The sequence below is a fragment of the Sphingomonas sp. BK069 genome, assembly GCF_014193405.1.
Classification (GTDB): domain Bacteria; phylum Pseudomonadota; class Alphaproteobacteria; order Sphingomonadales; family Sphingomonadaceae; genus Sphingomonas.
Genome location: NZ_JACHZH010000001.1, coordinates 836592 through 893434, shown reverse-complemented (window position 1 = coordinate 893434; position 56843 = coordinate 836592). Strand labels below are relative to the sequence as shown.

At 69.5% G+C, this 56843-nt stretch carries 51 protein-coding genes and 3 tRNA genes (2 of these 54 cut by a window edge); 39 read left to right on the top strand and 15 right to left on the bottom strand.

Features of this window, described 5'->3' with window-relative positions; genetic code table 11:
• From gatB to FHY02_RS04505, 5 genes are all read left to right on the top strand, one after another.
• A protein-coding gene (gene gatB, locus FHY02_RS04520) for an Asp-tRNA(Asn)/Glu-tRNA(Gln) amidotransferase subunit GatB (RefSeq protein ID WP_183920672.1) crosses the window boundary here: on the top strand, positions 1-252 show its 3' portion. Its footprint begins 1212 nt before the window's first position; 252 of the gene's 1464 nt are visible here — the last part of the coding sequence; the start codon falls outside the window, past its left edge; it ends in the stop codon at positions 250-252.
• A 125-nt stretch (positions 253-377) separates the two neighbouring features.
• On the top strand, positions 378-1094 hold the full coding sequence (locus tag FHY02_RS04515) for a hypothetical protein (RefSeq protein ID WP_311731771.1): 717 nt from the start codon (positions 378-380) through the stop codon (positions 1092-1094).
• Positions 1094-1993, top strand: coding sequence for a M48 family metallopeptidase (locus tag FHY02_RS04510; RefSeq protein ID WP_260172606.1), 900 nt, complete (start codon positions 1094-1096; stop codon positions 1991-1993). Before FHY02_RS04515 ends, FHY02_RS04510 begins: the two co-directional genes overlap by 1 nt.
• The gene (locus FHY02_RS22845; RefSeq protein WP_260158766.1) at positions 1994-2263 is read left to right on the top strand and encodes a tetratricopeptide repeat protein; all 270 of its coding nucleotides are present in this window, start codon (positions 1994-1996) and stop codon (positions 2261-2263) included. It abuts the gene before it with no gap.
• Between the two features lie 11 nt (positions 2264-2274).
• Positions 2275-2865 (top strand): hypothetical protein, encoded by a 591-nt coding sequence (locus FHY02_RS04505; RefSeq protein WP_183920671.1) that lies wholly within the window; start codon positions 2275-2277, stop codon positions 2863-2865.
• A 37-nt stretch (positions 2866-2902) separates the two neighbouring features.
• On the opposite strand, the gene FHY02_RS04500 is transcribed toward FHY02_RS04505, so the two are convergent.
• Positions 2903-3103, bottom strand: coding sequence for a hypothetical protein (locus tag FHY02_RS04500; RefSeq protein WP_183920670.1), 201 nt, complete (start codon positions 3101-3103; stop codon positions 2903-2905).
• A gap of 11 nt (positions 3104-3114) precedes the next feature.
• Positions 3115-3276 carry a hypothetical protein gene (locus FHY02_RS04495; protein WP_165927005.1) on the bottom strand — a complete coding sequence of 54 codons (162 nt, stop codon included), beginning with the start codon at positions 3274-3276 and terminating at the stop codon, positions 3115-3117.
• Positions 3277-3388: 112 nt separating this feature from the next.
• Here FHY02_RS04495 and FHY02_RS04490 point away from each other — a divergent pair.
• From FHY02_RS04490 to FHY02_RS04465, 6 genes are all read left to right on the top strand, one after another.
• Positions 3389-3473, top strand: a tRNA-Leu gene (locus FHY02_RS04490).
• 58 nt (positions 3474-3531) lie between these two features.
• A complete protein-coding gene (gene tig / locus FHY02_RS04485) occupies positions 3532-5235 on the top strand; it encodes a trigger factor (RefSeq protein WP_183920669.1) in 1704 nt (567 codons plus the stop codon).
• Positions 5236-5366: 131 nt separating this feature from the next.
• Entirely contained in the window at positions 5367-6341 is a 975-nt protein-coding gene (locus FHY02_RS04480) for a glycosyltransferase family 2 protein (protein ID WP_260172605.1), read from the top strand.
• A gap of 56 nt (positions 6342-6397) precedes the next feature.
• A complete protein-coding gene (locus FHY02_RS04475; RefSeq protein ID WP_183920668.1) occupies positions 6398-7087 on the top strand; it encodes an ATP-dependent Clp protease proteolytic subunit in 690 nt (229 codons plus the stop codon).
• 256 nt (positions 7088-7343) lie between these two features.
• A complete protein-coding gene (gene clpX, locus FHY02_RS04470; protein ID WP_183920667.1) occupies positions 7344-8609 on the top strand; it encodes an ATP-dependent Clp protease ATP-binding subunit ClpX in 1266 nt (421 codons plus the stop codon).
• Between the two features lie 305 nt (positions 8610-8914).
• Positions 8915-10015, top strand: coding sequence for a calcium:proton antiporter (locus tag FHY02_RS04465; protein ID WP_260172604.1), 1101 nt, complete (start codon positions 8915-8917; stop codon positions 10013-10015).
• Positions 10016-10024: 9 nt separating this feature from the next.
• Here FHY02_RS04465 and FHY02_RS04460 read toward each other — a convergent pair whose 3' ends face one another.
• Both FHY02_RS04460 and FHY02_RS04455 read right to left on the bottom strand, forming a co-directional pair.
• Positions 10025-10285 (bottom strand): hypothetical protein, encoded by a 261-nt coding sequence (locus tag FHY02_RS04460; RefSeq protein ID WP_183920666.1) that lies wholly within the window; start codon positions 10283-10285, stop codon positions 10025-10027.
• Positions 10255-11958 carry a M1 family metallopeptidase gene (locus FHY02_RS04455; RefSeq protein ID WP_311731770.1) on the bottom strand — a complete coding sequence of 568 codons (1704 nt, stop codon included), beginning with the start codon at positions 11956-11958 and terminating at the stop codon, positions 10255-10257. The genes FHY02_RS04460 and FHY02_RS04455 overlap by 31 nt, the downstream gene beginning before the upstream one ends.
• A gap of 76 nt (positions 11959-12034) precedes the next feature.
• On the opposite strand from FHY02_RS04455, the gene lon reads away from it, so the two are divergent.
• The 5 genes from lon to FHY02_RS04430 all read left to right on the top strand — a co-directional run bounded on the left by lon (position 12035) and on the right by FHY02_RS04430 (position 20007).
• Positions 12035-14431 carry an endopeptidase La gene (gene lon / locus FHY02_RS04450; RefSeq protein ID WP_183920664.1) on the top strand — a complete coding sequence of 799 codons (2397 nt, stop codon included), beginning with the start codon at positions 12035-12037 and terminating at the stop codon, positions 14429-14431.
• A 160-nt stretch (positions 14432-14591) separates the two neighbouring features.
• Complete coding sequence (locus tag FHY02_RS04445; protein WP_183920663.1) at positions 14592-14864, top strand: HU family DNA-binding protein; 273 nt, start codon at positions 14592-14594, stop codon at positions 14862-14864.
• A 52-nt stretch (positions 14865-14916) separates the two neighbouring features.
• A tRNA-Val gene (locus tag FHY02_RS04440) sits at positions 14917-14991 on the top strand.
• Between the two features lie 438 nt (positions 14992-15429).
• Complete coding sequence (locus FHY02_RS04435) at positions 15430-17052, top strand: hypothetical protein (RefSeq protein ID WP_183920662.1); 1623 nt, start codon at positions 15430-15432, stop codon at positions 17050-17052.
• 96 nt (positions 17053-17148) lie between these two features.
• On the top strand, positions 17149-20007 hold the full coding sequence (locus tag FHY02_RS04430) for a TonB-dependent receptor domain-containing protein (RefSeq protein WP_183920661.1): 2859 nt from the start codon (positions 17149-17151) through the stop codon (positions 20005-20007).
• 40 nt (positions 20008-20047) lie between these two features.
• On the opposite strand, the gene FHY02_RS04425 is transcribed toward FHY02_RS04430, so the two are convergent.
• Positions 20048-20674 carry a 2OG-Fe(II) oxygenase gene (locus FHY02_RS04425; protein WP_183920660.1) on the bottom strand — a complete coding sequence of 209 codons (627 nt, stop codon included), beginning with the start codon at positions 20672-20674 and terminating at the stop codon, positions 20048-20050.
• Between the two features lie 114 nt (positions 20675-20788).
• Here FHY02_RS04425 and FHY02_RS04420 point away from each other — a divergent pair, with 114 nt between their 5' ends.
• The 14 genes from FHY02_RS04420 (at position 20789) to FHY02_RS04355 (ending at position 33529) form a co-directional block, all read left to right on the top strand.
• Positions 20789-21640, top strand: coding sequence for a type II secretion system protein N (locus FHY02_RS04420; RefSeq protein WP_183920659.1), 852 nt, complete (start codon positions 20789-20791; stop codon positions 21638-21640).
• Positions 21640-23847 (top strand): type II secretion system secretin GspD, encoded by a 2208-nt coding sequence (gene gspD / locus FHY02_RS04415; protein WP_183920658.1) that lies wholly within the window; start codon positions 21640-21642, stop codon positions 23845-23847. Before FHY02_RS04420 ends, gspD begins: the two co-directional genes overlap by 1 nt.
• A gap of 68 nt (positions 23848-23915) precedes the next feature.
• The gene (locus FHY02_RS04410) at positions 23916-25430 is read left to right on the top strand and encodes a GspE/PulE family protein (RefSeq protein ID WP_409322339.1); all 1515 of its coding nucleotides are present in this window, start codon (positions 23916-23918) and stop codon (positions 25428-25430) included.
• Between the two features lie 188 nt (positions 25431-25618).
• Positions 25619-26842: a type II secretion system inner membrane protein GspF gene (gene gspF / locus FHY02_RS04405; protein WP_183920657.1), complete on the top strand. Its 1224-nt coding sequence runs from the start codon at positions 25619-25621 to the stop codon at positions 26840-26842.
• Positions 26843-26850: 8 nt separating this feature from the next.
• Entirely contained in the window at positions 26851-27291 is a 441-nt protein-coding gene (gspG, locus tag FHY02_RS04400; RefSeq protein WP_183920656.1) for a type II secretion system major pseudopilin GspG, read from the top strand.
• 172 nt (positions 27292-27463) lie between these two features.
• Complete coding sequence (locus tag FHY02_RS04395; RefSeq protein ID WP_183920655.1) at positions 27464-27958, top strand: GspH/FimT family pseudopilin; 495 nt, start codon at positions 27464-27466, stop codon at positions 27956-27958.
• Positions 27945-28334 (top strand): type II secretion system minor pseudopilin GspI, encoded by a 390-nt coding sequence (gene gspI, locus FHY02_RS04390; protein WP_132907808.1) that lies wholly within the window; start codon positions 27945-27947, stop codon positions 28332-28334. Before FHY02_RS04395 ends, gspI begins: the two co-directional genes overlap by 14 nt.
• A complete protein-coding gene (gene gspJ, locus FHY02_RS04385) occupies positions 28331-29035 on the top strand; it encodes a type II secretion system minor pseudopilin GspJ (RefSeq protein ID WP_183920654.1) in 705 nt (234 codons plus the stop codon). The genes gspI and gspJ overlap by 4 nt, the downstream gene beginning before the upstream one ends.
• A complete protein-coding gene (gene gspK / locus FHY02_RS04380; RefSeq protein WP_183920653.1) occupies positions 29022-29984 on the top strand; it encodes a type II secretion system minor pseudopilin GspK in 963 nt (320 codons plus the stop codon). The genes gspJ and gspK overlap by 14 nt, the downstream gene beginning before the upstream one ends.
• A complete protein-coding gene (gene gspL, locus FHY02_RS04375; protein WP_183920652.1) occupies positions 29981-31066 on the top strand; it encodes a type II secretion system protein GspL in 1086 nt (361 codons plus the stop codon). Before gspK ends, gspL begins: the two co-directional genes overlap by 4 nt.
• Positions 31063-31539: a type II secretion system protein GspM gene (gene gspM, locus FHY02_RS04370; protein ID WP_183920651.1), complete on the top strand. Its 477-nt coding sequence runs from the start codon at positions 31063-31065 to the stop codon at positions 31537-31539. The genes gspL and gspM overlap by 4 nt, the downstream gene beginning before the upstream one ends.
• A complete protein-coding gene (gene gspN, locus FHY02_RS04365) occupies positions 31539-32258 on the top strand; it encodes a type II secretion system protein N (RefSeq protein ID WP_183920650.1) in 720 nt (239 codons plus the stop codon). The genes gspM and gspN overlap by 1 nt, the downstream gene beginning before the upstream one ends.
• A gap of 48 nt (positions 32259-32306) precedes the next feature.
• Positions 32307-32383 (top strand) — tRNA-His (locus FHY02_RS04360).
• 93 nt (positions 32384-32476) lie between these two features.
• The gene (locus FHY02_RS04355) at positions 32477-33529 is read left to right on the top strand and encodes a Glu/Leu/Phe/Val dehydrogenase family protein (RefSeq protein WP_183920649.1); all 1053 of its coding nucleotides are present in this window, start codon (positions 32477-32479) and stop codon (positions 33527-33529) included.
• Between the two features lie 197 nt (positions 33530-33726).
• Here FHY02_RS04355 and eda read toward each other — a convergent pair whose 3' ends face one another.
• The 8 genes from eda to FHY02_RS04315 all read right to left on the bottom strand — a co-directional run bounded on the left by eda (position 33727) and on the right by FHY02_RS04315 (position 41439).
• Complete coding sequence (gene eda / locus FHY02_RS04350) at positions 33727-34332, bottom strand: bifunctional 4-hydroxy-2-oxoglutarate aldolase/2-dehydro-3-deoxy-phosphogluconate aldolase (RefSeq protein WP_183920648.1); 606 nt, start codon at positions 34330-34332, stop codon at positions 33727-33729.
• A gap of 4 nt (positions 34333-34336) precedes the next feature.
• The gene (gene glk / locus FHY02_RS04345; protein ID WP_183920647.1) at positions 34337-35302 is read right to left on the bottom strand and encodes a glucokinase; all 966 of its coding nucleotides are present in this window, start codon (positions 35300-35302) and stop codon (positions 34337-34339) included.
• A gap of 102 nt (positions 35303-35404) precedes the next feature.
• Positions 35405-37219, bottom strand: a complete 1815-nt coding sequence (gene edd / locus FHY02_RS04340) for a phosphogluconate dehydratase (protein WP_183920646.1) — start codon at positions 37217-37219, stop codon at positions 35405-35407.
• 106 nt (positions 37220-37325) lie between these two features.
• Positions 37326-38030, bottom strand: coding sequence for a 6-phosphogluconolactonase (gene pgl / locus FHY02_RS04335; RefSeq protein WP_183920645.1), 705 nt, complete (start codon positions 38028-38030; stop codon positions 37326-37328).
• Positions 38031-38385: 355 nt separating this feature from the next.
• Positions 38386-39849: a glucose-6-phosphate dehydrogenase gene (zwf, locus tag FHY02_RS04330; RefSeq protein ID WP_183920644.1), complete on the bottom strand. Its 1464-nt coding sequence runs from the start codon at positions 39847-39849 to the stop codon at positions 38386-38388.
• A gap of 21 nt (positions 39850-39870) precedes the next feature.
• Positions 39871-40800, bottom strand: coding sequence for an N-acetyl-gamma-glutamyl-phosphate reductase (gene argC, locus FHY02_RS04325; RefSeq protein WP_183920643.1), 930 nt, complete (start codon positions 40798-40800; stop codon positions 39871-39873).
• Positions 40797-41159: an SH3 domain-containing protein gene (locus tag FHY02_RS04320; protein ID WP_311721336.1), complete on the bottom strand. Its 363-nt coding sequence runs from the start codon at positions 41157-41159 to the stop codon at positions 40797-40799. Before FHY02_RS04320 ends, argC begins: the two co-directional genes overlap by 4 nt.
• Positions 41104-41439: a MarR family transcriptional regulator gene (locus tag FHY02_RS04315; RefSeq protein WP_132908177.1), complete on the bottom strand. Its 336-nt coding sequence runs from the start codon at positions 41437-41439 to the stop codon at positions 41104-41106. The genes FHY02_RS04320 and FHY02_RS04315 overlap by 56 nt, the downstream gene beginning before the upstream one ends.
• 264 nt (positions 41440-41703) lie before the next feature.
• On the opposite strand from FHY02_RS04315, the gene secG reads away from it, so the two are divergent.
• The 3 genes from secG (at position 41704) to FHY02_RS04300 (ending at position 45747) form a co-directional block, all read left to right on the top strand.
• Entirely contained in the window at positions 41704-42099 is a 396-nt protein-coding gene (gene secG / locus FHY02_RS04310; RefSeq protein WP_183920642.1) for a preprotein translocase subunit SecG, read from the top strand.
• An 84-nt stretch (positions 42100-42183) separates the two neighbouring features.
• Complete coding sequence (locus FHY02_RS04305; RefSeq protein ID WP_183920641.1) at positions 42184-43818, top strand: CTP synthase; 1635 nt, start codon at positions 42184-42186, stop codon at positions 43816-43818.
• Positions 43819-43911: 93 nt separating this feature from the next.
• Positions 43912-45747 carry a methyl-accepting chemotaxis protein gene (locus tag FHY02_RS04300; RefSeq protein WP_221190043.1) on the top strand — a complete coding sequence of 612 codons (1836 nt, stop codon included), beginning with the start codon at positions 43912-43914 and terminating at the stop codon, positions 45745-45747.
• A gap of 100 nt (positions 45748-45847) precedes the next feature.
• On the opposite strand, the gene FHY02_RS04295 is transcribed toward FHY02_RS04300, so the two are convergent.
• Entirely contained in the window at positions 45848-46315 is a 468-nt protein-coding gene (locus tag FHY02_RS04295) for an Hsp20 family protein (protein WP_183920640.1), read from the bottom strand.
• A gap of 206 nt (positions 46316-46521) precedes the next feature.
• Here FHY02_RS04295 and FHY02_RS04290 point away from each other — a divergent pair, with 206 nt between their 5' ends.
• The 5 genes from FHY02_RS04290 to FHY02_RS04270 all read left to right on the top strand — a co-directional run bounded on the left by FHY02_RS04290 (position 46522) and on the right by FHY02_RS04270 (position 52484).
• On the top strand, positions 46522-48981 hold the full coding sequence (locus tag FHY02_RS04290; RefSeq protein ID WP_183920639.1) for a TonB-dependent receptor: 2460 nt from the start codon (positions 46522-46524) through the stop codon (positions 48979-48981).
• Positions 48982-49503: 522 nt separating this feature from the next.
• A complete protein-coding gene (locus FHY02_RS04285) occupies positions 49504-50754 on the top strand; it encodes a lipoprotein-releasing ABC transporter permease subunit (RefSeq protein ID WP_183920638.1) in 1251 nt (416 codons plus the stop codon).
• Positions 50747-51421, top strand: coding sequence for an ABC transporter ATP-binding protein (locus FHY02_RS04280; protein ID WP_183920637.1), 675 nt, complete (start codon positions 50747-50749; stop codon positions 51419-51421). The genes FHY02_RS04285 and FHY02_RS04280 overlap by 8 nt, the downstream gene beginning before the upstream one ends.
• Positions 51418-52008: a GNAT family N-acetyltransferase gene (locus FHY02_RS04275; RefSeq protein WP_183920636.1), complete on the top strand. Its 591-nt coding sequence runs from the start codon at positions 51418-51420 to the stop codon at positions 52006-52008. Before FHY02_RS04280 ends, FHY02_RS04275 begins: the two co-directional genes overlap by 4 nt.
• Positions 52005-52484 (top strand): glutathione peroxidase, encoded by a 480-nt coding sequence (locus FHY02_RS04270; protein ID WP_183920635.1) that lies wholly within the window; start codon positions 52005-52007, stop codon positions 52482-52484. Before FHY02_RS04275 ends, FHY02_RS04270 begins: the two co-directional genes overlap by 4 nt.
• Before the next feature lie 204 nt (positions 52485-52688).
• On the opposite strand, the gene FHY02_RS04265 is transcribed toward FHY02_RS04270, so the two are convergent.
• The gene (locus FHY02_RS04265) at positions 52689-53267 is read right to left on the bottom strand and encodes an HdeD family acid-resistance protein (protein WP_183920634.1); all 579 of its coding nucleotides are present in this window, start codon (positions 53265-53267) and stop codon (positions 52689-52691) included.
• A gap of 101 nt (positions 53268-53368) precedes the next feature.
• Here FHY02_RS04265 and dnaE point away from each other — a divergent pair, with 101 nt between their 5' ends.
• Positions 53369-56843, top strand: partial view of a DNA polymerase III subunit alpha gene (dnaE, locus tag FHY02_RS04260; RefSeq protein WP_183920633.1) — the 5' portion only. Its footprint extends 20 nt past the window's final position; only the first 3475 of its 3495 coding nucleotides appear in the window; it begins with the start codon at positions 53369-53371; its stop codon lies off the right edge, out of view.

The window sequence follows — 56843 nt, the reverse complement described above, 5'->3', positions numbered from 1 at the left end:
GAGGCGATGCTCGAGACCGGCGACGCGCCGGGCAAGATCGTCGAGGAGCGAGGGCTCAAGCAGACCAGCGATACCGGCGCGATCGAGGCGGTGATCGGCGAGGTGCTGGCCAAGAACCCGGGCCAGCTGGAACAGTATCGCGGTGGTAAGGTGGCCTTGTTCGGCTTCTTCGTCGGGCAGACGATGAAGGCGATGGGCGGAAAAGCAAACCCTCAGGTCGTCAATGACCTGCTGAAGAAGGCGCTGAACTGAGCCAGTCGCCCGCTTGCCGGTCGGCAGGCGGGCGGTACTTCCTTCCACGGCGGCGGGGTCGTCGACGAGGGGGAAGGACTGTCAGTCTGTCGCGTCGTCCTAGCGGCCTGCTGCGTCGCGCTCGCTTGTGTCGCCGCCGGACCGGTCTTGGCGCAGGAGCGATCGGCGGTGCGACCGGGCTTCACCCTGCCGCGCGGCACCGCGCATATCCTGCTGCTGCGCCCGCATATCCGGTCGGCGCGCAGTCGACCGCGGGTCTCTTCCAGGCCAACGCCGACTGGACCGCACAGGCACGCGAGCAGATCGACGCCGCGCTGGCCGCGGCGCAGCGCACGCTCGGCAACGAGGTGGTGCGCGTCCCCGAGGCGATCGGCGCCGACACGCGGTTGATCGCCGACTATCAGGCGCTGTTCGCCGTCGTCGCCCAGTCGGTCATCGACTGTCAGTTCTTCAAGGGCAAACGGCTGCCGACCAAGAAGCGCGCCGGCCAGTTCGACTGGACGCTCGGCCCGGACGTGGCGCGGATCGCGCGCGGGCAGGGGTGCGACTATGCGCTCTTCGTCGATACCAAGGACGCTTATGGCTCGACCGGGCGCAAGATCTTTCAGGTGCTCGCCGCCGTGACGGTCGGTGTCGGGGTCAGGTCGGGCGAGCACACGGGCTATGCCGGGCTCGTCGACCTGCGCACCGGCGATCTGGTGTGGCTCAACGCCGATCGGCAGATGGGCGGCGACGTGCGCACGCCCGAGGGCGCCGCCAAGCGGGTCGCCGAGTTGTTCGAGGGTTTTCCGGGTAGCGCCGAGGTGCCCGCCGCTCTCACGGTCTCGCCGAAGGCGCGTTGATGGCGTGTGCGGTCGTCCGTGTGGCGCTCACGCTTGCCACACTCTGCCTCCCGCTCGAGTCCGTCGACGCGCGAACTGCCGACCCGATACTGCCGCCCTTCGCCGCCGCGTATCAGCCCCGCACCGCTGCGGAGCGCGGGCTCTGGATGCAGGCCGACGAGGACGAGCGCCAGCCGCGCGACTCGCACCTGCTGATCGACGATGCCGCCCTCAACGCCTATGTCCGCCATGTGCTGTGCCGCACCGTCGGCGAGGAACGCTGCCACGCCGTCCGGCTGTACGTGCTCCGCGTCCCGGCGATGAACGCCACCACCAGTGCCAGCGGCGCGATCTCGGTGTGGAGCGGGCTGCTGCTGCGCGTGCGCGACGAGGCCGAGCTCGGCGCGGTGCTGGGGCATGAGTTCGCGCATTTCGAGCAGCGCCATATGTTGGCGCTCCAGCATCGCCGGCTCGGCGCGAGCGATCTCGCTGCCTGGACGGCGCTGTTCGCGGGCGGGGCGGCGCCGTTGGTCAGGCTGATCGCGACTGCCAACACCTATTCGTTCAGTCGCGCGCAGGAGAGCGAGGCCGATCCGCTCGGCCTACGCTTCGTCGCCGCCGCGGGCTATGATCCGCGCCGCGTTGCCGAGGTGTGGGCCCGCCAGATGGACGAAGCCGATGCCAGGGCGGCGGGTCGCAAGCAGCGCTCGCGCCGCTACGACGGAGCCCACCTGCTCGACACGCATCCGACCGACCTGGAGCGTATGACCGCGCTGCACGCCGCCGCGGCGGCGCTGCCCGCGGGGGGCGTGACCAAGGCGGCGGCCTATGCCGCGGCGCTGCGACCGTGGCGCGCGGCGTTCCTGGCCGATCAGATCAAGCTCAACGACTTCGGCGGCACCGACTATCTGCTCGGCTAGGTGGCGCAGGACGGCTGGAGCGAGGACCTGCTGTTCGCGCGCGCCGAGCTTTACCGCCAGCGCGGCTACCCGCGCGACCTGGTCGCAGCCGCCGACTTCTACCGTCAGGCGCTCGCGCTCGACCAGCGCCACGCCGAGAGCCACCGCGGGCTCGGCATGGCGCTGCTCCGCGGTGGCGAGGCGGAGGCGGGGCGCGCCGAGCTGCGACGCTATCTCGAGCTTGCGCCCACCGCTGGCGACGCCGCGATGGTGCGCGCGCTCGTCTCATGAAGGATCGCCCGATGAACCGCTTGCTCGGCGCGTGCGCGCTGCTGCTCGTCGCGACCACCACGCCCGCCCGCGCGCGCAATCGCCTGGTCGAGGCGGGCCGCCCGGTCGCCGTGGCGCATGACACGTTGACGGTGACGCCCGATCGCGAGTGGAACGAGCTCGGCTGGCGAGCGGGCCCACGCTGTGAACGCTGGACCCTCGATGGGGAGGCGCTCAACGCGGTCACGTTCTGCGGTGCGGTCGAGAGCGGCAGGCCGCTGTTCCGCGAGGTGTGGAAGCACGATCAGCCGCTCCCGCATTTTTCCACGCCGATGCTGCTCACCGACGTGCCCGATCTCGTCGAGAAGAGCTACCGCATCGCGCTGGGTGCGTCGCTGATGACGATCGACTCGGCCGAGCCGGCGCGGCTCGACGGCGAGCGCGCGATCCGCTTTCGATACACCTTCACGCGACAGGAGGAGGTAGAGCGGCACGGCGAGGCAATTGCCGCGATCCGCGGCAAGAAGCTGTACTGGATGAGCTACGAGGCGCCCGCGATCCATTATTACGCGCGCGATCTGGAGAGCTGGCGCCGACTCGCCGCGACCGCGCGATTCCGCTGAGCCGGCCGAGGCGAGCGCCGGCCGGCTCAGTCGAGCCTCACTGCTGATTATACTCCTGGTTCTTCACCTCGCCGCCGGTTCCGCTGTTGCCGTCGAACTCGCCGGTGTCGGTGAAGCGCGCCGGCTCCTTGCCGCCCTCGCCGCGCGCGACCGCGTCGCTGCGCGCCTCGACCGCCTGCTGAATGTCGGGACGCTCGTCATCGCGGTTCGGGATGGGGTCGATCTCTCGCTCGGTCATGTCGGTCTCGCTCAGATGCTGGGATTGGCGGGCGCAGGGTCGCCGGCGGGCGCCCCGGGGGCGGGGACGTCGATGTCGGGGCCGGGCGGGTTGATCTCGGGCGGCGGCGCGTCGGGCGTGCCGGGTGAGGTCGGCTGCGGCACGTCGGGCGGGCTGACGGGGTTGGTGGCCATCGCTTTTCTCCTTTCCGGGTCAACGTATCGACGCCCGCGGAGTTGCCCGTTCACGGCGCTTGCTCCGGCCGCGCCCGCGGTATAGAGCCCGCCGACCGGCGGTGTCCGACTTGCGGGCGTGGCGGAACTGGTAGACGCGCCAGATTTAGGTTCTGGTATCGCAAGATGTGGGGGTTCGAGTCCCTTCGCCCGCACCAGTCCCCGCGCTTCACGCGGGGTGGCCATCACTCATCCTATTCCAGACGAAAGCGGCCTATGCAGACTGTCGAGACGTTGAACGAGGGCCTGAAGCGCGCCTACACCGTGACCATCCCCGCCAGCGCGATCGCGGGGCGGGTCGACGCCGAGCTGAAGCGCGTCGCGCCGCAGATCCGCATGCCTGGCTTCCGCCCCGGCAAGGTGCCCGCCAACCTCGTGCGCAAGATGCACGGCCCGGCGCTGCACCAGGACGCGCTCAACACCTCGATCCAGGAGGGCATCCAGGCGCTGATCAGCGAGAAGCAGCTGCGCCCCGCGATGCAGCCGTCGGTCGAGCTGACCGAGGGCTATGAAGCGGGCAAGGATGCCGAGCTGAAGGTCGAGCTGGAGGTGCTGCCCCAGGTGCCGGCCCCCGCGATCGAGGGGCTGAAGCTGGAGCGTCTCACCGTGCCGGTCGACGACGCGGCGATCGACGTCCAGCTCAAGCGCTTCGCCGACATGCAGAAGCGCTGGGAGGATGCCGGCGACAAGGCGGCCGAGACCGGCGACCAGGTGACGATGGACTTCGTCGGCAAGACGCTCGACGGCGTCGCCTTCGAGGGCGGCACCGGCAGCGACATGGCGGTGGAGCTCGGCGCGGGTCAGCTGATCCCCGGCTTCGAGGACCAGGTCGTCGGGGTCAAGGCGGGCGACGAACGCCAGATCACCGTGACCTTCCCGGAAGATTACGGCGCCAAGGAGCTGGCCGGCCAGCAGGCGACCTTCGACCTGACGATCAAGGCGGTGAAGACCGCCGCCGAGAGCGCGATCGACGAGGAGCTCGCCAAGGCGCTCGGGCTCGAGAGCCTGGACCAGCTGCGCGGGCTGCTGCGCGGCCAGATCGAGCAGGAGCACAACCAGCTCACGCGCACCTATATGAAGCGCAAGCTGCTCGACCAGCTCGCCGAAGGGCATGATTTCGAGGTGCCGCCGTCGATGGTGGAGGCCGAGTTCAACCAGATCTGGCAGCAGCTCCAGCACGAGGCGACGCACGAGCCCGATCCCCAGGCGGCGCTGGCCGAGATGGAGGCCGAGCGCGACGATTACCGCAAGATCGCCGAGCGTCGCGTCCGCCTCGGTCTGCTGCTGAGCGAGATCGGCCAGGCCAACGGCGTCGAGGTGTCGCAGCAGGAGATGAACCGGCTGATCGCCCAGGCCGCGCAGCAGTATCGCGGCGAGGACCAGCAGCGCTTCGTCCAGTACATTCAGCAGGACCCTATGGCCGCCGCGCAGCTGCGCGCGCCGCTGTACGAGGACAAGGTCGTCGACTTCCTGTTCGACAAGGCCGAGGTGACCGAGCGCGAGACGACGCGCGAGGAGCTCGAGGCGGCGATCGAGAGCGAGGACGGCTTCGCGACCGGCACGCACCACCACGACCACGACAACCACAAGCCCAAGCAGACTCGCGGCAAGAAGAAGTCGGCCGCGAGCGACGGCGAGGGTGGCGCGACCGAGGGCGAGACGCCCGCGGCCGAGAAGCCGGCGAAGAAGTCCGCCGCGAAGAAGGCGGTCAAGGTCGACGAGGCGGTCGAGTCCGGGGTCAGCGCTGACGAGGCCGCGGCCGAGGCCCCCGCGAAGAAGCCGCGCGCCAAGAAGGCGGCGCCGGTGAGCGAGGAGACCCAGGTGCTTGAGTCCGATCCAGCCGCGGCCGAGACGGCGGCGGGCACCGAGGCCGCCGACGCGCCGGCACCCAAGCGCACGCGCGCCAAAAAGCCCGAGTAAGCGGGCGACGACGTCACCGCGACAGCGAAGGAGCCGGGTTGCCATAATGCAGCCCGGCTCTTTCACGTTTCGGTCGGGATCATCGTCTAGGATGACGACAAGGTGAGCGGATCAGGGCGGCAGGACGGCGGATGCAGGGCGGCATGACGGTGGAAGAGACGCGGTCGGCGCCGCGCGTGGCGGTGCTGCTGCCATGCTACAATGAGGAGGCCGCGATCGCCGAGACCATCGCCGGCTTCCGCCGCGCGCTGCCGGCCGCGACCATCTATGTCTACGACAACAACAGCCGCGACGGCACCGTCGCGGTGGCGCGCGCCGCCGGTGCGGTGGTGCGTACCGAGCGGATCCAGGGCAAGGGTGCGGTGGTGCGGCGCATGTTCGCCGACGTCGACGCCGACGTCTATGTCATGGCCGACGGCGACGCGACCTATGACTCCGCGTCGGCGCCCGCGATGGTCGCGCGCGTGCTCGACGAGCAGCTCGACATGATCGTCGGCACGCGCGTGGGCGAGGCGGCGGCCGCCTATCGCCGCGGCCACCGGCTCGGCAACAGCCTGCTCACGGGCATGCTCACGCGGTTGTTCGGCCGGAGCTTCAGCGACATCCTCAGCGGCTATCGCGTCTTCTCGCGGCGCTTCGTGAAGAGCTTCCCGGTGTTGTCGGTCGGCTTCGAGATCGAAACCGAGATCAGCGTCCACGCGCTCGAGCTCAAGATGCCGCTCGGCGAGGTCGAGACGCCCTATTACGCGCGCCCGGAGGGCTCGGTGTCGAAGCTCAGCACCTACAGCGACGGCTGGCGCATCCTGCGCACGATCGCGACCCTGTACCGGATCGAGCGACCGCTCTGGTTCTTCGGCGGGGCGGGGGCGCTGCTCGCGCTGCTCGCGATGGTGCTCGCCGCGCCGCTGGCGCTGACCTACGCGCACACGGGTCTCGTGCCCCGGCTGCCGACTGCGGTGCTGGTGACCGGGCTGATGATCCTGGCGGCGCTGTGCGGCTTCGCCGGGCTGATCCTCGACACGGTCGTGCGCGGCCGCCGCGAGGTGCGGCGGCTCGCTTATCTCGCGCAGCCGGCGCCGCGGCGGGGCGCCGGCGACGGGGCTTGAACAAGCTGCGGGGAGCGCCGATGTTGGCCGCCTTCAGGGCATAAGAGAGTTATTCCATGCACAATCCGTTCGAGACCGGCGACTTCGCAGGCGCCTTGGCGCGCGCCGGCGTCGGCATGCAGCAGACCCAGGCCGGACTCGTCCCCATCGTGATCGAGCAGTCGAACCGCGGCGAGCGCTCGTTCGACATCTTCTCGCGGCTGCTGCGCGAGCGGATCGTGTTCGTCACCGGCGGGGTCGAGGACGGCATGGCCTCGCTGATCTGCGCGCAGCTGCTCTTCCTCGAGTCGGAGAACCCGAAGAAGGACATCTTCATGTACATCAACTCGCCGGGCGGCGTCGTCACGGCGGGCATGGCGATCCATGACACGATGCAATATATCCGCCCGCGTGTCGGCACGCTCTGCATCGGTCAGGCCGCCTCGATGGGCTCGTTCCTGCTGGCCAGCGGTGAGCCGGGCATGCGCGTCGCCACCACCAACAGCCGTATCATGATCCACCAGCCCTCGGGGGGCGCCCAGGGCATGGCGGCGGACATCGAGATCCAGGCGCGCGAGATCCTGCGCATGCGCCACTTCCTCAACTCGCTCTACGCCAAGTACACCGGCAAGCCGCTCGAGGAGATCGAACTCTCGATGGACCGCGACAAGTTCATGAGCGCCGAGGAGGCCAAGGAGTTCGGCCTGATCGACGAGGTCTTCGACAAGCGCCCCGTGCCGAGCGAGGACGTCAGCGCTGCGGCGTGATCCGGCCGACCGGCGCGACCCACCGCGGCGCGCCGGTCTACCGCGGCGGCGGGCTCCGCGCCGCGGGTCAGCGCCGGGCCGCTACGCCCTTGAAGCCGCGGGGCAGAGGATAGATATTGCGGTTCGGCGACACCGCGGGGTCGCGCCGGCGACGGCCCAGATTTTCGCGGCATTGTACGTTGTTGCTTAAGGTGCAGTGCGATAGCCTGCGCCGCGCCCAGGGCAGGCGCCATGCCTGCGACGAAGGATGATCTGAATGACGAAACTCAGTGGCGGCGATAGCAAGAGCACGCTCTATTGCTCGTTCTGCGGCAAGTCGCAGCACGAGGTGCGCAAGCTGATCGCCGGCCCCACCGTGTTCATCTGCGACGAGTGTGTCGAGCTGTGCAACGACATCATCCGCGAGGAGACGAAGTCGGCGCTGGTCGCGAAGAAGGACGGCGGCGTGCCGACCCCGCAGGAGATCTGCGACGTGCTCGACGATTACGTCATCGGGCAGAAGCAGGCCAAGCGCGTGCTCTCGGTGGCGGTGCACAATCACTACAAGCGGCTGAATCACGGCGCCAAGGGCGCGGACGTCGAGCTCGCCAAGAGCAACATCCTGCTGGTCGGCCCGACCGGCTGCGGCAAGACGCTGCTGGCGCAGACGCTCGCGCGCATCCTCGACGTGCCGTTCACCATGGCGGACGCGACGACGCTCACCGAGGCGGGCTATGTCGGCGAGGATGTGGAGAATATCATCCTCAAGCTGCTTCAGGCCTCCGACTATAACGTCGAGCGCGCGCAGCGCGGCATCGTCTACATCGACGAGATCGACAAGATCAGCCGCAAGGCGGAGAACCCGTCGATCACGCGCGACGTGTCGGGCGAGGGCGTGCAGCAGGCGCTGCTGAAGCTGATGGAGGGCACCACCGCGAGCGTGCCGCCGCAAGGCGGTCGCAAGCACCCGCAGCAGGAGTTCCTCCAGGTCGACACGACCAACATTTTGTTCATCTGCGGCGGCGCCTTCTCGGGTCTCGAGAAGATCATCGGCGACCGTCTACAGGGCAAATCGATCGGCTTCGGCGCCTATGTCGCGTCTCCGGAAGAGAAGCGCACCGGCGAGGTGCTGCGCCAGACCGAGCCGGAGGATCTGCTCAAGTTCGGCCTCATCCCCGAGTTCGTCGGCCGCCTGCCGGTGATCGCGACGCTCGAGGATCTCGATGTGCCCGCGCTGGTCAAGATCCTGGCCGAGCCGAAGAACGCGCTGGTGAAGCAGTATCAGAAGCTGTTCGAGATGGAGGAGGTCAAGCTCGGCTTCACCGACGACGCGCTCACCACCGTCGCCAAGAAGGCGATCGAGCGCAAGACCGGCGCGCGCGGGCTTCGCTCGATCCTCGAGGCAATCCTGCTCGACACGATGTTCGATCTGCCCGGGATGGACTCGGTGGACGAGGTGATGATCGACCGCGACGTGGTCGAGGGACGCAAGGAGCCGGTCCGCGTCTACGCCGAGAAGAAGAAGGCCGGCGAGGTCGCCTGATCGTTCCTCCGCCACGATGCTGGGCCGGGGTGGAGAGCGGCGGGTTCCTCCGGAACCTGCCGACATCCCGGACCTGGTCGGGGATCCAACGTGCCGTTTGTTCGGATAGGATGGCGTAGCGCGAAAGGTGGATCCTGAGACAAGCTCAGGATGGCGGCACGGGGAGGGACGCGGTCACATCGCAGCGCGTCCATCCAGTCTTTGTATGAGCCCCGTGCAGGGCGTCGCGGCACGGCCGCGGCGCCCTTCTTCTTTGCTTATCATGTCCGGCGGATCGCACCGGCCGGCTCGCGCATTGCCTCAGCATGCAGACGACGACCGACGCCCCGCTGCCGCCGCCCCCCGCGCTGATGCCCTGGTGGGCGGTCTGCTTCCCGCTCGCCGGCCTCCTCGCGGTGCTCGCCAGTCTCGCCAAGGTCGGCAACGCGGGCACGATCGCGGCGGCGGTGATCCTGTTCGGCGCGGTGCTCGCGGCGGTTCATCATGCCGAGGTGGTGGCGCATCGCGTCGGCGAGCCGTTCGGCACGCTGGTGCTCGCGATCGCAGTGACCGTGATCGAGGTGTCGCTGATCGTCTCGCTGATGCTGTCCGACGCGGGGGACGCCTCGGCACTGGCGCGCGACACCGTGTTCGCGGCGATCATGATCATCCTCAACGGCATCATCGGCCTGTGCCTGATGGTGGGCGGCGTGATCCACGGCGAGCAGCGCTTCTCGCTGCGCGGCGCGAGCGCGGCGCTGTGCACGCTGGCCGCGCTGGCGATCCTGACACTGGTCCTCCCGAACTACACCTCGACCACCGCCGGGCCGAGCTATTCGACGTCGCAGCTCATCCTGGTCGCGGTGGTCAGCCTGTTCCTCTACGGCGTGTTCGTGATGGTGCAGACGCTGCGCCACCGTGACTATTTCCTGAGCGCCGAGGGCGAGGAGGATCATGGCGCCGTACCCGACGTGCGCACCACCTCAACCGCCTTCGCGCTGCTCCTCGTCGCGCTGGTCGCGGTGGTGCTGCTCGCCAAGGCGCTGTCGGCAACGATCGAGCGCGCGGTGCTCGACGCCGGACTGCCGCTCGCCGTCGTCGGCGTGGTGATCGCGGCGCTGGTGCTCGCGCCGGAGAGCCTCGCCGCCGTCCGCGCCGCGCGGCGCAATCGCATCCAGACCAGCCTCAATCTCGCGCTCGGCTCGGCACTGGCGACGATCGGGCTGACGATTCCGGCGGTGGCAATCGTCAGCCTCGTGCTCGACCTGCCGCTCGCGCTCGGGATCGGCGCGAAGAGCCTGGTGCTGCTCGCGCTCTCGCTGTTCGTCGCGACGATCTCGCTCGGCAACGGCAGAACCACCGTGTTGCAGGGCGCGGTGCATTTGGTGATCTTCGCGGTCTATCTGTTCACCACGGTGGTACCATGAGCTGGCAGCTCACCGCGAACGCTGTCGTGCCGCCAGCGCGATGCCGGCCGCGATCTGCAGCACGGCATAGGCGCGCCGTCGCCCCGGCCGGTCGACGAAGGGTGCGACCAGCGCCTCCGCCCCCAGCGCGCGCTCCTGCCAGAGCGCGACGTGGCGGCGCGGGTGGAGCAGCCCGAGAATGCCGTCGCCGATCATGAAGACCGCCGCCATCTCGGCGCCGCGTCGTGCCAGTAACTGGCTCATCTCGAGGTCGTCGGTCGCGCGCGCCATGCCTGATACTCCTCCACCGCGACCGAGCGGCGCAGCACGCGCGCCGCCGGGTCGATCGTGACGTGCGCTCCGGCCGGGACGCGCACCTCACCCGGCACCGCGACGCGCCGCACTTCCTCTCCGACCTGGACCTCGACCGGCATCGCGAAGACGCGTGGTCGCTCGGTCTTCCAGGCGAGGTGAAGCAGGTCGCCGTCTTGCGTCGCCAGCAGCTCCGGTAACGCACGGTCGCGCAGATAGGTGTCGAAGAACCAGCGATAATCCTTGCCGGTCACGCGCGCGACGATCGCCTCGAAGTCGCGCGTTGAGCCGTAGCGGGGGCGAAAATTGCCGGGGCTCGGGTCGGGGCGGCCGTAGACCAGCCGCCGCACCGACCCGTAGAAAGCGGCGTCGCCGATCAGCCAGCGCAACGTGTGGAGCGTCCAAGAACCTTTGTAGTAGATGTCGGTTCCCGCGCCGCCCTTGGCGGGCTCATACACCTCCTCTTCGGTGAGCACGCGGTCGCGCACGATCGGGGCGCGGTTCGCAATCTGGTTGCGCTGTGCCTCGAGCATCACGGCGTAGCGCGCCTCGCCCTCGCGCCAGCGGCCGTAGAGCGGCTGCATGTAGCTGCCGAAACCCTCGTGCAGCCAGTAATCGTCCCAGTTGGCGGCGGTCAGCTGGTTGCCGAACCACTCGTGCGAGAATTCGTGGTGGAAGAGCCAGTCGAACCCCTCGGGCGCCTTGGCATAGCCGTTGCCATAAGCGTTGATCGTCTGGTGCTCCATGCCCTTGTGCGGCGTCTCGACCACGCCGAGCTTCTCGTCGCCGAAGGGATAGGGGCCGATCACCGTCTCGAAGAAGTCGAGCGTCGGCGCGAACTCGGCGAAGAGTGCGCGCGCCTGCGCCTCCTCGCCCGGCAGATACCAGTAAGCGAGCGGGATTTGGTTGCCGTAGCGGCTGCGATAGCGACCCTCGATCACTTCATAAGGGCCGAGGTTGATCGCGATGGCATAGGTGTTGGGCTGGCGCGCGCGCCAGTGCCACAGGCTGCGCCCGTCGGGCAGCGTGTCGACGCCGAGCAGGCGGCCGTTCGACGGCGCTTTCAGTCCCGGAGGCGCGGTAATGTGAAGCAATGCCTCGCCCGGCTCGCCCTCGGGGAAGTCGAGGCAGGGCCAGAGCAGGTCGCAGCCATAGCCCTCGGTCGTGGTCGCGATCCAGGGATGGCCATCTGGCGTGGTCGACCAGACAATGCCGTCGTCCCACGGCGCGTTGACCGCGACGTGCGGCGTCCCGTCATAGGCGATGTCGACCGCGGCGGTCGCGTCCTTCGCCAGCGGCACCGCGAGCGAGAGCTGGCCGTCCGGGCGCCGCACCGACGTGGCCGGGAGTGCGCGGCCGTCGACCGTGACCGAGCGCACCGAGTAATTGGAGTCGAGGTCGAGCAGCAGTCGCGGCACCGTGGCCGCCGCGCGCACACCGAGGCGGGCGCGCGCCGTCAGCGTCCGCCGTGCGGGGTCGAGCTCGAACCAGAGTTCGGCCGAGACGAGCCGGAGCGCAGCCTGCTCGGGCGGGCGGACTCCGCCCGAGCGCTGCGTCTGCGCGGTGATCGCAGGCTCGCCCTTGCCGGGCAAGTGTGGCCGCTGCGCCGCGGTGGCGCCGCTCACGGCCAGCGCCAGGGCGGTCGCAGACACTGCCAGATTGATGCGGCGCCCCCACACACCATATAAAGCGCGTTGGCCGTCCTCATCGGGCGGCGCCGGAGTATCCATGACGTCCACTTTCCCCGTACTGCCGCTTCGCGACATCGTCGTCTTCCCGCACATGATCGTGCCGCTGTTCGTCGGACGCGACAAGTCGGTCGCCGCGCTCGAGGCGGCGATGGCCGCGGACAAGGAGATCTACCTGGTCGCGCAGCTCGACCCGGCGGAGGACGACCCGTCGCGCGACGACCTCTACACGATGGGCGTCACCGCGACGGTGCTCCAGCTGCTCAAGCTGCCTGACGGCACCGTGCGCGTGCTGGTCGAGGGCAAGGCGCGCGCCACGCTGGAGACGCTGGAGGAGAGCGGGGCCTATCTCACCGCCACCGTCGCGCCGGTCGCCGACGCCGAGGTGGAAGGGCCGGAGCTGGCCGCGCTGATGCGCTCGGTGGTCGACCAATTCGAGAATTACGCCAAGCTCAACCGCAAGCTTCCCGCCGAGCTGGCGGCGCAGTTGGCCGAGATCAGCGGCGCGGGACAGCTCTCCGATACGGTCGCCGGCAACATTCAGGTGAAGGTCGCGGAGAAGCAGTCGCTGCTGATGGAGTCCGATCCGCTCAAGCGGCTCGAGATGGCCTATGCGCTGATGGAGGGCGAGCTCGGCGTCCTCCAGGTCGAGAAGAAGATCAAGAGCCGCGTCAAGCGCCAGATGGAGAAGACGCAGCGCGAATATTATCTCAACGAGCAGCTCAAGGCGATCCAGCGTGAGCTGGGCAACGAGGGCGAGGAGGGCGAGGGCGACGAGATCGCCGAGCTCACCCAGAAGATCGCGACGCTGCGGCTCTCCAAGGAGGCGCGGAGCAAGGCGACCGCCGAGCTTAAGAAGCTCAAGACGATGGCGCCGATGAGCGCCGAGGCGACCGTGGTGCGCAACTACCTCGACGTGCTGCTCGGCCTGCCCTGGGGCAAGAAGAGCAAGATCAAGAAGGACATCGCCGCCGCGCAGGCGGTGCTGGACGAGGATCACTACGCGCTGGAGAAGGTCAAGGACCGGATCGTCGAATATCTCGCGGTGCAGGCGCGCACCAACAAGCTGAAGGGGCCGATCCTGTGCCTCGTCGGGCCGCCCGGCGTCGGCAAGACCTCGCTGGGCAAGTCGATCGCCAAGGCGACCGGGCGCGAGTTCATCCGCCAGTCGCTCGGCGGCGTGCGCGACGAGGCCGAGATCCGCGGCCACCGCCGCACCTATATCGGCTCGCTGCCGGGCAAGGTGGTCACCAACCTCAAGAAGGCGGGGACCAGCAACCCCCTGTTCCTGCTCGACGAGATCGACAAGCTCGGGCAGGATTTCCGCGGCGACCCGGCCTCGGCGCTGCTCGAGGTGCTCGACCCGGAGCAGAACGCGCGCTTCAACGATCATTACCTTGAGATCGACATCGATCTCAGCGACGTGATGTTCGTCTGTACCGCCAACTCGCTCAACCTGCCGCAGCCGCTGCTCGACCGCATGGAGATCATCCGGCTGGAAGGCTACACCGAGGACGAGAAGGTCGAGATCGCCGAGCGCCACCTCATCGCCAAGCAGGTGCAGGCGCACGGGCTCAAGCCGGGCGAGTTCACGCTCACCGACGAGGGGCTGCGTGCGCTGATCCAGCGCTACACGCGCGAGGCGGGCGTTCGCACGCTTGAGCGCGAGGTTGCCAAGCTGTGCCGCAAGGCGCTGCGCCAGATCCTCGAGGGCAAGGTTACGAGCGTGACGATCACGCCCGACAATCTCGCCGACTTCGCGGGGGTGCAGAAGTTCCGCCACGGCCTGTCCGAGACCGAGGACCAGATCGGCGCGGTCACCGGCCTCGCCTGGACCGAGGTCGGCGGCGAGCTGCTGACGATCGAGAGCGTCACGGTGCCGGGCAAGGGCCAGGCCAAGGTGACGGGCAAGCTCGGCGACGTGATGAAGGAGTCGGTCCAGGCGGCGTACAGCTTTGTCCAGGCGCGCTCGCCGTCCTTCGGGATCAAGCCCAGCCTGTTCCACCGCAAGGACATCCACATCCACCTGCCCGAGGGCGCGGTGCCCAAGGACGGGCCGTCGGCGGGTATCGGGCTGGTCACCTCGATCGTCTCGACGCTCACGGGCATCCCCGTGCGCAAGGAGGTGGCGATGACGGGTGAGGTGACGCTGCGCGGCCGCGTGCTGCCGATCGGCGGGCTCAAGGAGAAGCTGCTCGCGGCGCTCCGCGGCGGGATCGAGACGGTGCTGATCCCGAAGGAGAATGAGAAGGACCTCACGGAAATACCGGCGAACATCCGCGAGGGGTTGCGGATCGTGCCGGTCAGCCACGTCGACGAGGTGCTCAAGCTCGCGCTAACCCAGCCACTCGAGGCGATCGACTGGACCGAGGCGGACGAACTGGCGGCGCTTCCGCCCGCGCCGATCACGCCCGTTGGCGGCGAGCTGCATCACTAATTTACGTTAACGCCGCGTAACTTACTCCCGCCGCATCCTGTCCCGGGGCGCGGCGGTTTCGTTTGACTCGACGCCGGGCGCGCGCCTTACTGGAGGGATGCGGGCCACGCTCCGCGAATCCATCACGAATGCGTAACGGTAAGGAACGGGGTCTCTTCGCATGAACAAACAGGAACTGATCGCGCAGGTCGCGACGGCGGCCGGGCTCGGCAAGAGTGAGGCGAGCCGCGCGGTCGAGGCAGTGTTCGACGCGATCTCGACGAGCCTGAAGAAGGGGGATGAGGTGCGCCTGGTCGGCTTCGGCACCTTCGCGGTCAGCCGCCGCAAGGCGTCGACGGGGCGCAACCCGCGCACCGGCGAGCCGATGACGATCAAGGCGTCGAGCCAGCCCAAGTTCAAGGCCGGCAAGGTGCTGAAGGACTCACTCAATTAAGTGCTGGACAGGGCCGGCGCGCTCTCGTAGGTGCGCCGCTCCCGACGCGGATGGGCGCGTAGCTCAGCGGTAGAGCACACCCTTCACACGGGTGGGGTCACAGGTTCAATCCCTGTCGCGCCCACCATCCGACCGGCCCGAACGCCCCGCTCGTCCCAGTGACAGGCGGGGCTTCTCGTATGTGGCGCCTGTGTCCGTGAGCGATATACTCGGCCAGAGTGCGCCTGCATGAGCAGGAAACCGGCATCACGTGCACGTCACTGGTGGCTCTAGGTTCCTGCGTGCGCGGGAGCACGGCTCATCTGTGTGTCACAGGCAAGACAATCCAGAGGCTGGACGCTCGCGTAGGCCGGCCCGGGCTGCTGGCAACGGCCTAGTCCCACCTTGGGGCAAAATTGTCTCTGTCACGTAAGCGTAACGGAAACGACGCCGAACCGTCTCCGAAGACTCATTCAGCTGTCATCCTGCGCGCCTAGCGGCGCTGCTCAGGGAGCGAGCGGGCGCACACAGTTCGACTCGCCGCACCGGGCCCCAGCGCGGGGCTCGTCCTAACAGGGAGTGAGTCATGGTCAGCTTCAGCCGTCGCAGCAAGTTCCTGCTGGCGACCTCCGCCACGTTGTTCCTCGCCTCGTGCGGCGCGGACGACGTCGCCTCGCCGGGCGCCGGCAGCCTGCCGATCACGATCGTTCAGCCCGCGCCGACTCCGACTCCGACCGGCACCGCCACTCCGACCGCGCTCACCAACGCGCAGATCGCGCTGGCAACGACTGTGAACAGCATCAGCATCACCGCCGACGAGCAGGTGGCGATCCTCAACGCCGGCCAGAACAACAATCTGCAGGGCTTCGGCAACACGCTCAACGGCGTATACCCGGTCAGCGGCACCTCGCTGGCGACCGCGAGCAACCCGCAGACGGCGCTCGGCAACACCAGCTTCATCCAGAACACCAGCTATGTCGGCGCGCTGAGCGGCCCCAACGACGCGGCGTTCTCGGGCTGGACCTGCAGCTCGACCGCGGCGAGCTTCCTCAACAGTGCAAGCTGCACCGCGGTGCCGTCGATCGGCAGCGGCACGGCAGCGGCGTCCTGCCCGACCGGCCTCACCGATGACGGCGTGAATTCGAGCAGCGCGCCGACATTCCGCTACTGCCGCCTACCGCAGGTCATCACCGCTGACCTCACACTCGCGAAGATCCCGGGCCTCGTTTACCGCTTCCGCGGCCAGACCGAGGTGGGTGATATCAACGCCGCCACCGGCGTGACGCTGACGATCGCGCCGGGCGTCGTGCTCGCCGCCGACTCGTCGGAGGCGTCGAACGATCTGCTGCTCGTCAACCGTGGCAGCAAGCTCAACGCGGTGGGGACTGCCGACGCGCCCATCATCTTCACGGCGCAGCAGAACCTTGCCAGCAACGGCGTGTCGGACGCGACCCAGGGGCTGTGGGGCGGCGTTGTCCTGCTCGGCCGTGCGCCCACCGCGGTGTGCGCGGCGGGCACCGGCCCGAACGACGCCAGCGGCAGCTCGCCGACCTGCCAGCAGGCGATCGAGGGCGTCACCGGCCGCTTCTACGGCGGCACCAACCAGGCGGACAGCTCGGGCACGCTCCAGTACGTCCAGATCCGCTATACCGGGATCGCGATCAGCGAGGGCAACGAGCTCCAGGGCCTGACGCTCGGCGGCACCGGCTCGGGCACGACGATCGACCACGTCCAGAGCCACAATTCCTCGGACGACGGCGTCGAGATCTTCGGCGGCGCCACCAATCTGAAGTATTTCGTCGTGACCGGCGCCGATGACGACGGGTTCGACGTCGACAACGGCTGGCGCGGCTTCATGCAGTTCATCATCGCCGCGCAGAAGGCGTCGGGCTCCACCGCGGACTCCTTCGCCACCGAGATCGACTCGAACAACGCCGAGGACCTGCTGCCGCGCACCTACGGCCGCTACGCCAACTTCACCTTCATCCAGACCAACTCGGCACCCGCGGCGATCCGCCTGCGCGGCGGTGCGGACTTCGCCTTCGTCAACGGGGTGGTGAAGTCGGCGGCGGGTGCGGCGTGCGTCAACATCATCGCCGGCGAGGGCTCGGGGGCGGGTCGCACCACGATCCGCGCCGCGGACAGCGCGCTGCAGGATGTCGGGCCGCCGACCTTCAACTCGATCTACTTCCAGTGCCAGGGCCGCTGAGGCGCCACCGGCCCTCGAGATGCTCGGCGGAGCCCGGGGAGCGCCTTCCGGCGCCGCCCCGGGTCCGCTCATAGAAACAGACTGGATCCTTCCGCCATGCGCCAGCGCACCTATGCCTCGCTCCTTCTCCTGACGACCACGTTGGTCGCCCCCGCGGCGCTGGCGCAGGTCGCGCCGCAGACCGGCACGCCCACCACCTCGGCGCCCGCCGGCCCACCGCCGACGAGCACCACCACCAATCCCGCCGGCGCGCCGACGCCGCAGGACCGAGCCACCGCCACCGCGACGCCCGGTACGGAGCAGGGCGCCGACACCGCGGCCGACGAGCCCCAGGCCGAGGTCTCCGCGCCGGGGCTCGACGCCAGCGGGGGCGGCGACATCGTCGTGGTCGGGCGCAATATTCCCAACACCATCCGCGCCACCGCGCAGGTCGTCAGCGTCCTCTCCAGCGCCGACATCGCGCGCACGGGTGAGGGCGACATCGCCGGCGCGCTGACCCGCGTCACCGGCCTGTCGGTGGTCGGCAACGGCTATGTCTTCGTGCGCGGGCTGGGCGACCGCTACTCCTCGGCGCTGCTCAACGGCTCGCCGCTGCCGAGCCCCGAGCCGCTGCGCCGCACCGTGCCGCTCGATATCTTCCCGACCACGGTGGTCGGCTCGGCGCTGGTGCAGAAGACCTATTCCGCCAATTATCCCGGCGAATTCGGCGGCGGCGTCATCAACCTGACGACCAAGGCGATCCCCGACGAGAATTTCTTCACCGTCGGCGCCTCGGGCGGGATCGACACCGAGACCACCGCCAAGCTGGGCTACACCTATTTCGGCTCCAGGACCGACTGGCTCGGCTATGACGGCGGCGAGCGCAACGTCCCCGACTTCATCAAGCAGGCGCCGACCGGCAACGGCGTGATCCCGAGCGCGCAAGTGCTCCAGCTCTCCAACGCGCGCACTACCCTGCTCCAGCGCACCACCGACACGCCCGCCAATTACTCGGGCAGCATGGACCTTGGCGTCACCGGCGACATCGGCGGAACCCGCGTCGGACTGATCGGCAGCCTGGGCGTGTCGAACACCTGGCGCACGCGGGACGCGACGCAGCAAGACACGGTCAGCGTCGACGGCACGCTGCGCAACGACTTCCAGACCGTGATCACCGACAATCGCGCGGTGGTGAACGGGCTGCTCGGCTTTGGCGCCGAGTTCGGCGAGAACAAGGTGCGCTGGACCAACGTCTATATTCACGACACGCTGAAGCAGGGCCGCGCCTCGGGCGCGGCCGTGTACAACAACTCGAGCGGTAACCCGCTCTTCCAGCAGAACACCAACTGGTTCGAGCGCAAGCTGATCGAGACCCAGCTGGTGGGTGAGTTCAAGCCGATCACCGATCTGTCGATCGACGTGCGCGGCGCCTATGCCAACACGCAGCGCAACTCACCCTATGAGCGTCAATTCATCTATCTCTGCAACACCAGTCTGACCGACCAGACCGGCGACGTGCCGGTCAGCGACCGCGGGCTCAACTGCCCGGGCGCGTGGCAGGCGACCAACGCGTTCGACCGTTTCGCCACGGTGGTGTTCAGCGAGCTCAACGAGGATCTCTACTCGGGGCAGGCGGACGTAGCCTATAAGATCCCGGGCGAGCGCCCGATGACGGTGTCGGCGGGCTATTATTTCTCCGAGAACGACCGCACCTCGACGCGTCTGCCGTTCGTCTACCAGACCGCCACCGGCGGCGCGATCCCGTTCCCGTGCAACCTGCTCCGGCCGGACTACCTGCTCTCGCCCGACGTAGTGAACGGTTGCCCGACCCCGATCTCGGGCAACCCGGCAGACACCGCGGTGCAGCTGCGCTTCGACGCGGGGCAGAACGGCTCGTACGAATATGACGCGCTGCTGCGCGTCCACGCCGGTTACGCCCAGGTCGAGGCGGAGGCGCTCGACGGCCTGCGCGCGATCATCGGCCTTCGCTACGAGACAGCGACCCAGCGAGTCACACCGATCAACGCCACTTCGACGAGACTCAAAAACGATTACTTCCTGCCGGCGGCGACGATCACCTGGAACTTTGCCAGCAACCAGCAGCTGCGCCTCGCCGCCTCGAAGACGATCGCGCGGCCGCAATTCCGCGAACTGGCACCGCAGGCCTTCCGCGACTTCGAGTCCGACCGCCTGTTCTTCGGCAACCCGCGGCTGAAGGACTCGGAGCTGTACAACCTCGAGGCACGCTACGAGTGGTTCTTCGCACGCGACCAGCGTGTCACGCTGGCGGGCTTCTACAAGCGGATCGACAATCCGATCGAGCAGGTCGGCTTCTTCCCGACCCCCGACGCGCGGCTTCAGACCGGCTTCACCAACCTGCCCACCGCCAAGCTGTACGGCGCCGAGGTCGAGGCGCAGAAGTACGTCCCGCTCGACTTCCTGTCGGCGGGCATGGCGGGCAAGCGCGCGGTGCTGATCGCCAATTATACCTGGACGCACTCGGCGATCACCGCCGATGGCAGCTGCGTGCCGGGCGTGCTCGAGGGAACGACGCTGGGCGGCTGCCAGGCCAATTTCGCGCCGGCGCGCTCGCTGTTCCGCGGCGGTGCGCCGCTCACCGGCCAATCGGATCATCTCGTCAACCTGCAGCTGGGCTACGAGGACACCGAGAACGGCACGCAGGCGACGCTGCTGTTCAATTATGCCAGCGAGCGCGTCACCAATCGGGGCCCGTCCTTGCTCGACGGCTCGGGCTTCCAGCCCGACATCATCGAGAAGCCCGGCATCCGGCTCGACTTCGTGATGCGTCAGCAGGTTCAGCTGGTTGGGCAGAAGGTCGAGATCAAGGCGGAGGCGCGCAACCTCACGGGCACGCGCTACCAGGAGTTCCAGACCTTCGACGGCGGCAACCGGGTCGACATCAACCGCTACCGGCTGGGTCGGTTGTTCACGCTCGGCGCCAGCGTGAGCTTCTGATCCGTTTCGGCGGCCGGCGATATCAAGCGCCGGCCGCCCGTCAGATCCAGGGTCGCTCGCGAAACCATTTGGTGATGACGTACTTCACCCCGGCGCGCACCTTCATGCCGTGATGGAGCGTGGCGGGGTTGGGCGTGTCGTCCGGGCGACGATTGTTCCAGCATACCAGCTTGCCGGACTCGGGCTGGATGGTCTTATCGATCGCCTTGAACCGCGTCGCGCCTCCCGCCTCGGGCGCGTTCAGATAGACCATCATCGTCCAGGTCCGGTTGCCCGCCACGTTGCAATAGCGCGCGAAGTCGGCACCGGTCGGCTCGAAATAATCGGTGTGCGCCTTGAACTCCTGGCCGACCGCGTAGCGCTGTCCTTGAAGCGGCTCGCCATGCCGCAGGTCGAGCCCGGCGAAATCGGCGAGGCGCCGGTTGATCGCGGCGACGAGCGGATCGTCGTCGCGCAGGTCACACGTCTCGCTGGTGCGGAAGGCGGTGTCGCCGTTCGGGTCGGCGATGGTCGAGGGTCGCCGATCCGCGTCGATCAGCTCGATCAGCGCGGCACATTCGTCGGTGCTGAGAAAATCACGCCGGATGAACAAGGTCAGCTTGGGCGAGGGGACGCGCTGGATCAGCGGCTGCGCACTCAGTCGCGCGATGATGGGGTCGTACGCCATGGGCCTGCTATATTCCACCTGAAGCAAGTCGAACCAGCCACAGAAATATTACACAAGCCGCCGACGCCGATGTAACAGGGTTATCGTGGTGGCGCAGGGAGTTCAGCCGAGCGCATGCGTTTGAAGTTCGACGCCCGGGCACGGGCGATCCTGCGGCGGTTGCCGGTGGTGAACGCTTACTCGGCGGTCGAGCTGCTGCTGCTCGCCGGGCTCGCGGTGCAATGCGCGCGGCTGATGTGGGTGATCGTGACTCCGGTGTCGCCGCTCGGCGCCTGGGTGCCGGCCGGCCCGACGATCCCGGTCGACCCCGCCGGTGTGCTCGGCAGCATCGACCCCTTCTACCGGGTGAGCGGCGCGCAGGCGGCGCAGGGGCCCGCGGTGGTCACCTCGCTTCAGCTCACCTTGTTCGGCACGCGGATGGATGACGCGCAGGCGCGCGGCGCAGCGATCCTGGCGGGGCCGGACGGGTTGCAACGCAGCGTCAGCGTCGGCGAGGAGGTCGTGCCCGGCGTGGTGCTGCGCGGCGTGGCCTTCGACCATGTCACGCTCGAGCGCGGCGGCGCGCGCGAGGACCTGTTCCTCGACCAGTCGACCAAGCCGAGCGCCGACGTGCCGCCAAGCGGTGTCGCCCCCGCTACCATGCCGGGCCCGGATCCGCGCGTGCCGCGCGACTCCGACGCCGGCGGCGGCGCGATGTCGCCGGACCGGCTGCGCACCGACATCACCGCCATCCCGCAGATCGAGGGTGGGCGCGTCGTCGGGCTGACGGTACGCGGGCAGGGCGGCAACGCCTTTCGCGCGTCGGGGCTGCGCGATGGCGACGTCGTCACCCAGGTCGCGGGTCGCCCGGTGTCCGGCCCGGCCGACCTCGACCAGTTCACGCGCGAGCGCGCCCCCGGCGGCGCGGTCCCGGTCACCGTCCAGCGCAACGGCCAGACCGTCGCCCTCTCCATTCCGGTAAAATGATGAAGCGTTCCAACGTCCTCCTCGCTCCTCTCGCGCTCGCCGCCGCGGCGCAGCCCGTGCTCGCGCAGACCACCCTCAACGTGCGCGACGCCGACATTCGCGCCTTCATCGCCGACGCCGCCAAGGTGACGGGACGGACGTTCATCATCGACAATCGCGTGCAAGGGAAGGTGACCGTGGTCACCGACCGGCCGCTGTCGCGCTCCGAATATCTCGAGGTGTTCCTCTCGACGCTGCGTGCCAACGGCCTGGTCGCGGTACCGAGCGCCAACGGTGCCTTCCGCGTCCAGCCGATCGACAATGCGGCGAGCCAGCCGGGGCGGATCGGCCTCGCCGGGGCGCCGCGCAACCAGCTCGTCACCGAGATCATCCGGCTGCGCTCGGTGGATGCCGCGCAGGCGGTCGACACCGTGCGTCCGCTGGTCAGTGCACAGGGGTCGGTGACCGCGAACCGTGGCGGCAACAGCCTGGTGGTGGTCGACTTCGCCGACAACGTCCGGCGCGTGCGCGAGGTGGTGCGGCGGATCGACTCGGACACGTCGGCGACGCGCATCATCCCGCTCAAGAACGCGCGCGCCAGCGAGGTCGCGACCGCGCTCCAGGGGCTGATCGGCGGGAGCGGCGGTGCCGCGTCGCCCTCCGGCGGCGCCTCGGCGGTGGCGATCGAGAGCTCCAACGCTGTGGCGCTGCGCGGCGACCCGCAGACGGTCGCGCGGCTGGCGGCACTGGCGCGCGAGCTCGACCAGAGCGCGCGCAACGCCACCGAGATCCGCGTCGTCTTCCTCGAGAATGCCGACGCCAACCAGCTGCTGCCGGTGCTTCAGCAGCTCGTCGGCCAGGCGCCCGACGCGATCGAGGAGCAGGCGCTCACCCGTTCGGGGCTGAGCAGCTCGAGCACCGGCTCGACCGGCGTCGGCGCGACGCCGCAGCCCGCCACGCGCTCGCGCCCGACCCAGTCGACGACGCAGCAGTCGGGCAGCCAGCCGCAGCAGGCCGCGATCACCGGGCAGGGCAATCGCACCGCCGCGGTGGTGACCCGCTATGCCGGCGCCAACGCGATCGTGATCGCCGCGCCCGCCGATATCCAGCGCCAGCTGTCCGACGTGGTGAAGCAGCTCGACCAGCGCCGCCAGCAGGTACTGGTCGAGGCGATCGTCGCCGAGGTGTCGGATTCGACGGTCAACCAGCTCGGCGCGCAGTTCATCCTCGGCAACCTCGACGGCGGCGCCTTCGCGGCGTCGACCTTCAGCAACTCGGCGCCCAACATCCTCCAGATCGCCGGCGCGATCGGCGCGCGCGAGCTGGCGAGCTCGACCACCACGACAATCGCCAACGGCGTCACCACCACGGTGACTAACAACACGCCGTCGGACACGCTGACCCAGTCGGCGATCCAGTCGATCATCGGCTCGTCGGGCGGGTTCGGCGGCTTCGGCGGGCAGATCGGCAGCACCGTCTTCGGCGCGATCATCAACGCCGTGAAGCGCGACAACACGTCGAACTTGCTCCAGGTGCCGCAGATCATGACGATCGACAACCAGGAGGCGCACACGCTCGTCGGCCAGGAGATCCCGATCACCACGGGCGAGGCGCTGTCGAACAATTTCGACAACGCCTTTCGCACCACGCAGCGGCAGAATGTCGGCATCGGGCTGGACGTGCGCCCGCAGGTGAACTCCTCGGGCACGATCAAGATGAACCTCCACCTCGAGGTCAGCTCGATCGCGGGGCCGGTGTCGAACAACAACTCCGACCTGATCCTCAACAAGCGCGAGGTCGAGACGGTGCTGACCGTCGACGACGGCGCGATCGGGGTGATCGGCGGGCTGCTCTCCGACGAGGAACGCCGCACGATCGAGAAGATCCCGCTGCTCGGCGACATTCCGCTGCTCGGCAATCTTTTCAAGTCGCGCGCCAAGAGCCGGTCGAAGACCAATCTGATGATCTTCATCCGCCCGACCGTGATCCGCAGCGCGGCCGACAACCGTCGCGTCACCGAGCAGCGCTACGGCTATCTCCGCCTCCAGCAGGCCGCGCAGGAGCCGTTGTCCGAGCCGTCGATCGACACGCTGGTGCGCGATTACATGGGCGCCGCGCCGCCGCTGCCGCCGGCGGGCCAGCCCGGCAGCATCGAGGACCCGCGCGTCGCGGTGCCGGTCTATCGCAACTCGACCACCGTCATTCCCGGAGGAGACAGGCGCCAGTGATCGTGCGCACCGGAGCCGAGATCGACGCCGCCGCGGCGCCGCTGCCGCCGCCCGGTGATGGGGTGACGGTGCCGTCCGCGGTGCTGCCGCCGGCGGCGCTGCCCTACTCCTTCGCGCGCAAGTTCGGCGTGGTGCTCGACCAGGGCGGGACGGTCGGCACGCCCAAGGTGGCGCTGCGCGAGGGCGCGGACCCGCGCGCGCTGATCGAGGTACGTCGTGTGATCGGTCGAGCCTTCGACGTGGCGGTGGTGCCGGTCGCGGCATTCGACCGGCTGCTCAGCGACAATTACGCGATGGACGGCCAGGCCACCGCCGCCGCCGCGGTCGGCATGGGCGACGAGCTCGACCTGCTCGCCGAGGGGCTGCCCACCGCGGAGGACCTGCTCGACACCGCCGACGACGCCCCCGCGATCCGGCTGATCAACGGTATCATCGCCGACGCCGCGCGCAACGGCGTGTCGGACATCCATATCGAGCCGTACGAGACCGGTCTGGTGGTGCGGATGCGCATCGACGGCGTGCTGCGCGAGACGTTGCGGATGCCGCCGCACGTCGCACCGGTGGTGGTGAGCCGCATCAAGGTGATGGCGCGGCTCGACATCGCCGAGCGGCGCGTGCCGCAGGACGGGCGCATGGGGCTGACGCTCGGTGGCAAATTGCTCGACGTCCGCGTCTCGACGCTGCCCAGCCGCGCCGGCGAGCGCGTGGTGCTGCGTATCCTCGACAAGGAGAATGCGGGGATCGACCTCGACGCGCTCGGCATGACCGCGCCGATGTACGCTTTGCTGCGCGAGGTGATCGCCGAGCCCAACGGCATCGTGCTCGTCACCGGCCCGACCGGCAGCGGCAAGACGACGACGCTCTACGGCGCGCTGCGCCTGCTCAACGACGGCAGCCGCAATATTTTGACGGTCGAGGACCCGGTCGAATATGCGGTCGAGGGGGTCGGCCAGACCCAGGTGAACAGCAAGGTCGGGCTCACCTTCGCCGCCGGGCTGCGCGCGATCCTGCGCCAGGACCCCGACGTGGTGATGGTCGGCGAGATCCGCGACCGCGAGACCGCCGAGATCGCGGTACAGGCCTCGCTGACGGGGCATCTCGTGCTCTCCACCGTCCATACCAACGACGCGGTCGGCGCGATCACCCGCATGCGCGACATGAAGGTCGAGCCGTTCCTGCTCGCCTCGACCCTGCGCGCGGTGATCGCCCAGCGTCTGGTGCGGCGGCTGTGCGCCAACTGCCGCCACGCGGTGCGCGCGAGCGAGACGGTGGCGCCGCTGCTCGGGGTCGATCCGGGCGCGACCGTGTACGAGGCGGTCGGCTGCGAGCAGTGCAACCGCACCGGCTTCCGCGGCCGCGTCGGCGTGTTCGAGGCGGTGCGCGTCGACGCGGTGGTGCGCCGCATGATCAACGAGGGCGGCGATGAGGACGCGATCGCGCGCCACGCCTTCGCGCAGAGCGACACGCTCGCGATCGCGGCGCGGAGGCTGGTGGAGAACGGCCAGACCACCGCGGAGGAGGCGGTGCGCGTCTCGCGCAGCGAGAACGCCGACGCCGCCGAGGTGGCCATCACCGATGCGTGAGCGGGTGGGCCGCGGCCTCACATCCTCCCCGTCATCCCCGCGACGGCGGGGATCCAGACGCGCGGACATCCGGGATAGTTTCGCGACGTCAGCGTATATGGATCCCCGCCTGCGCGGGGATGACGTTGGGAGGGGGGGCAAGCCGGTGCGGCTCAGCGAGCGCCCGTCCCGATACCAAGCGGCTCTTCATGGCTGACTTCGACTATCTCGCGATCGACACGCGCGGCAACGAGACGCGCGGGCATGTCGCCGCGGCCGATCTCGCCGCTGCGCGCGCGACGCTCGACCGCCGCCGCCTCTACGTGGTGCGGATCGAGCCGGGCAGCGCGCCTGCGACGCGGCAGCGCCCACTGTTCGGACTCGAGCTCGGCCGCGCCAAGATGTCGGGCAAGCAGCTGACGCTCTTCACGCGCCAGCTCGCCACGCTCAACCGCGTCTCGCCGCTGGAGGAGTCGCTCCGCACCATCACGCGCCAGACCGAGCAGGAGAGCGTACGCGCGATCGTCCAGACGGTTCACACCGGCGTCGTCGAGGGACGCCGGCTCGCCGACGCGATGGCGCGCGAGCCGAAGAGCTTCCCGCCACTCTACCGCGCGATGGTCGCCGCGGGCGAGAGCTCGGGGACGCTGCCCGAGATCATGGAGCGGCTCTCCACCTTGCTGGAACGGCAGGCGGAGATCCGCGGCAAGCTGCTGACCGCGATGGCCTATCCCAGCGTGCTGTCGGCGGTGGCGTTCAGCGTCGTGATCGCGCTGATGACCTTCGTGGTGCCGCAGGTGGTCGAGCAGTTCGACACCGTGGGCCAGCAGCTCCCGCTGCTCACGCGCATGATCATCGCCTTGTCGGATCTGCTGGTCGGCTGGTGGTGGCTGTTGTTGCTGATCGTCGTCGCGACGGTCGGCGGTGCCGTCATCGCGCTGCGCCAACCGCCGATCCGGCTCGCCTTTGACACGTGGCTGCTGCGCGTACCGCTGATCGGGCGGCTGCTGCGCGACCTCCACGCCGCGCGGATCGCGCGCACGCTCTCGACCATGGTCGCCAGCCGGCTGCCCTTGCTAGAGGGGCTGACGCTCACCGCCGGCACGATCCACAATCGGCGGCTCAAGGCCGCGTCCGACGAGATCACCGAGTCGATCCGCGGCGGTGGCAGCCTCTCCACCGCAATGCGGCGCACCGGCGTGTTCCCGCCCTTGCTCGTCTATCTCGCCGCGAGCGGGGAGGCGGCGGGGCGGCTCGACGAGATGCTCGAGCGCGCCGCCGACTATCTCGAGCGCGAGTTCGACCGCTTCACCGCCACCGCGCTGTCGCTGCTCGAACCTTTGATCATCGTTGTGATGGGCGCGATCGTCGCCACGATCGTGCTGTCGATCCTGCTCCCCATCCTCCAGCTCAACACCTTGGCCGGCCAGTGAGACTCCTGATGCACACCAAACAGACCCAACGCCGCAAGAAGAAGAACGGCTTCACCCTCGTCGAGCTGATGGTGGTGATCGTGATCATCGGCCTGCTCGCCACGATCGTCGCGCTGAACGTGCTGCCCTCGGGCGACACCGCGCGGATTCAGAAAGCCAAGGCCGATATCGCCACGATCGAGCAGGGACTGGAGCTCTACCGCCTGCAGATCGGCAGCTACCCGACGACGTCGCAGGGCCTCCAGGCGCTGGTGACCGCGCCCGCGGGCGCCGACGCGGCGCGCTACCAGGCCGGCGGTTACGTCAAGAAGCTGCCCAAGGATCCGTGGGGCCGCGACTATCTCTATGCCTCGCCGGGCCAGCACGGCGCCGCCGACGTGTGGACCCTGGGTGCCGACGGCAAGGACGGCGGCGAGGGGATCGATGCCGATATTGGCTCCTGGCAGTAAGCGCGGGCCGGCTCGGGTAGCGGCGCATGGCGCGCATCGCGAGCGTCGCGCGCGGAAGGTCCGCGCCTTCCTCACACGCCTCCGTCATCCCGGATTTGTTCCGGGATCCACCGGTCCGCGTATCCCGGAGCCGCGGCTCCTGCGCAACGGTGGTTCCCGGAACGAGTCCGGGATGACGGTGGGGTGCAGGGCAGTCGTCGAGACAAACGCACCGGGCGCGAGCCTTGAGAAGCACCCCACCACCAGCGGCTTCACCCTGATCGAGCTCATGGTCGTGATCACCGTGATCGGCCTCGCCTCGGCCGCGGCGGTGCTCGCCATGCCCGACACCCGCGGCCGGCTGACCGACGAGGCGGCGCGCTTCGCCGCCCGCGCGCGCAGCGCGCACGACGCCGCGATCGTCGAGTCGCGGCCCGTCAGCCTGTGGGTGACCGAGACCGGCTACGGCTTCGACCAGTGGCGTGGTGGACGCTGGACGCCGATGGAGCCGCCCCTCGGGGTCGAGCAGTGGCGCCCCGGCACCGCGGCGGCGGGACTGGTGCGCGAGCGCGTCACCTTCGACACCACCGGATTGGCGGACCGCCCGCTGACGATCACGCTGACGCGCGAGGGCGCGCGCACCGATGTCGTGATCGAGCCCGACGGGCGCGCGCATGTCGCGGGCTGAGCGCGGCTTCACGCTGATCGAGATCATGGTGGCGCTGGCGGTGTTCAGCCTCGCCGCGCTCGCGCTGATCCGGCTGGAGGGTCAGACGATCCGCTCGACCGGCGCCCTCTCCGCCACGCTGCTCGCGCAGGCGGTGGCGCGCAACGTCGCGATCGAGGCGGTGACCGACGCCGAGCCGCCGGTGCGCGGGCGCTCCTCCGGCGTGGAGCAGAACGGCGGCCGCGCCTGGACCTGGGTGCGCGAGGTACAGCCGCTCGGCGACGGCGACGTGATGCGGGTCGATGTCAGCGTCAGCGATCCCGGCGGTGCGGTGCTCGGCCGCATGACGATGGTGCGGCCCCCTGCGCCAGCGCTGTCGGTGGACGTGGCGGGATGAGCGCGCGCCGCGACGCCGGCTTCACCTTGGTCGAGGTGATGATCGCGCTGATGATCTTCGGCATGATCGCGGCCGCGGGCGTCGCGTTGCTCGCCTTCAGCGTGCGCGCGCAGGGAGCCAGCGAGATCGCGCTCGACGACACCGGCGCGCTGAGCCGGCTCTCCTCGATCCTAACCGCCGACCTCGCCCAGGCTCAGGATCGCAACACGCGTGACGTGAACGGCGTGCTGCTGCCCGCCTTCAGCGGCGACGCCGCCGCGATGCCGCTGCTGCGGCTGGTCCGCGCCGGCTGGAGCAACCCCGATCAGGCACCGCGCGCCGAGTTGCAGAAGGTGGAGTACCGCCTCGCCGGCGACGGACTCGAGCGAGTCGCCTATCCGGCGCTCGACGGCGCGGCGGCGCTGCCGCCTGCGCTGCTGCTCGATCGCGTGCGCACGGTGCAGCTGCGCTTCCGCTACCGCGGCGCCTGGAGCGATACCTGGCAGGGCAATCCGCGGGTCGCGCTGCCCCAGGCGGTGGAGCTGGTCGTGACCCGCGCCGACTCACGGCTGTATCGACTGTTGTTCCTCGTGGGCACCGGCGCGGGGCGCGTACAGGAGAGCGGCGGCGGATCGTCGGGGGTGGCCGCTGGCGGTGGTGCGGTGTCGCCGGGGACGGGCGCGCCGGCGCGGATGCCGGGAGGCGGCGATGCGGCCCGGTGAGCGCGGCGCGGCATTGCTGACGGTGCTGCTGCTCGTCGCGGTGATCTCCGTCATGGCGGCGAGCGCGCTCGAGCGGCTGCGGCTCTCGACCCGGTTGGCGGCCAACGCGGTCGCGCTCGATGCCGCTCGCGGCTACGCCTATGCCGCCGAGACGCTGGCGACCACGCGCGTGACGTCGCTGCTCAGCCAGGCGCGCGATCGCGTCGCCTTGACCGGGGGATGGAGCGGGCGCCCGTTCGGGCTGCCGATCCCGGGCGGCTCCGCGACGGCGCGCGTCACCGACGGCGGCAACTGCTTCAACCTCAACAGTCTCGTCCTGCGCGCGCCCGACGGCAGCTACGCCGTCAACATCGAGTCGCTTCAACAATTGCAGCGGTTGGCGCGGCTGCTTCGTGTGCCCGATGGCGACCGCGTCGCCGCAGCGGCGGCCGACTGGATCGACAGTGACGATAGCCCGCTTTCCGGCGGCGCGGAGGACAGCGACTATCGCGGCTATCGCACCGCGGGCGTGCTGATGGCGGACGTCAGCGAGCTGCGCGCAGTGCGCGGCGTCACGCCCGAGGTGTATCGCACGCTGCGGCCCTACCTCTGCACCCTGCCGCTGGCGCAGCGCAACGTCTTCAACGTCAACACCCTGCTGCCCGAGCAGGCGCCGCTGCTGGCGATGCTGGTGGGCGAGTCCCTCAGCGTCGAGGCGGCGCAGGGCGTGCTGCTGCGCCGGCCGCCCAACGGCTGGTCCAGCGTCGACCAGATGTGGGCCCAACTCTCCACCCAGAGCGGCGGCGCGTCGCAGATCGGCGCCGCGCAGTCGACCAGCGTCAAGACAGTGTGGTTCGCGCTGCGCGTCGACGTGACGCTCGGCACCGCCGAATTGCACGAACAGGGGCTGATCGACGCGCGGACCCTTCCCGTCCGGCTCGTGACGCGGCAATGGGGAGATGCGTCATGACCGCTGCCACGCTCCTCTTCCTTCCTCCCGCCGACGACCAGCCGTGGCGCTGGTGGCGGATCCGCGACGATCACGTCGAGCGCGAGGGCGAGGGCGTGCCCGCGCGCGACGAGGAGATGCCGGTGATCGCGGTCGCCCCCGCCGACGCGGTGACGCTCCACTGGGCCGAGCTGCCCGCGCGCTCGCCAGCGCAGGCGCTGGCCGCGGCGCGTGTGGTGGTGAGCGACGCCACCGCCGAGCCCGCGCAGGATCTCCACATCGCGGTCGGCGGCGAGAAGGGCGGCGAGCGCGCGATCGCGGTCGTGGCACCGGCGCGCATGGCGGCCTGGCTGGAGTCGCTCGCGCGTGCCGGGATCGACCCGGGCGCGATCGTTCCCGCGCCGTTGCTGCTGCCCGTGCCGGAGGAAGGCTATGTCGCCGCCGACCTGCCGGGCCAGCGCGTCGTGCGCGGCCGCACCAGCGGCTGGGCCGACGAGCCACTGCTCACCGAGCTGATCACCGCGGGCGAGCGCCCGTCGCCGCTCGCGCGCGACGCGGTGCGCGCTGCCGCGGTCGCCTCGATCGCCGCGCCGGCGATCGACCTACGCCAGGGTGCATTCGCGCGGCGGCGCCAGCGCGCGGTCGACTGGGCGCTGCTGCGCCGCATGGCCGTGCTGGTCGGCTGTATCCTGCTGGCGACACTCGCGATCGATCTGATGCGGATCCTGCGCTACTCGTTCGGCGCCGACGCGATCGAGGCACAGGCCGACACGGTGGCGCGCCAGGCGCTGCCGCGCGGCGCGAACGCCGGCAATTCGGCGCGACTGCTCGGCGAGCGGCTGACCCGGCTGCGCGGGCCGGGGCAGGGCTTCACCCGCACCGCCGCGGCGGTCTACGCGATCGTCGACGCGGTGCCGGAGAGCGAGGTTACCGCGCTCCAGTTCGAACCCAACGGTTCGCTGCGCGTGTCGCTCTCGCTCGCCGGTGAGGCGCAGGCCAACACGATCAAGCAGCGGCTCGCCGGCGCGGGCTTCACGGTGGAGTCGAGCGTGTTCCAGCAGGCCAACAACCGGCTCACCGGCGACATGACGGTGCGGCCGTGAACGCCGCGCGCGCCTGGTTCGAGTCGCGCTCGCTGCGCGAGCGGCGGCTGATCGCGGTTATGGTCGTGCTGCTCGTCGTGACGCTCGTCTGGGCGGCGGTGATCCTGCCGGTGCGCAACGGCCTCTCGTCGTCGCGCGCGCGCTACACCGACGCGGTGGTGCGGCTGGGCGCGGCGCAGAGCGGGCTCACCCAGGTCAAGTCGCTCCAGCGCCGCGGCGCCACTGCGCTCGGCGGCTCGCTCGCCGATGTTGTCCGCGCGCGCGCCGATGCGGCGGGCTTCGCTTTGGCCTCGCTCGATGTGGTCGCGCCCGATCAGGTCCGCACCTCGATCACCAGCGCGCGCGCCGGGGCGCTGATGCGCTGGGTCGCAGGGCTGGAGCAGGAGGGCATCCTGGTCGACTCGCTCAGCGTCACCGGCAGCGGCGCGGGCAGCGTCACCGCGCAGCTCAGCCTGCGGCAGCGGGGCGAGTGATGCGGATCCGGCTCGCTACCGGGCGCCGCGCGCTCTTCATCGCGCTGTTCGTGCTGGCGGTGCTGGCCTTCCTGCCGATGCGACTGGCGCTCGGCTGGGCCGGGCTCGACGCGCAGGGCTTCACCGCGCGGGAGGTGACCGGCAGCCTCTGGTCGGGCCGGCTGATCGAGGCGCGCTTCGGCGACATCGCGCTGGGTGATCTCGATGCCGGCGTGTCGCCGCTCGCACTGCTGATCGGGCGCGCCCGGATCGCGCTGGCCGGCGCGAGCGCCGACCCGTCGCGCCAGCTGTCCGGCACGGTCGAGCTGGCGCGCAACCGCGCCGCGATCATCGGCGCGCGCGGGCCGCTGACGCCCGGCAACGCCTTTCGCCCGCTGCCCGTGACCGCGCTCGACCTCGACGACGTCACCGTGCGCTTCGTCGACTCGGCCTGCGAGCAGGCCGAGGGCCGCGTCCGCGCGACGCTGTCGGGGCAGTTCCTCGGCCAGCCGCTGCCCGGCGCGATCAGCGGCGCGGCGCGCTGTGACGCGGGCGCGCTGCTGCTGCCGCTGAGCAGCGGGGCGGGCGAGGGGGTCAACCTGCGGCTATGGCCCGACGGCCGCTACCGCGCCGAGCTGACGCTGGTGCCGACCGACCCGACGGTCGCGGCGCGGCTCGACGCCGGCGGGTTCGTCGCCAATGGGGCGGCCCGCACGTTCGCGGTGGAAGGAAGATTCTGAGCGCCTTGACGAGGGGCCACGCGCCCCGCTAGGGGACCGGCCTTCGCGGCGATCGTAGCTCAGTTGGTTAGAGCATCGGTTTGTGGTACCGAGGGTCGCGGGTTCAAGTCCCGTCGATCGCCCCATTTCTCCCTCATCTGCATTTCGCGCTGGCGTCGGCCGCCGGCTACGAATATTGCGCTACGCGGTAATATTCTGCTGCGCTTGACGGAGGCGTGATGACCTCGCTGTGGGACTATCCCGATTTCGACGCCCATGAAGGGCTCCACCTGTTCGCCGATCCGGCCTCCGGGCTCAAGGCAGTGGTCGCGGTCCACTCCACCGCGCTTGGGCCGGCGGCGGGCGGGGTGCGCTTCTGGCATTATGCCGATGATTCGCGCGCGCTCACCGACGCGCTGCGGCTGTCGCGCGGGATGAGCTACAAGAACGCGATGGCGGGTCTGGCGCTGGGCGGCGGCAAGGGTGTGGTGCTCGCGTCCCAGCCGGGCGAGACGATCAGCGAGGCGCAGCTGCGCGCCTTCGGCCGCGCGGTCGAGTCGCTCGGCGGGCGCTACGTCACCGCGGAGGACGTCGGCATGTCCGAGGCGCGGATGAAGGTGATCGCCGAGGAGACGCGCTACGTCTCCGGCCTTCCCGTGGCGCAGGGCGCGGCGGGCGGCGATCCCGGGCCGTACACCGCGCACGGCGTTTATCTCGGAGTCCGCGCCGCCGCCAAGCGCGGGCTCGGAAGCGATGACGTCAAGGGCGTCCGCGTGGCAATCCAAGGGCTCGGCTCGGTCGGTGGCGGACTCGCCAAGCTGCTCGCGCGCGACGGCGCGATGCTGACACTCGCCGACGTCGACCAGGCGCGCGCCGAGCGGCTGGCGGCCGAACTGGGCGCGACCGTGGTGGCGCCCGACGCGATCCTGAGCGCCGACGTCGACATCGTCAGCCCCAATGCGCTGGGCGCGATCCTGACGGAACAGTCGATCTCTACGCTCAAGGCGAAGATCGTCGCGGGCGGTGCCAACAACCAGCTCGCCACCGCTGCGGACGGGCGACGGCTTCATGACGCGGGCGTGGTCTACGCGCCCGATTACGTCATCAACGCGGGCGGGATCATCAACGTCGGGCTCGAGTATCTCGGGCACGGCGACGAGGCCGAGGTGATGGCGCGGATCGCGCAGATCCCCGGCCGGCTCGACCAGGTGTGGGACGAGGCCGCGGCGACGGGCGACCCGACGGCCGAGGTCGCGGACCGGATCGCGCGGCGGCTGATCGGGCGCGCGTGAGCGGGGAGGTGCGCCGTGTCACGCTGTGCGGCGCTCCCACTACCGTCATCCCGGACTTGGTCCGGGATCCTCTAGCCCCCGTACTCAGGCGCCGGTAGGTACGCGGCGCGGTGGATCCCGGACCAAGTCCGGGATGACGGATGGAGGGCGCGGGCCTCTGCCTTCGACCGGCCGACCTCCCGCCTCTCGCCAACTCTTTACCGCGCCAATCCCGCCGCCGCCCGCGCGCGCGCCTGGATCTCGGGCAGCGTGCCCTCGGTCACCCAGCTGCCGCCGACGCACAGCACCGGGTCGAGCGCGAGCCAGTCGGGCGCGCTCGCCTCAGTGATGCCGCCGGTCGGGCAGAAGCGGCACTGGTAGAAGGGCGCCGCCAACGCCTTGAGCGCCTTGATCCCGCCGCTCGTCTCGGCCGGGAAGAACTTGAAGTGCGACAGGCCCATGTCGAGCCCGCGCATGATGTCGCCGGCGGTGGCGACGCCGGGCAGCCAGGGAATGCCGCTCGCCTGGATGGTCTCACCCAGCTTCTGCGACAGGCCCGGCGAGACGATGAATTCGGCGCCCGCGTCCTTCACCTGCGCCACCTGCTCTGCGGTGACGACGGTACCCGCGCCGACGATCGCGCCGGGCACTTCCTTCATCGCGCGGATCGCGTCGAGCGCGGCGGGGGTGCGCAGCGTCACCTCCAGCACCTTGAGCCCGCCGGCGACCAATGCCTCGGCCAGCCCGCGCGCCTGCCCGGCGTCCTTGATCACCAGCACCGGGATTACCGGGCTGGTGCGCATCACGGTCTCGATGTCGCTCATGGTCTCACTGGTGCTCCTGCGCGAAAGCCGCCGCGGCGCCGAACAGGCCGGGCTGGGGATGGGTGATGAGCTTGACCGGGATCGCCGCCATCATCGACTGGAAGCGGCCCTTGGAGACGAAGCGCTGGTCGAAGCCCGAGCGCAGCAGCTTATCCTTGATCCGCAGGCCGAGCCCGCCGGCAATCACGACGCCCTGCGCGCCTTGCGCCAGCGCGAGGTCCCCCGCCACCGCGCCGAGCGCGAGGCAGAAACGGTCGAGCGCGGCGAGCGCGATCGAATCGGTGCCCTCCAGCGCCTCGGTCCAGATCGCCTTGTCGTCGCGGCGAAGCACCGCGCGGCCCTCGAGCTCGGCGAGCGTCTCGTAGATCGCGACGATGCCGGGACCGGCGACGATCCGCTCGGCGGAGACGCGCGTGTAGGTCTTGCGCAGCCGCTTCAGGATGGCGTCCTCGATGCCGTCGAGCGGGGCATAGTCCATGTGCCCGCCCTCGGTCGGCAGCACCGAATAGCGTCCGTCGCGCTTGAAGACCTGCGCCACGCCCAACCCCGTGCCGGGGCCGCAGACGGTGGTGACGCCGTCGCCGGGCAGCGGCGTCGCGGGGCCGCAAAGATGCTCGAAATCCTCGTCCGGCAGCTGCGCCACCGCATGCCCGATCGCGCCGAAGTCGTTGATGATGGTCCATTGTTCGGCGCCGAGCCGCTCCGGGATCAGCGACGGGCGGATCACCCACGGATTGTTCGTCAGGCGGATGACGTCGCCGGTGATCGGCGAGGCCACCGCGATCGCGGCGGCAGGGGGCAGCGTGCCGCCCTGGCGCGCGCGAAATGCCTCATAGGCGGTCTGGAGACTGGCGTGCTCGGCGGTCTTGAGCGTCACTGGCTCGCCGAGCGACTGGACGCGGCCGTTGTCGACCTCGGCGATGGCGAAGCGGGCGTGGGTGCCGCCGATGTCCACCGATACGATCTGCATGCTCTTCTCCCTCTCCCCGTCGCGCGGGCCAGCGGTCGCCGCGGCAGCCGCCGCGATGCCGCGCTCGTGCCCCTCTTCCCGCGGGAGAGGGCCGCGACGCTACTACAATCCGGCGCCCGCCAGTATCGCGCTGGCACCTTTCTCGGCCTCGTCGGCGAGTCCGCGGAACAGCCCGAACAGCTCGCGCCCCATGCCGCTGGCGGGGGGCGGTGCCACAGCGAGGGTGCGTGCCGCCCATTCGTCGGCGTCGACCAAGGCGGTGAGCGTGCCCGCCTCGGCGTCGACCCGGATCAGGTCGCCGTCGCGGATCAGCCCGATCGCGCCCCCACCCAGTGCCTCGGGCGAACAGTGAATCGCGCACGGAACCTTGCCGCTCGCGCCCGACATGCGCCCGTCGGTGACGAGCGCCACCTTGAAGCCGCGGTTCTGCAACACGCCCAACGGCGGGGTGAGTTTGTGCAGCTCGGGCATGCCGTTGGCGCGCGGACCCTGGAAGCGGACGACCACGACGACGTCGCGCTCCAGCTCGCCGTTGCGGAAGGCGGCGAGTACCTCGAGCTGGTCGGCGAAGACGCGGGCGGGCGCCTCGACCACCCAGCGCTCGCGCTCGACCGCGGACACCTTGATGCAGGCGCGGCCGATATTGCCCTGGAGGATGCGCATGCCGCCGTCGGGCGAAAAGGGCCGGTCGGCCGGGCGCAGGATGGTCTCGTCGCCGCTCGCCGGCACCGCCTGCCACGTCAGCTGCTCGCCCTCGATCATCGGGCGCTCGCCATAGGCGGAGAGATCGTCGCCGGCGACGGTCATCAGGTCGCGGTGGAGATAGCCGGCGCCGATCAGCTCGCGGATCACGAAGGGCATGCCGCCCGCCGCCTCGAACGCGTTCACGTCGGCCGAGCCGTTGGGATAGACCCGCGCGACGGTCGGCACCGCGGCGGAGAGCCGGTCGAAATCCTCCCAGTCGATCACGATGCCCGCGGCGCGCGCGATCGCGGGAAGATGGAGCAGGTGGTTGGTCGAGCCGCCGGTGGCGAGCAGCCCGACCGCGGCGTTGACGATCGCCTTCTCGTCGACGCAGACGCCAAGCGGGCGGTAATCGTCGCCGTGCACGCCGATCGCGGCGAGCCGGTGGACCGCGGCGCGCGTCAGCTCCTGGCGCAGCTTGGTGCCGGGATTGACGAAGGCGGCGCCCGGCATGTGCAGCCCCATCACCTCCATCATCATCTGATTGGTATTGGCGGTGCCGTAGAAGGTGCAGGTGCCCTGGGTGTGATAGGCCTGGATCTCGGCGTCGAGCAGCTCGTCGCGGGTTGCCTGGCCCTCGGCGAAGCGCTCGCGCACCGCCGCCTTGGCCTTGTTGGGCAGGCCCGAGGGCATCGGGCCGCCGGGGATCAGGATCATCGGCAGGTGGCCGAAGCGCAGCGCGCCCATCAGCAGCCCAGGCACGATCTTGTCGCAGATGCCGAGCAGAGCCGCGCCTTCGAAGGTGCCGTGGCTCAGCGCCACCGCGGTGCTGAGCGCGATCGTGTCGCGGCTGAACAGTGACAGCTCCATGCCGGCATAGCCTTGGGTGACGCCGTCGCACATCGCGGGCACGCCGCCTGCCACCTGCGCAGTGGCGCCGACCTCGCGCGCCCACACCTTCATCTGCTCGGGATAGCGGTAATAGACCGCATGCGCCGAGAGCATGTCGTTATAGGCGGTGACGAGGCCGATGTTCATCGCCTCGTGCCGCGTCGTCATCGCATCGCGGTCCTCGGGCGTGCCGGCATAGGCATGCGCGAGATTGGCGCAGCCGAGCCGCGGGCGGCCGATCCAGCCGTCACGCTCGCGCTCGATCAGCGAGAGATACGCCTGGCGGGTCGGGCGCGAGCGCTCGATGATCCGATCGGTGACGGCGCTGACGGCTGGATTCATGCTGCTACCTTCGGCTCGGGCGGGTCGTCGCGCGGCGGCGCGGTTGTGCGGCAGGGCCCTGCCGCACTCAAGTCCCGCGAGGTCGGAATACGTATGTGTGCGCTTCTCAGGCGGCCCAGTGAATGTCGACGGGCAGCTCGACGTCGGCGAGCACGCGGCCGATCGGATAGGGCGAGCCAGCGCCCTCCTTGATCGCGTCCTCGATCACCTTGCGCTTGGCGTCGCCGGTCACCGCGATCATCAGCGCGCGTGCGGTGGCGATCGCCTGGCGGCTGAGCGTGACGCGCGCCACCGGCGCCTCGGGTGGCAGCGGATCGGGCATGACGCCGAGCGCACGGCGCTCCTTCGGCCCGTTGAGCGCCTCGTCATAATCGGGGCCGGGGAAGATCGAGGCGGTGTGGCCGTCACCGCCGACGCCGAGCAGGCATAGGTCCAGCGGCCAGTGCAGGTCCTGCATCAGCGCGTCGGCGGAGCGGCCCGCCGCCTTATAGTCGTCGGTGGCCTTGGGCACGATCGGCATCACGCGCGCGCCCTTGGGTATGAAGATCTTGCCCAAAGCGGTGACGTTGGAGAGCGGGTCGCCGAGCGGGACGATACGCTCGTCGCCGGGGATGATCGTCACGCGCTTCCAGTCGAGCTTGGCTTGGGCCAGCTTCTCATAGGCGGGCAGGGGGGTCTTGCCGCCCGCCAAGGCGATCACCGCCGAGCCGCGCGCGTCGATCGCGCTCTCGACGACGAACTGGATGTCGCCCGCGACGGCGTCGGCCAGCTCGGCCGCGTCGTCATATTCCCACCATTCGATCTCGGTCATATCTCTCTCCGTCGCGACGCGTCGGGTCGCGCTGGTCGCCGCGCGGGTACGCGCCGGCAGGGTCGTCGCCCTGCTTTCGCAGGAAGTTCGGTCAGGTCAACCGAGCAATGCGGTGAGCGGGACGAGGGTCGGGGCTAAGCAACCGGTCTAGCGCGAGCCAACAACCCGGCGAACGCGGGGGGCCAGATGGGAGATGGCAGGTGGGACCCACGACAGCCTGCTCACATGGTCCCCAGCCTTCGCCGAGTCAGCGGCACGATGAGGCGACTCCCGCTCCTGCGCAGGAAGAGCCCAGAGCCACGGGCGCACCGCTCGACAACCCTGGGTTCCTGCCTGCGCAGGAACACCGAACCTCTCAGTCGTCGTGCCAGCTCACGCCGTCGCGCTCGGTCAGTGCGATCGCGCCGGCCGGGCCCCAGGTTCCCGCGGCATAATGTTTCGGCTTGGTCTGCGCCGCGGCCCAGCCGGCGCGGATCGCGTCGATCCATTTCCACTGCGCCTCGACCTCGTCGCGGCGGACGAACAAGGTCTGATCGCCCTCGATCAGATCGAGGAGCAGCCGCTCATATGCGATGCGCCGGCGCGAGCCCGCGAACTGCGCGTCGAGGCTCAAGTTGAGCGGCACCTCGCGCAGCTTGATCCCCTCTCGGTCGAGCCCCGGCTCCTTGGTCATCACCAGCAGCTGGATATATTCCTCGGGCTGGAGGCGGATGATCAGCTTGTTGGGCTGGAGCAGCCCGCCGCGTCCCGAGAACATCGAGTGCGGCACCGGCTTGAACTGGATCGCGATCTCGCTGCGGCGCTTGGCCATGCGCTTGCCGGTGCGCAGGTAGAAGGGCACGCCCTGCCAGCGCCAATTGTCGACGAACGCCTTGATCGCGACGAAGGTCTCGACGTCGCTGTCATAGCCGAGCTCGGAGTCGTAGCCGCGCACGACCTTGCCGCTGACCGCGCCCTCCTCATACTGGCCGGTGACGGTATAGCCCTGCACCTCCTCAGGCTTCATGTGGCGCAGCGAGCGGAAGACCTTGGCCTTCTCGTCGCGGATCGCGGTGCCGTCGTACAATGCCGGGGGTTCCATCGCGATCAGCGCGACCAGCTGAAGCACGTGGTTGGCCACCATGTCGCGCAGCGCCCCCGCGCCCTCGTAATAACCGGCGCGATCCTCGAGCCCCACCGTCTCGGCGATCGTGATCTGGACGTTGTCGATCCCCGTGGCATTCCAGATCGGCTCGAACATCGAGTTGCCGAAACGCAGCGCGAGGATGTTCTGCACCGTCTCCTTGCCGAGATAATGATCGATCCGGAAGATCCTGTCCTCGGGGAAGGCAGAGGCGACGGTGTCGTTGATCTCGCGGCTCGACTCGAGGTCGTAGCCGAGCGGCTTCTCCAGCCCGATCCGCACCGTGTCGCCCGCGAGGCCGACGCTCTCCAGCCCGCGCACCGCGGGCTCGAACAGCGAGGGCGCTGTGGACAGATAGATCGCCAGTCCGCTCGACACGTCGCCGATCTTGTCGGCGAGCGGCTGGAAGCTGTTCGGGTCGGACAGGTCGGCGGGCTGGAACTGGAGTCGCTGGAGGAAGCTATCGATCGCACTCGCGTCCTTGCGGTCGGCCGGCAGGAACTCGTCGAGCGCCTTGCGCGTGACGTCGCGGAAGGCGTTGTCGTCAAGGTCGCTGCGGGCCGAGCCGGTGATCGTCAGACCGGCGGGCAGCAGCCCGTCGGCGTGCAGCCCGTAAAGCGAGGGCAGCAGCATTCGCTTGGCGAGGTCGCCGGTCGCACCGAACAGCAGCAGCTTGCCCACCGGATTGCGCTCCATCTGAGTCTCCTGCGTCGCTTTCTAGAGGGTCAGACCGGCGACGGGGTCGAAGCCGGCCATGATATTGAGGTTCTGCACCGCCGCACCGGCGGCGCCCTTGCCGAGATTGTCGAGCGTGGCGATCAGCAGCGCTTGGCCGCTGGCCTGGTTGCCGACGACGCGCAGCGTCATGCGGTCGGTCCCCGCGTCGTCCTCGATCTTCACCACCGTCGCCGCCTCGTGCGCGAAGCGGACGACGCGCTCGCCGTCATAGGCGGCGGCCAGCACCTCGGACAGGTCGGTGAGCGTGGCGCGGCGGGCGAGCTGGCTGAGGTGAAGCGGCACCTGCACCACCATCCCGCGATAGGTGCGCGCCACTGCTGGCTGGAAGATCGGCGCGACAGCGAGTCCGGCGTGCCGCGTCATCTCGCCGACATGCTTGTGCGCGAGCGCCAGCGCGTAGGGGCGAAAGGCGGTGACCGCCTCGCCGCCCTCGAACTCAGCGATCATCGCCTTCCCACCGCCGGAATAGCCCGACGCGGCGTTGACGCTGAGCGGCGCGTCGGCGGCGAGCAGTCCCGCGCGCACGAGCGGTCGGACGAGCGCGAGGAAGCCGGTGGGATAGCAGCCCGGATTGGCGACCAGACGCGCCGCCGCGATGCGATCGCCCTGGTCGGGCTCCAGCTCGGCGAAGCCATAGGTCCAGTCGGCCGCGACCCGATGCGCCGTCGAGGCGTCGATCACCCGCGTGCGATCGTTGGCGATCATCGCCACCGCCTCGCGTGCGGCCTCGTCGGGGAGGCAGAGGATCACGACGTCGGCGTCGTTGAGTGCCTCGGCGCGCGCGGCGGCGTCCTTGCGGCGCGCCTCGTCGATCGTCACCACTGCGACGTCGCCACGGCCTGCGAGCCGCTCGCGGATCTCCAGCCCCGTGGTACCAGCGGCGCCGTCGATGAAGACCGAGACCGTCACGCCGCGCGCACTGTCGCGGCGTCGACATAGCCGACGAGACTGAGCTCCACCGCGATCCCCCAGGCGACGCCGCCGGTGAGGTCGAGCAGGTCGAACGCCGCGCCCGCGGGCAGCTCCGCCAGCGCCGCAGAGGCAGGGTCGCGCGATTCGCGCAACGTCGCCGCCGTGGCGAGGGCCCGGCGCAGCGGCGCGGCGTAATGCGGCGCGAAGACGCGGTCAGCGAGGCGGACGTCGGCGATGTCGGCGCGCACGGCATGGGTGCGCGGGTCGAGCGTGCGCGACCGCCCCGTCAGCGTGAAGCCGCTACGCGGTGACGTGCTGCTGCCCGACGGCGCGGGCGGGCGGGTGGTCGCCGTCACCGATGAACTGGCCGAACTCCTCAAGAAAATCTGCCCCTTCGGATGTACGCGCGACGAAGATGTTGCGCTTGTCGCTGTCGTCGCGTTGGCGGCGCAGATAGCCGAGCGCACCCAGTCTGTTCAAGGCGCGCGTCACCACGGGTTTGGAGACGTTGAGAACACGCGCCAGACCACGCACCGTGTGCGGCCCGGGCCGCAAGTAAACGACCAGGAGGAGCGCCATCTGGCGATTGGTGAGGTCGGGCTCGCCCGAGCGCACGTAATCGACCAGCGCGTTCATCCACGAACTGAGTTCGGGTTGCGCCAATGTTGCCACGTCCTCGTCCCGCTGCATCACGCCCGGTCCGTTCCGGGTTTGTGCGAGAATAACGCCCGCTTCCGCGGCTGGTTTCAGCCATGTTACGAATTAGCGAGGCGAAATCGTGCCGTTCCGGGGGCGAGCGGCGCGGTTGATCCGCGCCCGCCGCTCCCCTATGTGCCCGCCATCCGGCGTGCGCGACCTGGTCGCGCGTGCCCCTCGCTGTATCGGACCCGCGTCGCTCCCATGTTCACCTTCCTGCTCGTCGTCCAGGCCATCATCGCGGCTGCCCTCGTCACCGTGATCCTGATGCAGCGCTCGGAAGGCGGCGGCCTGACCTCGTCGGGCAGTCCGTCGGGGCTGATGTCGGCGCGCGGCGCGGCGGACTTCCTCACGCGCGCCACCTCGGTGCTGGCGGGAATCTTCGTGGTGATGAGCATCGTCCTCGCCTTCATCGCGGCGCACCGCGGTGCGGTGTCGGTCGACACCTCGCTGCAGCGGCGCGTTCCCGCGGCGCAGACCCAGCAGCCGGCGCCGACTCAGCCCGACGCCGCCGCGCAGGTCCCGCTCGCGGGTGAGCCGGCGAACGCCGCCGCGCCCGTCCCGGCGCCGGCCGACAACGGCGTGCCGCTGGCGCGCTGATCACTCCCACAGCGTCGACTCGTCGCGCGCGGCCTCACCGCGCGCTTGCCCTCGCTCGTACTATAAGGTTAGGCAGTTCGCCCCATGGCGCGGTATATCTTCATCACCGGCGGCGTGGTCTCCTCGCTCGGTAAGGGTCTCATGGCGGCGAGCCTCGCGGCGCTGCTCCAGGCGCGCGGCTATCGCGTGCGCATCCGCAAGTTCGACCCCTATCTCAACGTCGATCCGGGGACGATGAGCCCGTATCAGCACGGCGAGGTGTACGTCACCGACGACGGCGCCGAGACCGATCTCGACCTCGGCCATTACGAGCGCTTCACCGGCGTGGCGTCGCGCCAGTCGGACAACATCACCTCCGGCCGTATCTACAAGACGATCATCGAGCGCGAGCGGCGCGGCGACTATCTCGGCGCGACGGTGCAGGTTATCCCGCACGTCACCGACGCGATCAAGGCGTTCGCGCGCGCCGAGACCGACGACCTCGATTTCGTGCTGTGCGAGATCGGCGGCACGGTGGGCGACATCGAGTCGCTGCCCTTCATCGAGGCGATCCGCCAGCTCAAGAACGAGGTCGGCCGCGGCAACGCGATCTCGGTCCATGTCACGCTCGTGCCGTACATCGCCGCGGCGGGTGAGCTGAAGACCAAGCCGACGCAGCATTCGGTACGCGAGCTCGCCGCGCTCGGCGTCCAGCCCGACGTGCTGGTGTGCCGCTGCGAGAAGCCGCTCCCGGTGTCGGAGCGCGCCAAGATCGCGCTGTTCTGCAACGTGCCCGAGAGCGCGGTCATCCCCGCGCTCGACGCCGCCAGCATCTATGCGGTGCCGCTGCAATATCACGCCGAGGGGCTCGACTCGGAGGTGCTGCGCGCCTTCGGCATTACGCCCTCGTCGCCGCCCGACCTCAGCCGCTGGCAGGAGATCGTCGATCGCCTCCAGCACCCGGAGGGCGAGGTGACCGTGGGCGTGGTCGGCAAGTACGTCGGCCTGCAGGACGCCTATAAGTCGCTCAACGAGGCGCTGGTCCACGGCGGGATCGCCAATCGCGTCAAGGTCAACGTCCGCTGGATCGACGCCGAGCTGTTCGAGCACGACGACGAGGAGATCGTCAGCCAGCTCGAGCCGCTCGACGCGATCCTCGTGCCCGGCGCGTTCGGCGAGCGCGGCGCCGAAGGCAAGATCAAGTCGGTGCGGTTCGCGCGCGAGCGCGAGATCCCCTATTTCGGCATCTGCTTCGGCATGCAGATGGCGTGCATCGAGGGCGCGCGCGACCTCGCCGGCATCGCCGAGGCCTCGTCGACCGAGTTCGGTCCGACCGAGCAGCCCGTCGTCGGCCTGATCACCGAGTGGATGGGCCGTGACGGGCTCGAGCAGCGCGAGGCGCAGGGCGATCTCGGCGGTACGATGCGGCTCGGCGCCTATGACGCGACGCTCGCGGGCAACAGCGTGGTCGCCTCCATCTACGGCGACACGCAGATCTCCGAGCGGCATCGGCACCGCTACGAGGTCAACACCGGCTATCGCGAGGCGCTGGAAAAGGGTGGGCTGGTGTTCTCGGGCATGTCGCCCGACGGTACCTTGCCCGAGATCGTCGAGCGCCCCGACCACCCGTGGTTCGTCGGCGTCCAGTTCCACCCGGAGCTGAAGAGCAAGCCGTTCGATCCGCACCCGCTGTTCGCCAGCTTCATCGAGGCCGCGCTCAAGCAGAGCCGGCTAGTGTAGGGGTGCGACGACCGCTCCGGCGAGCGGTCGTCTTATAATTGAGGCAGCGGAACCGCAGCCGGGTGGCGGCGCGGTCAACGGAGCTCGCCTCTGATGGATCAGTTACGCATCGCGCCCAGGCTCGTCCTGTCGTACGCGGTGATCTTCGTCGTCATGCTGGGGATCAACCTGCTCGCGCTCGCCAACGTGAGCCGCATCGACGCGATTGCGGAAGATATCGGCGTTCACCGCCGCCACAATTATGAATCAGCCTCGGCCATGGCGCTCGCGGCCACGCAATATCGGCTGGGCGAGGCCACATTGGCAGCGGCGCGCGACGGTGCTGAGGTGACCGCGGCGGCACAGGACCTTGCCGAGCGCGCGCGTGCGGTGGAGACGCGGGTCGCGGAGCTCGACGGCCGGCTGCGTTCACCGGTGACACAGGGCCTGTTGCGCGAGTTCGCGCACGACTGGTCGACCTATCGCGCGTCCGGAGCGAACCAGTTCCGCCGTGTCGGGGCGCCGGGGCTGGCGACGTTCCGCGCGCGCGCGCCGGCCTTCTCCGATGTCGAGCGGGATGCCAACCGCTTGCTGGTGCAGCAGTCGGGTTCGCTCGATAACGGCGTGGCCACCGCGCGCTCGCTCGTCGACGCGGCGCGAACGATCACGTTCGTGGCGATGGCGCTGACCGCGCTGCTCGTGATCGCGCTGCTGATGATGCTCATCCGTGGCATTGCTCGCCCGCTCGATGTCGTGACCAACGGGCTGTTGCAGCTCGCTGATGGCGACCTCGGCGTCGAGATCGCGGGGGCGGGGCGCGGCGACGAGGTCGGCGACGTCGCCGCCGCCGCGATCAAGCTGCGCGACCGGCTGCTCGCCGCCGAGCAGGAGAAGGTGCGCCAGACCGCACTGATCGTCACCAGCGTGGGCGCGGGGCTCGACTCGCTGGCGCGCGGCGATCTGACGACCCGCGTCGACACCGAGCTGGAGGGCGCGTTCGGCAAGCTGCGCACCGACTTCAACGATGCGATCGAGGCGTTGGCAGCGGTGCTCGCGGCGGTGCAGGCGAGTGCCGCCGGGATCAGCGAGGGCGCCGACGAGATCCTGCAGGCGAGCGACGACCTGTCGCTCCGTACCGAGAAACATGCCGCCGGCCTGGAGCAGACCTCGGCGGCGATGCAGCAGATCACCGAGACGGTGCGCCAGACCGCCGAGGGCGTCTCGCGCGTCAACGGCGTGGTGGTGGAGACGCGCGGCGATGCCGAGCGCTCGGGCGAGGTGGTGCGCCGCGCGGTCGAGGCAATGAGCGGGATCGAGCGCGCCTCGCACGAGATCGGCGACATCATCAGCGTGATCGACGGCATCGCCTTCCAGACCAACCTGCTCGCGCTCAACGCGGGCGTGGAGGCGGCGCGTGCGGGCGACGCCGGCCGCGGCTTCGCGGTGGTGGCGCAGGAGGTGCGGGCGCTGGCGCAGCGCTCGGCCGACGCCGCGCGCGACGTCAAGAAGCGCATCGGCGCCTCGACCGAGCAGGTCGGCGCGGGCGCCAAGCTGGTGGTGGAGGCGGGCAACGCGCTGACCCGGATCATCGCGCGGGTCGGCGAGATCGGCGCGCTGGTGGCGCAGATCGCCGAGGCGGCCGACCAGCAGTCGACTGGGCTCGTGCAGGTGAGCAAGGCGATCGCCGAGATGGACGGCGTCACCCAGCAGAACGCCGCCATGGTGGAGGAAACGACGGCCGCGGCGCGCGCTCTCGCGGGCGAGGCGGACGCGCTAGCCCAGGAGGTCGCGTGTTTCCTGCTCGACCGCTCCGCGCCGACCCGCGCCGGCCTGCCGCGCCACCGCCAGATCGAGGCTCCCGCGCGTCGCCTGCCCAAGCCCGCGCCGCGGCTCGGCCATGCTCCGCGCGGGCAAGGGGGTGAGGATGACGGCGCCCTACGTGCCGAGTGAGTCTATAAGGGAAAGGCGCCCGGACCTGTCGGCCCGGACGCCCCCACCGGCGCCTCGAAAGGGAGCAAAGAGACGCCGATCCCGCTCGCGCGGCTGACCCTTACGCGGCGCGCGCCGCGTCGGTGGCCTTGTCCTCCACCGCGGTGAGCTGCGGGCCGGTCTTGATCGCGATCGACTTCGGCTTCATCGCCTCAGGCACCTCGCGGACCAGATCGATCACCAGCAGCCCGTCGTTCAGCCGCGCGTCCTCCACGAAAACGAAGTCGGCCAGCTCAAACCGCCGCTCGAAGCTGCGGTTGGCGATGCCGAGGTGGAGAAACTGCGCATTCTCCGCCCGATCGTCCTTCTTGCCGGCCACCTGCAGCAGGTTCTGCTGCGCGGTGATCTCGATCTCGTCGCGGCTGAAGCCGGCAACGGCCAGCGTGATGCGGTAGCGGTCGTCGGCGACTCGCTCCAGGTTGAACGGCGGATAGTTCTCGGATGCGCCGCGCGCATTCGCCTCGATCATGTCGAACAGACGATCAAAGCCAATGGTCGAGCGGCGGTAGGGAGTAAGGTCGAAACGCATGTTCAAATCCTCCGATGAGCTATTTGAAGCAAGGCGCCCGGTCATCCGCAGCGCCTTTGTCCGTGCGGCCCGGCCAGCGGCACCGCACGCTAGCTAAATGGGAGCAGCACGAAGCGTTTCAAGTCCCCCTGATACTCCTACTTCGTTGATGGACTATGCGGGATCGGCGATGCAGGATGATGTCGAGGTAAACAGGGGGGAATTCGATGTCGCTCACGCTCGCGCTGCTACTGGCGCAGGCCGCCGTACCGTCCGCCGCGGCCGATCAGGCGGTTGGTGCGCCCGCCGCTGCGGCACCGTCGCAGGACGATGCCGTGGTGCGCGGGACGGTCGACGGCAGCGGTGACAACGAGCGCGGTCGGCTCGGCCCGGCGCAGCAGGGCGGGGGCGACATCGTCGTCACCGCGCGGCGTCGCGCCGAGAGCGTGCAGCGCGTGCCGCTCGCGGTGTCGGTAATCGGCGGCACCGCGCTGGCGGAGACGGGCGCGTACAATGTCAGCCGGCTGACGCAGATCCAGCCGACGCTGCAATTCTACTCGACCAACCCGCGCAACTCGGCCGCCAACATCCGCGGCCTGGGCGCCCCGTTCGGCCTCACCAACGACGGGATCGAGCAAGGCGTCGGCATCTATGTCGACCAAGTCTATTACTCGCGCATCGCCTCGGCCACCTTCGACTTCACCGACACCGAGCGAATCGAGATCCTGCGCGGACCGCAGGGCACGCTCTACGGCAAGAACACCACCGCGGGCGCAATCAACATCACCACGAGGCGACCGAGCTTCACGCCCGAGGCACGGGTGGAGCTCACCGCAGGCAACCTCGAGTTCCTCCAGGCCAAGGCCTCTGCCTCGGGTCCGCTGATCGGCGACACGCTGGCGATCCGACTGTCGGCCTCGGTGACATCGCGACGCGGCACGATCTACAACACGCGTACCGGCGCCTATGTAAACGCGCAGGACAATCGCAGCTTGCGCGGGCAGCTCTTCTGGCAGGCGGCGTCCAACCTCGATCTCACGCTCGCCGGCGACTACAACCACCAGGATCCGGAATGCTGCGCGCAGATCTTCGCGCGAGTCGGCCGCACGCAGCGGCCGCTCGCGCGGCAATATGAGGCGCTCGCCGCCGCCTTCGGCTACGCGCCGCCGTCGCGCAACGCCTTCGACCGGCTCACGGACCTGGACACACCCTTGCGCGCGCGCCAGGAGCTGGGCGGCGCGTCCTTGGTGGCCAACTGGGACGTCGGCGCGGCAACGCTCACCTCGGTTTCCGCGTGGCGCTTCTGGGATTGGGATCCCTCGAACGACCGCGACTTCATCGGCCTGCCGATCACCACGGTGTCGGCCAACCCGTCGCAGCAGAAGCAGGTGAGCCAGGAGCTGCGCGTCGCCTCGAACGGGCAGCACCGCGTCGATTATGTCGCCGGCCTTTTCTACTTCCGCCAGACGATCGACACGCAGGGGCTCCAGGTACAGGGGCCGGCGGCGAGCCGTTGGCTGCTCAATCCGGGTGACCCGCCGTTCGGCGCCAACGGCTGCGCGCGCCCGAGCAGCGCGGCCTGCAACCCGGCGATCCTCGACGGGCTGACCGCGCGCAACACGATCGGCTTCACCAACACCTCCGCCGCGGCGTTCGGGAAGCTCACCTGGCATCTCGGCGACAGCTTCTCGATCGCGCCCGGCGTGCGCGTCAACTATGACAAGAAGCGCGGCTCCTATGTCTCGGTGGTGACGACGGGCAGCGGCTCGACCACGCTGACCAGCGATCAGGGCGGCGTTCTCGCGCCGCAGAGCTACGCGCCCGACTTCGACAATTGGAACGTCTCGGGTGACATCACCGCGGCCTGGGACATCGCCGCCGACGTCCACGGCTATGCCACCTACGCGCGCAGCTACAAGTCGGGCGGGATCAACCTCTCGGGTCTGCCGCTGGACGCCGGTAACAATCCTATCCTCAGCGCCGCGACGGTGCAGCCCGAGAAGGTCAATCACTATGAGCTGGGGCTCAAGACCCAGTTCCTCGATCGCCGCGCGACGGTGAATCTGGCCGCTTTCTGGACCGACATCTCGGACTATCAGGCGACCGTCACCAACGGCCAGCTCGGCGTGCTGCGCGGCTATCTCGCCAATGCGGGCAAGGTGCGGACGCGCGGCGTCGAGCTCGACTCGGCGTTCCGCCCGACCACGCGTCTCAACGTCTACGCCAACGCGGCCTATACCGACGCCAAATACGTCGACTTCACCGACGCGCCGTGCCCGCCCGAGCTGTCGGGCGGCACGAGCAGTCCGGCCAACTGCGACATCTCGGGCCAGCGTTTGCCCGGCATCTCGAAATGGGCCTTCTCCTACGGTGCCGAATATGCGGTACCGGTGACGCTGGGGGGCGAGGGCGGCAACGTCTATCTCGGCTATGACGGCAGCTATCGCTCCGATTTCTCGAGCAACCCGTCGGAGTCGATCTACACCAACATCGATGGCTATTCGATCTCGAACGTGCGGCTGGGCTATCGCAGCGACCGCGGCCTCAACGCGTTCCTGTGGCTGCGCAACGCCTTCGACCAGGATTATTACGAGCTGCTGGCGACCCAGTCGGGCAACACCGGGCTGGTGGTCGGCCAGCCGGGCGATCCGCGCACTTATGGTGTGACGGTCTCGGCGAACTTCTGAGCGATGGCGCGCCACGGCGAAGGCTAGGCCTCAGGCAGGCAGCCCCAGCGAGTGATCGTCATCCCGGCCCTGAGCCGGATCCATCTGGCCGCGAGAGCAACGGTGGCAGTACGCGCGGCACCATGGATGCTGGGTCGGGCCCGGGATGACGACAGGATCTGCGATCGTGAGCGATCACGGCGTACCGAACTTGTCGACCTCGTTTGATTGTATGCGCGGCGTCACCACATTGCCGCCACAAAGCAAACGCCCGGGCCGCTCATCGCGACCCGGGCGCCTGCGTGACGATCGCTCGTCAGCCCCCTATTCCGCCGTCTGCCCGCGCGCTTCGGTGTGAAGCGGAGCTCGACGACATTCCCCGAACCACGGCCTTTGCCTGTGTGCCAGTGAGGGAAGGTATGCTGGTGCGGCGTTCGGCTGTCGACCGAAATGAACGCGGGCAAAACCGATTGCGGCAGCTCTGTGTCGGATCCGCCACACGCCCCGTTGCGCCGCCGCGCGCGCCATCCTAGAGGCGGCGGCATGTTGCTGTCGCGCTACGAGAGCATGATCGCGCGGCGGTATCTGCTGCCCGGTCGCGGTGAGCGGTTCATCGTCCTGGTCGCGGGCTTCTCGCTCGGCGCGGTGATGCTCGGCGTCGCCGCGCTGGTCATCGTGATGAGCGTGATGAACGGTTTCCGCGCCGAGCTGTTCGACAAGATCGTCGGGCTTAACGGTCACGCCGTGATCCAGGGCTACAACGGCCGCTTGCCCGACTGGCGCCGCGCGCTCGCCGAGGCGAAGGCCACCCCCGGCGTCACCAGCGCGATCCCGATGATCGAGCAGCCCTTGTTCGTCACCTACAACGGCCGCGCCGAGGGGATCATCCTGCGCGGCATGCGGCCCGAGGACATCCGCGCCAATCGGACGATCAACTCCAAGGTCATCGTCGGCAGCCTCGCCAGCGTGACGCCGGGGAGCAACAACGTCGCGATCGGCGCGCGACTGGCGGAGCAGCTCGGCGCGACGATCGGGTCCGAGATCACGCTGATCAACCCGCTCGGTCCCTCGACCCCGTTCGGCACGATGCCGCGCTACGTCAACTACACCGTCGGCGCGATTTTCGAGGTCGGCGTGTACGATTACGACAAGGCTTATGTCGTGATGCCGCTCGCCGACGCGCAGACCCTGCTGCTGAGCGGCGACAGCGTCGGGATCATCGAGCTGCAGACCAACGACGCCGACCGCGTCGGCGAGATCCTCGCGCCGCTCACGCGCAAGGTGCAGGGCTATGCCGCGGTCGCTGACTGGCGCCGGCTCAACGCCGAGCTGTTCGACGCGCTGGCGGTCGAGCGCGTCGCGATGTTCACCGTGCTGTGCATCATCATCCTGGTCGCCGCCTTCAACATCGCCTCGTCGTTGATCATGCTGGTGCGCTCCAAGACGCGCGACATCGCGATCCTGCGCACCATGGGGGCGAGCCGCGGCGCGATGCTGCGGATCTTCATCACCGTGGGGACGACGATCGGGGTGCTCGGCACCGTGGCGGGGCTGCTGCTCGGCTTCGGCTTCCTGTTCATCCGCCAGTCGGTGGTGAACGCGGTGCAGGCGATCACCGGGCAGAACCTGTGGGACCCGTCGATCCGCTATCTCACCGAGCTGCCGTCCAAGCCCAACCCGGTCGAGATCGTCGCGATCGTGCTGATCACGCTGCTGATGACCTTCTTGGCGACGGTCTATCCCGCGCTCAAGGCGGCGGGCACCGACCCGGTCGAGGTGCTGCGCTATGAGTGAGGCGGTGCTCCAGACGCGCGAGCTGGCGCGCAGCTTCACCCAGGGCGGCGCGACGATCCACGTGCTGCGCGGTGTCGACCTCGCCATCGCGCCGGGCGAGATCGTGGCGCTGCTGGGGCCATCGGGCTCGGGCAAATCGACCCTGCTCCAGGCGGTCGGGCTGCTCGAGGGTGGGTTCGCGGGCTCGATCCGGATTGCCGGGGTGGAGGCGGCGCAGCTCGACGCCGCCGGCCGCACCGCGATGCGGCGCGACCGGCTCGGCTTCGTCTACCAGTTCCACCACCTGCTGCCCGACTTCAACGCGATCGAGAATGTCGTGCTGCCGCAGCTGATCCACGGCGCCGAGCGGGCGCCCGCCGAGGAACGCGCCGCCGTGCTGCTCACCGCGCTCGGGGTCGGTCACCGGCTGACGCATCGCCCGGCGCAGCTCTCGGGCGGCGAGCAGCAGCGCGTCGCGGTGGCGCGCGCGCTCGCCAACCGGCCCGCGCTGGTGCTGGCCGACGAGCCGACCGGCAACCTCGACGAACATACCGCCGACGTCGTGCTCGCCGAGTTCCTGCGGCTGGTACGGGGCGAGGGCTCGGCGGCGCTGGTGGCGACGCATAACGAGCGGCTCGCCGCCAAGATGGACCGCGTCGTGCGGCTGCACGAGGGCACGATCGCGTGAGCCGCTGGCGCGAGACGCCGCGGCTGGTCGGACAGCACGTGGTGCTCCGCCCGCTCACTCCGGAGGACGCACCCGCGCTCGCCGCGGCGGCGGGGGACGGCGACCTTACCGAGCTGTTCTTTGCCAACGTCTCCGGCCTGACCGACCCCGAGGCCTTCGTCGCCGCCGCGCTGCGCGAGCGCGACTTCGGCCGCGCGCTGCCGTTCGCGGTAGAAGCGCCCGACGGCCGCGTCGTCGGGCTCACCCGCCTCATGCGGATGAGCGAGGCGCATCGCCGCGTCGAGATCGGCGGCACCTTCTACGCGCGCTCGGTGCAGCGCACCGGGGTGAACACCGAGGCCAAGCTGCTGCTGCTCGGGCACGCCTTCGACGCGCTCGGCTGCCAGGTAGTGCAGATCCGCACCGACTGGTTCAACAAGCGCTCGCAGGCCGCGATCGAGCGGCTCGGCGCCAAGCGCGACGGCGTGCTGCGCTCGCACCAATTGTTCAACGGGAGGGTGCGCGACCTGGTGGTCTACTCGATCATCGCCAGCGAGTGGCCGGCAGTGCGGACCAACATCGAGTTCCTGCTGCGGAGGCACGGATGAGCGCGATCACTGACCTGAGCGTGAGGACCGCTGACGGCGGCGAGCAGTCGCTGGCGGATTATGCCGGCCGGGTGCTGCTGGTGGTCAACACCGCGTCCCAGTGCGGGTTCACGCCGCAATATGCCGGGCTAGAGGAACTCCACCGCGACTATGCCGAGCGCGGGCTGGGGGTGCTGGCTTTCCCCTGCAACCAGTTCGGCGCGCAGGAGCCGGGCGACGCCGCCGCGATCGCGACCTTCTGCTCGACCCACTATAACGTGAGCTTCCCGGTTTTCGCGAAGGTCGAAGTCAACGGGACGGGGGCGGACGCATTGTTCGAGCGGCTCAAGCGCGCCGCGCCGGGGCTGCTGGGCTCACGCGCCATCAAGTGGAACTTTACGAAGTTCCTGATCGCGCGCGATGGTGAGACGGTGCGCCGCTATGCGCCAACCACCGCGCCCGAGGCGCTGCGGACCGATATTGAGGCATTGTTGTGACGGCGGGTGATTAGACTCACTGCCACCCCCCCCCGGCGAACAGCGTCATCCTGAACTCGTTTCAGGATCCACCGTACCGCACACCGATCGGCCGCGGCGCTCGCGGGACCGTGGAACCTCAAACGAGTTCAGGATGCCGGGCGGCGGAAGGTCGAGGTGGCCACTCCACCGCGGCTGCTCTACTGGGCACCACCGCCGCCCACCTCACTGCTGCACCATCTCCTCCGGCATCGCGAACGCGCTGGCGCCGCTGCGGTGGTCGCTCGCCGCGGCGATCGCGGTCACGCCGCCAAACAGAAAGCTGATCCCCAGCACGTAGCCCGGCAGCGTCAGCGCCGACCATGGCACCGTCATCAGGATGAACAACGCCAAGAGCAGGTTGATCACGCCGAGCACGATCATCATGACGCCCCGGCGCCGCATCCGCGTTCCCGCCACGATCTCCAGCACGCCGCGCACGCCGAGCCACACCGCCACCATCAAGGTCAGCGATACCGCGCCCGTCATCGGCTCGAACACCATGATCGCGCCGACCACGACCGACAGGACGCCGAACAGCAGCGCGTAGATGCGGCTCTCGCTGCCCTGGCCGAACACGCCGGCCGCGATCGAGAACACACCCGAGATGAAGAACAAGGTGCCGATCACCACAGTGGCGGCGTAGGTCGCCACATAGGGCCAGATGATCGCCGCCACGCCGACCAGCACCGACACCACGCCATAGGCCATGATCCAGCCCCAACCGGCGCCCATCGCGCGCGGCACGCCTCTAACATCGCTCATGTCCGTCCTCCTGCTGCGCCGGCGAACGGGCCGGCGCGGGCGCGGTTCCGGCGGTCGCGCGGGCGCTGGCCGAATCGAGTAGGGAGGCTTAGCTAGGAGCGATGCCACATTCGGGCTTCGTGCCGCTCCGCATCTTCTCCAGCTACACCATGCTCGACGGCGCGATCGAGCCCAAGGCGATCGCCAAGCGCGCGGCCAAGCTCGGCTTCCCCGCCGCGGCGCTGACCGATCGCAACGGTCTCTATGCCGCGATGGCCTTCTCCGATGCCGCCAAGAGCACGGGTGTCCAGCCGGTGATCGGCACGATGCTTGGCGTCGCGCGACCCGACATGCCCGAGGGCGCCGCGACGGTCGTCGACTGGATCGCGCTCTATGCGCAGGACGAAACGGGCTACGACAACCTCTGCGCGCTGGTCAGCCACGCGCACCTCGACCGTCCGCTCGAACTGGCGCCGCATGTCGGCTTCGACCTGATCGAGCGCCACGCCGCCGGGCTGATCGCGCTAACCGCGGGCGGCGAGGGCGGGGTGGCGCGGCTGTTCGCCGAGGACCAGCCTGCGCGCGCGATCACCTACGCCGAGCGGCTCCACGCCACCTTCGGTGACCGCCTCTACGTCGAGCTGTGCCGCCGCGGCGACGCGATCGAGGAGCGCGCCGAGTCGCCGCTGCTCGATCTCGCCTATGAGCGCGGCTGGCCGATCGTCGCGACCAACCCGAGCTGCTTCGAGGAGGCGGATTTCGGCGCCGCGCACGACGCCATGCTGTGCATCGCGAGCTCCAGCTATCTGGAGAGCGACGATCGCCCGAAGAGCTGTGGTCACGCCTGGATGAAGCCCGCCGAGGCGATGCGCGAGCTGTTCGCCGATCTGCCCGAGGCGATCGCCAACACCCTGGTGGTGGCGCAGCGCTGTGCGGTCGCCGCGCCCAAGCGCAAGCCAATCCTTCCCAGCCTCGCTGGCGACCGCGAGGGCGAGGCGACGATGCTGCGCGAGCGTGCGCGCGAGGGGCTGGCGGCGCGGATCGAGCGGATCGTCGCGCTCGGCCAGGCGCCGGAGGAGCCGACGTGGCAGGAGACCTACCGGCAGCGGCTCGAATTCGAGCTCGATGTTATCATCCAAATGGGTTTCCCCGGCTATTTTCTGATCGTCGCCGACTTTATCCAATGGGCAAAGGCGCACGACATTCCCGTCGGACCGGGGCGCGGCTCGGGTGCGGGCTCGGCGGTGGCCTGGGCACTGACCATCACCGACCTCGATCCGATCAAGCTGGGGCTGCTGTTCGAGCGCTTCCTCAACCCCGAACGCGTCTCGATGCCCGACTTCGACATCGACTTCTGCGAAACCAGACGCGGCGAGGTCATCCGCTACGTCCAGGAGAAATACGGCCGCGATCAGGTCGCGCAGATTATCACCTTTGGTAAGCTCAAGGCGCGCGCGGTGCTCAAGGACACCGGGCGCGTGCTGCAGATGAGCTACGGCCAGGTCGACCGGCTCGCCAAGCTCGTCCCCAACCATCCGACCGACCCGTGGACGCTCGATCGCGCGCTCAATGGCGTCTCCGAGCTGGCGCGCGAATATGCGAACGACAATGAGGTACGCCGTCTTCTCGACCTGGCGATGAAGCTGGAGGGCCTGCCGCGTCACTCGTCGACCCACGCCGCGGGCGTGGTGATCGGTGACCGACCCCTGGCGCAGCTCGTCCCGCTCTACCGCGACCCGCGCTCGGACATGCCGGTGACCCAGTTCGACATGAAATACGTCGAGGGCGCGGGGTTGGTGAAGTTCGACTTCCTCGGGCTCAAGACGCTGTCGGTGCTCAAGAAGGCGGTGCAGCTGCTGGCCAAGCGCGGGATCGAGGTCGATCTCGACGCTCTGCTGTGGGACGACGAGGGCGTCTACAAGCTGCTCCAGCGCGGCGACACGGTCGGCGTGTTCCAGCTCGAATCCGAGGGGATGCGGCGCACGCTCTCGGCGGTGCGGCCGACCAATTTCGGCGACATCGTCGCGCTCGTCTCGCTCTACCGCCCCGGTCCGATGGACAACATCCCGTCGTTCGGCCGGCGCAAGCAGGGCACCGAGGAGATCACCTACCCGCACCCGCTGCTCGAGCCGATCCTGAAGGAGACCTATGGGATCTTCGTCTACCAGGAGCAGGTGATGCAGGCGGCGCAGATCCTCGCCGGCTACTCGCTCGGCGGCGCCGACCTGCTGCGCCGCGCGATGGGCAAGAAGATCAAGGCGGAGATGGACGCGCAGCGCGCCACCTTCGTCGCCGGCTGCGCCGAGCATAACGGGATCAAGAAGGACTACGCCAACCAGCTGTTCGACTTGATCGACAAGTTCGCTGGCTACGGCTTCAACAAGAGCCACGCCGCGGCGTACGCGCTACTCGCCTATCAGACCGCCTGGCTCAAGGCGCATCACCCGGCCGAGTTCTTCGCCGCCTCGATGTGCTACGACCTGCACCTCACCGACAAGCTGGCGATTTTCGTCGACGATATGCGCCGGCTCGGGATCGGGCTGCTGCCGCCGTGCATCAACGCCAGCGCGGCCGAGTTCGACGTCGAGGTCGACGCCGAGGGCGTGCCGTCGGTGCGCTACGCGCTCGCCGCACTGAAATCGGTGGGCGAGGGCGCGATGGAGCGGCTGTGCGAGGAGCGCGCCGGGGCGGGTGCGTTCCGCAGCCTCGACGATCTCGCCACGCGCGTCGACCCGCGGTTGCTCAACAAGCGCCAGCTCGAGACGCTCGCGGCCGGCGGCGCGTTCGACTCGCTCGAGCCCAACCGCGCGGGCGTGCATGCCGTCGCCGAGACGATGCTGGCGATCGCGGCGCGCACGCAGGAAGGACGGACGAGCGGGCAGGGCGGGCTGTTCGGCGATGACGCGGGCGCGGGTGACACGATCAAGCTGCCCGACGCGCGCTGGTCGCTCGCCGAGCGGATGGAGCAGGAGAAAGAGGCGTTCGGCTTCTACTTCTCGGCGCATCCGGTCGATCGCTACCGTCATCTCGCCAAGACGCACGGCGCACGCAGCTATGTCGCGCTGGGCGAGCTGCCGATCGCCGAGGGCGCGCGCGTGATGGCGACGATGGCGGTGCTGGTCGAGGACGCGCGCTGGCGTACCTCGGCGCGGGGCAAGCGCTACATGATGGCGACGCTGTCCGACTCGACCGGGCAGTTCGTCGCGACCTGTTTCGACGACGGGCCCGCCGCGGATCTCGAGGAAGCGGCGCGCAACGGCGGCTGCGGGCTGGCGACAGTGGAGCTTGATCGGCGGCCGGGCGAGGAGACGCCGCGCGTCACGGTGAAGGCGATCCGGCCGTTCGAGGGGCTGGCCTCGTCGACGCGGTTCGCGCTCGACGTCCATGTGAGCGACGCTGCCGCGGTGGCGGGACTGGTTGCGCTGATCGGCGACTCGCGCGGCGCGCGCGGCAAGGTGACGCTCAAGGTGCCGCTCGGCAGCGACGAGCAGGCGACCGTGATCCTCGGTCGCGACTTCGCGCTTGACGCCGAGCTGGCGGAGCGGATCGAGCATCTGCCCGGCATCATCAAGGTCGAGTTCGACATTGAGGAGACGC

What these genes read in the sequence shown, in the direction of transcription:
- FHY02_RS04445 (WP_183920663.1), top strand. Translation starts at nt 14,592, where the DNA reads ATGAACAAACAGGAACTGATCGCGCAGGTCGCGACGGCGGCCGGGCTC.
- glk (WP_183920647.1), bottom strand. Translation starts at nt 35,302, where the DNA reads ATGCAGATCGTATCGGTGGACATCGGCGGCACCCACGCCCGCTTCGCC.
- FHY02_RS04315 (WP_132908177.1), bottom strand. Translation starts at nt 41,439, where the DNA reads ATGAACGCGCTGGTCGATTACGTGCGCTCGGGCGAGCCCGACCTCACC.
- FHY02_RS04475 (WP_183920668.1), top strand. Translation starts at nt 6,398, where the DNA reads ATGCACAATCCGTTCGAGACCGGCGACTTCGCAGGCGCCTTGGCGCGC.
- FHY02_RS04270 (WP_183920635.1), top strand. Translation starts at nt 52,005, where the DNA reads ATGAGCGCGATCACTGACCTGAGCGTGAGGACCGCTGACGGCGGCGAG.
- gspN (WP_183920650.1), top strand. Translation starts at nt 31,539, where the DNA reads ATGCGGATCCGGCTCGCTACCGGGCGCCGCGCGCTCTTCATCGCGCTG.
- FHY02_RS04420 (WP_183920659.1), top strand. Translation starts at nt 20,789, where the DNA reads ATGCGTTTGAAGTTCGACGCCCGGGCACGGGCGATCCTGCGGCGGTTG.
- FHY02_RS04290 (WP_183920639.1), top strand. Translation starts at nt 46,522, where the DNA reads ATGTCGCTCACGCTCGCGCTGCTACTGGCGCAGGCCGCCGTACCGTCC.
- gspF (WP_183920657.1), top strand. Translation starts at nt 25,619, where the DNA reads ATGGCTGACTTCGACTATCTCGCGATCGACACGCGCGGCAACGAGACG.
- secG (WP_183920642.1), top strand. Translation starts at nt 41,704, where the DNA reads ATGTTCACCTTCCTGCTCGTCGTCCAGGCCATCATCGCGGCTGCCCTC.
- FHY02_RS04480 (WP_260172605.1), top strand. Translation starts at nt 5,367, where the DNA reads ATGCAGGGCGGCATGACGGTGGAAGAGACGCGGTCGGCGCCGCGCGTG.
- FHY02_RS04505 (WP_183920671.1), top strand. Translation starts at nt 2,275, where the DNA reads ATGAACCGCTTGCTCGGCGCGTGCGCGCTGCTGCTCGTCGCGACCACC.
- gspG (WP_183920656.1), top strand. Translation starts at nt 26,851, where the DNA reads ATGCACACCAAACAGACCCAACGCCGCAAGAAGAAGAACGGCTTCACC.
- zwf (WP_183920644.1), bottom strand. Translation starts at nt 39,849, where the DNA reads ATGGAGCGCAATCCGGTGGGCAAGCTGCTGCTGTTCGGTGCGACCGGC.
- lon (WP_183920664.1), top strand. Translation starts at nt 12,035, where the DNA reads ATGACGTCCACTTTCCCCGTACTGCCGCTTCGCGACATCGTCGTCTTC.
- FHY02_RS04285 (WP_183920638.1), top strand. Translation starts at nt 49,504, where the DNA reads ATGTTGCTGTCGCGCTACGAGAGCATGATCGCGCGGCGGTATCTGCTG.
- gspI (WP_132907808.1), top strand. Translation starts at nt 27,945, where the DNA reads ATGTCGCGGGCTGAGCGCGGCTTCACGCTGATCGAGATCATGGTGGCG.
- FHY02_RS04305 (WP_183920641.1), top strand. Translation starts at nt 42,184, where the DNA reads ATGGCGCGGTATATCTTCATCACCGGCGGCGTGGTCTCCTCGCTCGGT.
- FHY02_RS04395 (WP_183920655.1), top strand. Translation starts at nt 27,464, where the DNA reads ATGACGGTGGGGTGCAGGGCAGTCGTCGAGACAAACGCACCGGGCGCG.
- gspJ (WP_183920654.1), top strand. Translation starts at nt 28,331, where the DNA reads ATGAGCGCGCGCCGCGACGCCGGCTTCACCTTGGTCGAGGTGATGATC.
- FHY02_RS04425 (WP_183920660.1), bottom strand. Translation starts at nt 20,674, where the DNA reads ATGGCGTACGACCCCATCATCGCGCGACTGAGTGCGCAGCCGCTGATC.
- gspK (WP_183920653.1), top strand. Translation starts at nt 29,022, where the DNA reads ATGCGGCCCGGTGAGCGCGGCGCGGCATTGCTGACGGTGCTGCTGCTC.
- FHY02_RS04460 (WP_183920666.1), bottom strand. Translation starts at nt 10,285, where the DNA reads ATGGCGCGCGCGACCGACGACCTCGAGATGAGCCAGTTACTGGCACGA.
- FHY02_RS04495 (WP_165927005.1), bottom strand. Translation starts at nt 3,276, where the DNA reads ATGGCCACCAACCCCGTCAGCCCGCCCGACGTGCCGCAGCCGACCTCA.
- FHY02_RS04300 (WP_221190043.1), top strand. Translation starts at nt 43,912, where the DNA reads ATGGATCAGTTACGCATCGCGCCCAGGCTCGTCCTGTCGTACGCGGTG.
- tig (WP_183920669.1), top strand. Translation starts at nt 3,532, where the DNA reads ATGCAGACTGTCGAGACGTTGAACGAGGGCCTGAAGCGCGCCTACACC.
- gspD (WP_183920658.1), top strand. Translation starts at nt 21,640, where the DNA reads ATGAAGCGTTCCAACGTCCTCCTCGCTCCTCTCGCGCTCGCCGCCGCG.
- gspL (WP_183920652.1), top strand. Translation starts at nt 29,981, where the DNA reads ATGACCGCTGCCACGCTCCTCTTCCTTCCTCCCGCCGACGACCAGCCG.
- edd (WP_183920646.1), bottom strand. Translation starts at nt 37,219, where the DNA reads ATGAATCCAGCCGTCAGCGCCGTCACCGATCGGATCATCGAGCGCTCG.
- FHY02_RS04430 (WP_183920661.1), top strand. Translation starts at nt 17,149, where the DNA reads ATGCGCCAGCGCACCTATGCCTCGCTCCTTCTCCTGACGACCACGTTG.
- pgl (WP_183920645.1), bottom strand. Translation starts at nt 38,030, where the DNA reads ATGACCGAGATCGAATGGTGGGAATATGACGACGCGGCCGAGCTGGCC.
- FHY02_RS04435 (WP_183920662.1), top strand. Translation starts at nt 15,430, where the DNA reads ATGGTCAGCTTCAGCCGTCGCAGCAAGTTCCTGCTGGCGACCTCCGCC.
- FHY02_RS04355 (WP_183920649.1), top strand. Translation starts at nt 32,477, where the DNA reads ATGACCTCGCTGTGGGACTATCCCGATTTCGACGCCCATGAAGGGCTC.
- FHY02_RS04510 (WP_260172606.1), top strand. Translation starts at nt 1,094, where the DNA reads ATGGCGTGTGCGGTCGTCCGTGTGGCGCTCACGCTTGCCACACTCTGC.
- FHY02_RS04500 (WP_183920670.1), bottom strand. Translation starts at nt 3,103, where the DNA reads ATGACCGAGCGAGAGATCGACCCCATCCCGAACCGCGATGACGAGCGT.
- clpX (WP_183920667.1), top strand. Translation starts at nt 7,344, where the DNA reads ATGACGAAACTCAGTGGCGGCGATAGCAAGAGCACGCTCTATTGCTCG.
- FHY02_RS04465 (WP_260172604.1), top strand. Translation starts at nt 8,915, where the DNA reads ATGCAGACGACGACCGACGCCCCGCTGCCGCCGCCCCCCGCGCTGATG.
- eda (WP_183920648.1), bottom strand. Translation starts at nt 34,332, where the DNA reads ATGAGCGACATCGAGACCGTGATGCGCACCAGCCCGGTAATCCCGGTG.
- FHY02_RS04280 (WP_183920637.1), top strand. Translation starts at nt 50,747, where the DNA reads ATGAGTGAGGCGGTGCTCCAGACGCGCGAGCTGGCGCGCAGCTTCACC.
- FHY02_RS04265 (WP_183920634.1), bottom strand. Translation starts at nt 53,267, where the DNA reads ATGAGCGATGTTAGAGGCGTGCCGCGCGCGATGGGCGCCGGTTGGGGC.
- FHY02_RS04295 (WP_183920640.1), bottom strand. Translation starts at nt 46,315, where the DNA reads ATGCGTTTCGACCTTACTCCCTACCGCCGCTCGACCATTGGCTTTGAT.